Here is a 56,650-nt window from a genome sequence, read left to right as displayed (position 1 = left end):
CAGCAGCAGTTCCTGGAGGCGTACGAGCACCTGCGCAACCAGGTGGCGTCCGTACCCGGGCACATCAGCGACCAGCTGTGCCAGTCCATCGAGAACCCCTCGCAGTGGCTGATCACCAGCGAGTGGGACAGCGCGCCGCCGTTCCTCGCCTGGGTGAACAGCGAGGAGCACGTCGCGACGGTGCAGCCGCTGCACAACTGCGTCCGCGACACCCGTTCGCTGCGCTTCAGCGTCCTGCGGGAGACCGGAAGGGCCTTCGAGCTGGCACCCGAGGAGGCCAAGGCAGGACTCCAGTCCTCCCCGCGCCTGGGCGACGGAGTGGTGCGCCACGCGCTCACCTTCACCGTCAGGCCGGGCACCGAGGACGTCGTGGCGAAGATCCTGGCCGACTACGACTCCCCGAACGCGCGGGTCGACGAGGACACCAGGCTGCGCCGCACCTCGCTGTTCATGCACGGGAACCGGGTCGTGCGGGCCATCGAGGTCGAGGGCGACCTGCTCGCCGCCCTGCGCCACGTCTCCCGCCAGCCCGAGGTCCGGGCCGTCGAGGAGGCCATCAACCCGTACCTGGAGCAGCACCGGGACCTCACCGACCCGGACTCCGCCCGGATGTTCTTCACCCGGGCGGCGCTGCCGACCGTCCACCACGTGACCGCCGGCCGCCACAAGGCCGAGGACGTCCGCAGGCACGCCCTCTTCTACCAGGCCAAGGAGGGCTGCGGCATGGCACTGGCCCGGCTCCTCGCCGAGCACGACGAGGAGGCGGCCGACGACCCGGCGAGCATCATCGACAGCAGCACCATCTTCCAGCGCGACGACGTCGTCGTGCGCCTCCTCGAAGCGGTGGAACCGATCGACGCGCAGGCCGCCCAGGCGGTCGGCATCGACGGTCCCGGCAAGGTGGCCAGGCTCGGACGTCTCCTCGACGACCGCACGAACACCGTTCCCGCCAACGAGCAGGGCATCTCGGGCTTCCTCGCGCGGTCCGAGATGACCCTGATCACGGACCGGCGGGCCAAGGAGTCCTGACCGCGCATCCGCCCCCTGGGGGGTTCTCGCTCAACCCGTCGAAACAACGCGCAATGCGCCAGGAGGAAACAGTCATGACCATGCACCGGCCACGCATCGTGGACCTCAGCGAGACGCAGCCCAACCGCAGGCGAGGAGGCGACCTTCGCGCCATGCTCACGCCGACCGCGGTGGGAGCCACCAGCGGCTTCATGGGACTCGCCATCGTTCAGCCCGGCGACCGCATCGGCGAGCACTACCACCCGTACTCCGAGGAGTTCGTGTACGTCGTGGACGGTCTGCTGGAAGTGGACCTGGACGGTGAGCCGTACCGGATGAAGTCCGACCAGGGGCTGCTGATCCCGCCCCATGTACGCCACCGATTCCGCAACGTGGGCGATGTCGAGGCCCGCATGGTCTTCCACCTCGGTCCGCTCGCCCCGCGCCCGGAACTCGGCCACGTCGACACGGAGGAGACGGAATCGGCCGAGCGCGTCACCCCGCCGGAGCGAACCGAGGCGGCCTCGTGACCCGCCGTGTCGCGGTCACCGGAATCGGCGTCGTCGCCCCCGGCGGCATCGGCACGCCAGCCTTCTGGGACCTCCTCGCGAACGGGCGCACCGCGACCAGGGGCATCACGCTCTTCGACCCGGCCGGCTTCCGTTCCCGCATCGCCGCCGAGTGCGACTTCGACCCGGCGGCGCACGGGCTGGACGCGGACACGATCGCCCGCTCGGACCGCTACATCCAGTTCGCGATGGTGGCCGCCAGGGAGGCCCTCGACGACGCGGGCCTGGACCCGGAGAAGGTGGACCCCTGGCGCATGGGGGTGTCGCTGGGCACCGCGGTCGGCGGCACCACCCGGCTGGAGCACGACTACGTCGCCGTCAGCGGGAGCGGGGCCCGCTGGGACGTCGACCACCGCCCGGCGGGCCCGCACCTGGAGCGGGCCTTCTCGCCCAGCTCCCTCGCCTCGGCGGTGGCCGAACAGGTCGGCGCGCACGGCCCGGTGCAGACCGTCTCCACCGGCTGCACCTCGGGCCTCGACGCGATCGGCTACGCCTTCCACTCCATCGAGGAGGGCCGCGTCGACGTGTGTGTGGCCGGGGCCTCGGACTCACCGATCACCCCGATCACCGTGGCGTGCTTCGACGCGATCAAGGCCACGTCGGCGAACAACGACGACCCGGAGCACGCCTCCCGGCCGTTCGACGCCCGCCGCGACGGCTTCGTCATGGGCGAGGGCGGCGCCGTCCTCGTCCTGGAGGAGCTGGAGCACGCACGGGCCCGCGGCGCCACCGTCTACTGCGAGATCTCGGGCTACGCCACCTTCGGCAACGCCTACCACATGACCGGTCTGACGCCCGAGGGACTGGAGATGGCCGAGGCGATCAACCGGGCACTGGCCCACGCCCGGATGGACGGCTCGCAGATCGACTACGTCAACGCGCACGGCTCGGGCACCAAGCAGAACGACCGGCACGAGACGGCGGCCGTCAAGCGGGCGCTCGGCGCGCACGCCCACGAGATCCCGATGAGCTCGATCAAGTCGATGGTCGGCCACTCGCTGGGGGCCATCGGGGCGATAGAGATCGCGGCCTGCGTGCTCGCCCTGGTCCACCAGACGGTGCCGCCGACCGCGAACTACGAGAACCCCGACCCCGAGTGCGACCTCGACTACGTGCCGCGCACCGCACGCCCCCTGAAGCTGCGCAGCGTGCTCTCGGTGGGCAGCGGGTTCGGCGGTTTCCAGTCCGCGGTGGCTCTGACCCGGACAGGTGGGAGGACACCATGAGGAACCGAAAAGCCCGGCGCACCGTCGTCACCGGCATCGGTGTCGTCGCCCCCAACGGCACCAACACCGAGGCCTTCTGGAAGCGGACGCACGAGGGAATGAGCGTCCTGGACCGGGTCACCCGCGAGGGGTGCGAGCACCTGCCGCTCAAGGTCGCGGGGGAGGTGCGCGGGTTCGAGCCGGCCGAACTGATCGAGGAGCGCTACCTCGTACAGACCGACCGGTTCACGCACTTCGCGATGGCCGCCGCCGACATCGCGCTGGACGACGCCAGGCTGGGCCGCGCCGACTACGAGGACTCACCGTTCGACGTCGGCGTGGTCACCGCGGCCGGCTCCGGCGGCGGCGAGTTCGGCCAGCGCGAACTCCAGCGGCTGTGGGGACAGGGCTCCACCTATGTGGGCCCCTACCAGTCCATCGCCTGGTTCTACGCGGCCAGCACCGGCCAGATCTCGATCCGCGGCGGCTTCAAGGGCCCCTGCGCGGTCGTGGCCAGTGACGAGGCGGGCGGCCTGGACGCGCTGGCGCACGCCGCCCGTTCGATCCGCGGCGGCACCGAGGCGGTGGTGGTCGGCGCGGCCGAGGCCCCGCTGGCGCCCTACTCGGTCGTCTGCCAGCTCGGGTACGCGGACCTGAGCACCGTCGACGACCCGCTCCGCGCCTACCGGCCGTTCACCTCGGGCGCCTGCGGCTTCGTGCCCGCCGAGGGCGGGGCGATGCTGGTGGTCGAGGAGGAACGGTCGGCCCGCCGGCGCGGCGCCAAGGTGCGGGCCGAACTCGCCGGACACGCCGCCACGTTCACCGGGGCGGCCAGGTGGGAGGAGTCCCGGGAGGGCCTCGCCCAGGCGATCATCGGAGCGCTGCGGGAGGCCGACTGCGCCCCCGACGAGATCGACGTCGTCTTCGCGGACGCCCTCGGGGTGCCCGCCGCCGACCGGGCCGAGGCACTCGCGATCGCGGACGCGCTCGGCGCGCACGGCACCCGGGTACCGGTGACGGCGCCCAAGACCGGCACCGGACGCGCGTACTGCGGCGCACCGGTGCTGGACGCGGCCGCCGCCGTGCTCTCCATGGAGAACGCGCTCATACCGCCGACCCCGAACGTCTTCGAGGTGTGCCACGACCTCGACGTGGTCACCGGCTGCGCCCGCCCCGCCGAACTGCGGACGGCGCTGGTGCTCAGCCGCGGGCTGATGGGCTCGAACGCGGCGATGGTGCTGCGGGGCTCCACCGACACCCAAACGTGAGAAGGAGAAGTCCTCATGACCGACCGACTGACCTACACGGAACTCGCCGCCCTGATGAAGAAGGGGGCCGGTCTCACCGTCGACCCGCACGACATGGAGAAGCGCCCCGGCTCGGCCTTCGACGAGTTCGGCCTGGACTCGCTGGGCCTCCTCGGCATCGTGGGCGTGCTGGAGAACCGGCACGGCCGTGCGCTGCCGGCCGACGCGGACCGCTGCAGGACCCCGCAGGAATTCCTCGCCCTCGTCAACAACAGCCTCATGACAGGAGCCTGACATGCCAGGACACACCGAGAACGAGATCACCATCGCCGCCCCCCTGGACCTGGTCTGGGACGTGACGAACGACCTGGAGAACTGGCCGCGGCTCTTCAGCGAGTACGCCGCGGTCGAGATCATCGAACGGGACGGGAACAGCACCACCTTCCGGCTGACGATGCACCCCGACGAGAACGACAAGGTGTGGAGCTGGGTCTCCGAGCGGACCGTGGACCGTGCCGGTCGTACGGTCCGCGCCCGTCGTGTGGAGCCCGGACCGTTCCAGCACATGGACATCCGGTGGCAGTACTCGGAGGTCCCCGGCGGGACGAAGATGCACTGGACCCAGGACTTCGCGATGCGGCCCGACGCCCCCGTCGACGACGCGTGGATGACCGACAACATCAACCGCAACTCCAAGATCCAGATGGAACTCATCCGGGACAAGATCGAGCAGCGCGACCGGGAGCGCCGTACGGCTCCGGCCGGCGCCCGCTGACCCGCCGTCCGCCCACGGCCCGGTACCCGGCCGCCCGGCCGGGTGCCGGGCCGGGAATCCAGAAAGGCATCCCCCGATGCACCACGCCCTGATCGTCGCCCGGATGGCACCGGGGTCGGCGCCGGACATCGCCGAGTTGTTCGCCGCCTCCGACAACACCGAACTGCCGCATCTCGTCGGCGTCACCAGGCGCAAGCTTTTCCAGTTCGGCGACGTGTACCTGCACCTGATCGAGTCGGAGCGCCCGCCGGGCCCCGAGATCGCGAAGGTGACCGGGCACCCGCAGTTCAAGGACATCAGCGAGAAGCTCACCGCCTACGTCAGCGCCTACGACCCGCAGACCTGGCGCAGCCCCAAGGACGCCATGGCCCACGAGTTCTACCGGTGGGAACGCGACACCACCGGCTGAGAGCCTGTCGGGTGGCCTTCGACCGGACAGCGGACGCGGTCTGGTGCGTGCGATTCCAAGGCGCCGGAGTGTCCTCGTAGCGGAGCTACTTGGGCATTTCGGCAACGCTGGAAGCGTGCGTGCCAGGGCGTGGCCGCCCGGTCAGAGGCCACCCGACAGGCTCTGAGACGGACGAACGCCCCGGGTCCGGCCGAGAGGCCGGACCCGGGGCGTTTCCACGTCGTGCCGGGAGGGGGACGGTCAGTCGGGGACCACGCACTCGAACGCGTGCAGGTAGGCGTTGACCGGGACGACGTCGCCGATCAGCAGCCCGGCGTCCGAGATCCGGGTGACCAGGCTCTCCCTGGTGTGCTTGGCACCGCCGACGTTGAGGAGCAGCAGCAGGTCCATCGCGGTGGTGAAACGCATCGAGGGGGTGTCGTCGACGAGGTTCTCGATGACGACGACCCTGGCCCCCGGGCGGGCCGCGGCGACGACGTTGCGCAGGGCCCTGCGGGTGCTGTCGTCGTCCCACTCCAGGATGTTCTTGATGATGTAGAGGTCGGCCTCGACGGGGATGGCCTCACGGCAGTCCCCGGCCACGATCCGGGTCCGGCCGACCAGCGCGCCCTCGTCCCGCAGCCGGGCGTCGGCCCGCGCCACCACGCCCGGCAGGTCCATCAGGGTGCCGTGGAGCGAGGGGTGCTTCTCCAGCAGGCTCGCCAGCACGTGCCCCTGGCCGCCGCCGATGTCGGCGACCGAGGACACCCCGGTGAGGTCGAGGAGCTCGGCGACGTCCAGCGCGGACTGCACGCTGGAGGTGGTCATCGCCCGGTTGAAGATCTGCGCGGACTCGTGGGCGTCCTGGTGCAGGTAGTCGAAGAACCCCTTGCCGTGCACGTCCTGGAAGACGCTCCGGCCGGTGCGCACCGCGTCGTCGAGGCGCGGCCACACGTCCCAGGTCCAGGGCTCGGTGCACCACAGCGAGATGTCGCGCAGGCTGTGGGGGTCGTCCTCGCGCAGCAGGCGGGACATCTCGGTGTGGGCGAACCGTCCGTCGGCGGTCTCGGTGAAGATCCCGTAGCAGGACAGGGCGCGCAGCAGCCGCCGCAGCGGGACGGCCTCGGTCCCCACCAGTTCCGCGAGCTCCTGCGCGGTGGCGGGCGTCTCGTCCAGCGCGTCGGCGACACGCAGCCGGGCGGCGGCGCGCACGGCGGCGGCCCTGGCGGCGCCGAAGACCAGTTCGCGCAGCTGCATGGCCGGCTGCGGGGGAGTGACGGGGTGGGGGAGCGCGGCGTGGACGGAGGCGGGCGTGGGGGTGGGACTGACAGTGGTCATACTGTTTCGCTTCTCCTCGTGCGGGGGTGCGTCGGTCAGCACAGCCCGGCAGGTGTGGACTTCGCGCAGACGTTGTCGGTGAAGGTGTTGTTCTTTCCGGCGGTGTCCCCGTTGGCGAGGTCGGCCGGCTTGTTGTCGAGCACGACGTTGTCGCTGATGGTGTGGCCGGTGTTCTTCGTGCCCACGAAGCTCTTGAACAGCACGATGCCGCCGGACATGGGCGTGTCGCCCGCGTTGTCGCGGATCGTGTTCGAGCGCACCCGGGTGTCCGCGGCGCCGGTGAGCACGATGCCGGAGCCCTGGAGGGCCGACAGCCGTTCGGTCGCGGCGCAGGACTTGTTGTTGCCGGTGATCCGGTTGGACTCGATCGTCATGGCTCCGGCCTGCGGCTTTCCTTCGTCGCCCACGACGAACACACCGGTGCAGTTGCCGGTGACGATGTTGTCGCGGACCGCCAGGTTCCGTACCCGCCGGGCGGTGAAGCCGATCCGGTTGTCCGCCAGTGTGTTGTGCCGGAGCTCGGTGCCCCGGGTGTCGGTGGCGCCGCCCTCCTCGTCGACGGTGTTCGCGACGAAGATGCCCGCGTCACCGTTGGCGCGGGCGGTGTTGCGCGCGAACACGCCGCGGGTGGAACGTTCCTGGGCGATGCCCCAGACACCGTTGCGTTCGGAGGTCACCCCCTGGACGGTCAGCCGGTCGGTCCGGGAGGCCCAGACGCCGTTCTTCTTGAAGCCGGAGACGGTCAGCCCGTCGATGCTCACCCCCTCCACGGTCCGGTCCGCGCTGCCCAGTACGCAGATGCCGTTGCCGGCCCGCGCACAGGCGTCGGAGGCCCGCGTGCCCGGTTCCGCGGGCCGGATCACGGTCCGGCTGCCGGAACCGCGCAGGGTCAGGCCGGGCGTGGTGACCAGGACGCTCTCGCGGTACGTGCCGGGCATGACGACGACGGTGTCGCCCGACCGGGCGGCGTCCACCGCCTTCTGGATCGACTCGCCGGGGTGGACCACGTGCGCGCTCCTGGTGGAGGCGGACGGAGTGGCCGCCCCGAGCCCCGCGGCCGAGACGGCCGCCCCGAGCCCCGCGGCGGAGAGGACCACGACCGGCACAAGGATCTTGATGTTTCGTTTCCTCATGAGCCGAAGCTATGGGCGATCCCGCCCCCTTGCCACATAGGGTGAGCGGATGGGTGCGGGGGGTGCCCGAATGGGCTACGCGGGCTCCGCCGCACGGTCCCGGGGCGGGACCCGCCGCGGTCCGCACCGGCGACCCGGCCGGAACCGGGGGGCCGGGGCCGGAGGGGTTGGGCTGGAGGAGTTGGGTCGAAGGGCGGGGGGCTCAGTCGCCGGGCTCGTGCGGTGGCGCGACGACCGAGCGGGCCCACCGGTAGTCGGCCTTGCCGCTCGGCGAGCGCCGGATCCGCCCGGCGATCACCAGCCGGCGCGGGATCTTGTAGCCCGCCAGCCGCGTCCTGCAGTGCGCCTGGATGTCGTCGAGCGAGGGTTCGGGCGCCCCTTCGCGCAGCTGCACCACCGCCGCGACGCGGTTGCCCCAGCGCGCGTCGGGCGCCCCGGCGACCAGCGCGTCGTACACGTCCGGATGGGCCTTGAGCGCCTGCTCGACCTCCTCGGGGTACACCTTCTCGCCCCCGGTGTTGATGCACTGCGAGCCCCGGCCGAGGACCGTGACGATGCCGTCCGCGTCGACCGTCGCCATGTCGCCGAGCAGCACCCACCGCTCCTCGCCCCGGCGGAAGAACGTCTGCGCGGTCTTGGCCGGGTCGTTGTAGTAGCCGAGGGGCACGTGCCCGCGCTGGGCGATCCGGCCCGGCTCGCCCGGGGCCACCGGCTCGTGGGTGGCCGGATCGACCACCTCCGTACGGGAGTTGACCCGGAGCCGGAAGCCGTTCTCCGGGCCCGAGTCGGCCGTCGCCGTGCCGTTGAAACCGGACTCCGAGGAGCCGAAGTTGTTCAGTAACATCACCGTCGGCACGAGCTCCTGGAACTCCGCGCGCACCGAGTCCGACATGATCGCCCCCGAGCTGGAGACGGAGAACATCGACGAGCAGTCGGTGCCCTTCAGCGGGCCCTTCAGGGCGTCGATCAGCGGTCGCAGCATCGCGTCGCCCACCAGCGACATGCTGGTGACCCGCTCCTTCTCGACGGTGCGGAGCACCGCCTCCGGGTCGAACCTGCGGTGGAGCACGACCCGCTGTCCGAAGTTGAAGCCGATGAACGCGGTGAGGGTCGAGGTGCCGTGCATCAGCGGGGGAGTGGGGAAGAAGGTGATCCCGTCCCCGCCCGCCGCCACCCGCTCGGCCAGCTCCTGCGGGGTCCGCACCGGCTCGCCGGTCGGCGCGCCCCCGCCGAGCCCGGAGAAGAACAGGTCCTCCTGGCGCCACATCACCCCCTTGGGCATTCCGGTGGTGCCGCCGGTGTAGATGATGAACTGGTCGTCGGCCGAGCGCGGTGCGAAACCGCGTTCCGGGCTGCCGGCCGCCTCCGCCTCGGTGAACGCGACCGCCTCCGGCCCCCGGGCACCCGCCGCCGGAGTCCCCACCCGGACGAGGTGGCGCAGCAGCGGGGCCTTCGGCGCGGCCGCCGCGACCCGCTCGTCGAACTCGGCGTCGAAGACCAGGGCGGCCAGGTCGGCGTCCCGGTAGAGGTAGGTCAACTCCTCTTCCACGTAGCGGTAGTTCACATTGACGGGCACGATCCGCGCCTTGAGGCAGGCCAGTACGGTCTGCAGGTACTCCACCCCGTTGTACAGGTGCAGCCCCAGGTGCTCGCCGGGGGCGATGCCCGCGTCGGTCAGGTGGTGGGCGAGGCGGTTGGCGGCCGCGTCCAGCTCCGCGTACGTGAGCCGGCGCTCCGCACCGGTGCCGGGGTGGTCGAGGTAGACGAGCGCCTCGCGTTCCGGGACCGCGTCGACGACCGATTCGAACAGGTCGGCAAGGTTGTACTCCACCGTTCCTCCTGACCCCGGAAGCTGACTGGCTCGGCGGTCATTAGAGCGCCGGGAGGCACAAGTGGGAAGGGGCCCGGACGAAGAAAACTGACTGACTGTCAGAAAACTATTGAACTGGGCCCCCGCCTACTGCAACCTGTTCCAGTGCCGCGACCGGCAGCACCGACCCGGCGGCCCCGGGTCCCGAGACGGGAGGCAGGCAATGGGTGGTACGGAACACCTCACCGTGCGCCGTGAGGGCGCCACACTGGTGCTCACCCTGAACAGGCCGGAGGCGAAGAACGCCCTCTCGCTGCCGATGCTGGTCGGGCTGTACGACGGCTGGCTGGCGGCCGACGAGGACGACACGGTCCGCTCGGTCGTCCTCACCGGGGCGGGCGGCTGCTTCTGCGCCGGCATGGACCTCAAGGCCCTGGCCGGAAAGGGCATGGAGGGGGAGCAGTACCGCCACCGGATGGCCGCCGACCCCGATCTGCACTGGAAGGCGATGCTGCGCCACCACCGCCCCCGCAAACCGGTCGTCGCCGCGGTCGAGGGCCACTGCGTGGCGGGCGGGACCGAGATCCTCCAGGGCACCGACATCCGGATCGCCGGGGCGGGCGCCACCTTCGGCCTCTTCGAGGTCCGGCGCGGCCTCTTCCCCATCGGCGGGTCCACGGTGCGGCTGCCCCGCCAGATCCCCCGCACCCACGCCCTCGAAATGCTCCTCACCGGACGCCCCTACAGCGCCGCCGAGGCCGCCGCCATCGGGCTGATCGGCCGGGTCGTCCCCGACGGCACCGCACTGGAGGAGGCCCTCGCCGTCGCCGAGCGGATCAACGCCTGTGGACCGCTCGCCGTCGAGGCCGTCAAGGCGTCCGTGTACGAGAGCGCCGAACTGACCGAGAGCGAGGGCCTCGCCGCCGAACTGGAACGCGGCCAACCGGTCTTCGCCACCGCCGACGCCCGCGAGGGCGCCCGCGCCTTCGCCGAGAAACGCCCGCCCGTCTACCGCCGCGCCTGAGCGCCCGCCGGGTGGCCTCCGACCGGGCGCACCCGACGGGCCCCGAGTCCAGGAGGCAACCGTGCCCGACATCCTCAGCGCACCACTCGTGGTCGAATTCCCCTTCACCCGCTCCCTCGGACCGGTCCAGAGCGCCTTCCTCACCGGACTGCGCGAACGCACCGTGCTCGGCGTCCGCACCGACGGGGGGAGGATCCTGGTCCCGCCCGTCGAGTACGACCCCGTCACCGCCGAGGAGATCCGGGAACTCGTCGAGGTCGCCCCCACCGGCACCGTCACCACCTGGGCCTGGAACCCCGCGCCGCGCCGCGGCCAGCCCCTCGACACCCCCTTCGCCTGGGTCCTCGTCCGGCTCGACGGGGCCGACACCGCCCTCCTGCACGCCCTGGCCGCGCCCGGCCCGCACGCCGTGCGCACCGGCATGCGGGTACGGATCCGCTGGGCCGCCGAACGGACCGGCGCGATCACGGACATCGCCTGCTTCGAACCGTACGGGGGCGACACCGGTGAACCGCCCGCCCCGCACGACGGCGCGTTCCCCGACCCCGTCACCGGCATCGTCACCCCCGCCCGGCTCGACTACCGCTACACCCCCGGCCGGGCCCAGAGCGCCTACATCGAGGCCCTGTCCGAACGGCGCATCGTCGGCGAACGCTGCCCGTCCTGCGCCAAGGTGTACGTGCCGCCCCGCGGTGCCTGCCCCACCTGCGGCGTCGCCACCGCGGAACAGGTCGAGGTCGGCCCGCGCGGCACCGTGACCACGTACTGCGTCGTCAACATCAAGGCGAAGAACCTGGACATCGAGGTCCCCTACGTCTACGCACACATCGCACTCGACGGAGCGGACCTCGCCCTGCACGCCCGGATCGGCGGCATCCCGTACGACGAGGTCCGCATGGGGCTGCGCGTCGAACCCGTCTGGACCGAGGGCGCACGCCACCCCGACCACTACCGGCCCACCGGCGAGCCGGACGCCGACTACGACGCGTACAAGGAGCTGCTCTAGATGCGAGACGTGGCGATCGTCGCCTTCGCGCAGACGGACCACCTGCGGCGCACCGACGAACTCTCCGAGGTCGAGATGCTGATGCCGGTGCTCCACCGGGTCCTCGACGCGACCGGCCTGCGGGCGGGCGACATCGGCTTCACCTGCTCCGGTTCCAGCGACTACCTGGCCGGCCGCGCCTTCTCCTTCACCATGGCGCTCGACGGCGTCGGCGCCCACCCGCCGATCTCCGAGTCCCATGTGGAGATGGACGGCGCCTGGGCCCTGTACGAGGCCTGGGTCAAGATCCGGACGGGCCAGGCCGACACCGCGCTCGTCTACTCCTACGGCAAGTCCTCGCCCGGGGAGCTGCGCGACGTACTCACCCGCCAGCTCGACCCGTACTACGTCGGCCCGCTCTGGCCGGACTCCGTCGCCCTCGCCGCGCTCCAGGCCCAGGCCCTGATCGACGCGGGCGACACGGACGAGGCGGCCCTCGCCGCGATCGCCGCCCGCAACCGTGCCGCCGCCGCTGACAACCCGCACGCCCAGCTCGCCGGCCGGGTCCCGGCCGGGGACTACGTCGTGCGACCGCTGCGCACCGGCGACTGCGCACCGATCGGCGACGGGGCGGCCGCGGTGATCCTCGCCGCCGGGGACACCGCCCGGCGGCTGTGCCCCCGCCCCGCCTGGATCCGCGGCATCGACCACCGCATCGAGGCACACGGCCTCGGCGTCCGCGAACTGACCGGATCACCGTCCACCCGGCTTGCCGCGACCCGGGCCGGGTTCTTCGAACGCCCCGTGGACACCGCCGAGTTGCACGCCCCGTTCACCTCCCAGGAGGTGGTGCTGCGCAAGGCGCTCGAACTCGACGACGACGTCGCCGTCAACCCGTCCGGCGGCGCGCTCGCCGCCAACCCGGTCATGGCCGCCGGACTGATCCGGCTCGGCGAGGCCGCCGCCCGCATCCACCGCGGCGAGTCCGACCGGGCACTGGCCCACGCCACCTCCGGGCCCTGCCTGCAACAGAACCTGGTCGCCGTCCTCGAAGGGGAGAGCGCTCATGTCCGCTGAGCCCGTGGCCGTCGTCGGCATCGGCCAGACCGCACACGTCTCCGCCCGCCGGGACGTCTCCATCGCCGGACTGGTCCGCGAGGCCGCCGTCCGAGCACTGGACGACGCCGGTCTGACCTGGGCGGACGTCGACGCCGTCGTCATCGGCAAGGCCCCCGACTTCTTCGAGGGCCTGATGATGCCGGAGCTCTACCTCGCCGACGCCCTCGGCGCCGTCGGCAAACCCATGCTCCGGGTGCACACCGCGGGCTCCGTCGGCGGCTCCACCGCACTCGTCGCCGCCAACCTGGTCTCCGCGCGGGTGCACCGCACCGTCCTGGCGCTCGCCTTCGAGAAGCAGTCCGAGTCCAACGCCATGTGGGGCCTCTCGCTGCCGATCCCGTTCCAGCAGCCGCTGCTGGCCGGCGCGGGCGGTTTCTTCGCCCCGCACGTGCGGGCCTACATGCGGCGCACCGGGGCCCCCGACGAGATCGGCTCCCTCGTCGCGTACAAGGACCGGCGCAACGCGCTCAGGAACCCGTACGCCCACGTCCGGGACCCCGGCATCACCCTGGAGAAGGTACGGGCCGCGCCGATGCTCTGGGACCCGATCCGCTACTCGGAGACCTGCCCGTCCTCCGACGGGGCCTGCGCGATGGTCCTCACCGACCGGGCCGGGGCGGACCGCTCGCCGCACCCGCCCGCGTGGGTGCACGGCGGCGCGATGCGCAGCGAGCCGACGCTCTTCGCCGGCAAGGACTTCGTGTCCCCCCGGGCGGGCCGGGACTGCGCGGCCGACGTGTACCGGCAGGCGGGGATCAGCGACCCGCGACGGGAGATCGACGCCGCCGAGCTGTACGTGCCGTTCTCCTGGTACGAGCCGATGTGGCTGGAGAACCTCGGCTTCGCCGACGAGGGCGAGGGCTGGAAGCTCACCGAGTCCGGCGTCACCGAGATCGACGGCGACCTGCCCGTGAACCCCTCGGGCGGAGTGCTCTCCACCAACCCCATCGGGGCCTCCGGAATGATCCGCTTCGCCGAGGCCGCCCTCCAGGTACGGGGCCGGGCGGGCGAGCACCAGGTGGCGGGGGCACGTAAGGCGCTCGGCCACGCGTACGGCGGCGGGGCGCAGTTCTTCGCCATGTGGCTGGTCGGATCCGAACCCCCCACCGGCTGACCCCGGCCCCGCGCGGGAGGGGCCGTCCCGGCGGGCCCGGACCACGACCGCGCCGCGCACCGGATCACCCTCCGTGTCCCCCGGACACCGGACGTGACCGGTCCCGTCACCGCCGTCACCGGCCGGGACCGGTCGCGGGGCCCGCCGGGGACCGGCCGGCGGGCCCGTCGGCGCCCCGGCCTGCGCGGACCCGACTCTGCAACGTGAGCCCGGACACGTACCATGTCTGCATGTCCTTCCTCCGCCGCCGTAGCGCCGCCACACCCGCGGGCCCCGACTTCGACGTCCTGGCCATGGACCCGGGGGACTGGCCCGGAAATCTCGGCGCCGGCCTGCTGCCCGCCCCCGACGGGAGCTGCCAGGGCGTCTTCCTGCGCTACGACCTGTTCGGCGGCCGCGGCCCCGCGATGATCATCGGCAACCTCCCGGAGGGATCGCCCGCCCGCGAGACCGAGGAGGGCCAGGTCCCCTTCGAGGTCGCCCAGCTGCTGCTCGCGCTGGAGAACGACGAGCCGGTCGAGGTCACCGGCACCGAGGACATGCCCGTCATGCAGGGCGACAACCTGCTGATCGTCCGCCGGATCAAGCTCTCCGAAAGCCGCATCTCCTGCGTCCAGTTCGACCGCAGCGACGGGGTGCTCGTCACCATCGCCAGCTGGGACCGGCCGATCACCGACGACCTGTACACCCTCCTGAAGCCGCTGCCCGCCGAGCTGTTCCAGCAGGGCTGAAACGTCTCGCCGGTGGCCGCCCGCGCCTCGCGGGCGGCCACCCGCATGCGGGGCCCCGCCCCGTCCGGCCGTTACCCGCCGCTCGCCGCGGTCCGTGCGAACAGCGAGGTCACCCGCGCCGCCGAGACACCGATCCCGGTGGGGCCGCCGAGGTGCCACGGGGTGCCGTTGCCCCGCCGGAGGTCCTGCTCGCGGTAGCGCCGGCAGCCGCGGTGCCAGATCAGGATGCCCGCTAGCCACTGCTCGAGCTCCCGCACGTACCCGGACAGAACCTTCCGCGCCTCCGCGTCCAGCCCGAAGTCGTCGCAGAGCACCGGGAGTTCCCGCTCGGCGACGTGCAGGAACTGCCGCAGTCGCGACTCCATCAGGTCGTGCACGATCGCCACCCCGGTCGGGTAGTCCACCCCGAAGAAGTTCTGCACGACCAGGACGCCGTTGTGCACCTCGCCCTCGTACTCGATCTCCTTCTGGTACGAGAACAGGTCGTTGAGCAGGCACGCGTAGTCCGCCGCCGCGTTCTCCAGGGAGCGCATCGGCCCGCTGCGGTAGATCTCCGGCGGAACCTTCCTGCCGTGTCCCAGCCTGCACAGACTCATCGTGAGGTCGGACCCGAAGGTCATGCGCCGCATCTCGATGTAGTCCACCGGATCGGGGATACGGTTCTGCGCCTGGTTCGCCAGCTCCCACAGCCAGCTCGCGGTCATGTCCTCGACCGCCTTGCGGAACGTCCGCCGCCCGCTCGCGTCCATCGGGGCCGAGGTCCTCGCCCAGAGATCGGCGAGCCCCCGCTCCAGCGCGTTGACCGGTTCGGGCGTCGCGGCCCCGTCCAGCGGCATGAACGCCGACAGCCGCTCGTTGGCGAGCCCGGCCCCCACCAGGTCACGGGGTCGCCCGTGCACCACCGGGAACCAGTCGTCCCCGTACGTCCCCCAGGTCAGCCACTGCGACGCCAGGTCGAGCTCCTCCGGCGTCGCGTCCGGGAACAGCCCCGCCGCGCACAGCGGCAGGTCGATCGCGACGAGCTGCTGCTCGTCCCAGATGTGTGAACCGGGCACCCCCGGCTGCGCCTTCAGGAGGCCCATACGGTCCGCCCAGTCGACGACCCGCAGCCGCGCCCCGTTCAGATGGGGGCTGAGCGTCGTGCCGAAGGGCAGCTCGAAGTCGGGCAGCAGGGACGGGCCGACCCGCCGGTGGGGCACATGGGTGTGGCTGCGCAGCCGGGCCGACTCCGAGCGGGCGGTGAACCGGAGCGAGGCCGCGGCCATGCCGAAGCCGGTCGGCGCCGCCCCGACCGCGCCGTCGTTCATGTAACGGCTGGAGCGCATGTGCCACTCGTGACCGCCGGACTGCCAGTCCTGCAGGCCCTTGACGTACGCGAGGACCGACGCGGTCCGCGCGGGATCGAGGCCCTTCCGCGCGCAGAGCGGGCCGAGTTCGGTGAGGACGGTGTTCTCGAACTGCTGCAGCCGGGACGTCAGCAGATCGTTCACCGCCTCGGCGGCCTCCTGCGTGGAGCAGCCGAGGAAGCGTTCGAGGACCAGTACTCCATTGCTGTTCTCGCCCTCCTCCTCCACCTCCCGCTGGTACGAGAAGAGGTCGTTGCGCAGGTGCACGGCGTCGGAGAAGGCGTCCCGCAGCACCCGCAGCGCCCGCTCCCCGGCCACCTCCTCGGGCACCTCCGCACCGGCCGCGTACTCCACGAGCCCCGCCGACCAGGGGGCGCCGCCCACCTTGCGGCGCATCTCGATGTACTCGACGGGGTTCGCGATGCGCCCCTCGTCGATGTTGGCGAGCTCCCACAGCGACTCGTCGAGCAGGTTCTCCGTGGCCTCGGCGAACCTGGCCCGCCAGGCGTCGGACATGCTCGGCACCGTCCGTGCCCACAGATCGGCCAGCCCCGCCTCGACCGGGTTCGTGGGCTCCGGCACCGGGGCCCCGCGGTCCATCGGCATGAACGCGGGCAGCCGGTCCAGATACCGCTTGCCTCCCTCCCGGTCCCGGGTGCGCTTGAACAGCTCCAGGAAGTGGTCGTCGAAGAAGAAGACCCACACGTACCAGTCGGTGACCAGCGAGAGGGCCTCGGACGAGCAGTCGGGATGGGTGTACGCGCACAGCAGCGCGTAGTCGTGGGAGTCGAGGTCCTTCTCGTCCCAGACGCCCGAGCCCTCCACCATCCCCATGCTGCGGGCCCACTCCTTGGTGTGCGCCCGAGCCTCCTCGACATGGGCGTTGAGCCGCGCCGGATGCGGAACATAGAAATCCGGCAGGGTGAAGGGCTGAGGCATGGACGTTGGGCCTTTCCTGGGGCACCGCACGGCTGTCGTGCGGCCTCGATCGTTTCCGCGCGAGCACTACCCTTCGGCCGTTCGAGGTACTCATATCCCGGATTAATCAGATAAAAAGCATGGTCGGGGGTGGTGTCCGGGATGCGCCGGATGCCGTTCGCCCGCTCCCCGGAAGCCGGGCAACGGGCCGTCGCCGAAAGCCGGTTGAATCTTTCCGTGTGCAGGTCGGAGGCCCTTTCAGTGGTCTGGCCCACTGGCTCGACCCGCGACCTCGGCTGATCCCTTGACGCGCTGTCATGTCAGGTCGGAGAGTGTGCGCGCACAGCGGAACAGCGGGATGGATCACGCACGGCTCAGCACGCACGGCTCGACCCGCACGGCTCCAGACGAAGGGTTGTCATGACGTCCAAGCAGAGGACCGGACTCGCACTCGCGCTCACCGGCGTCGGCGCACTGAGCATGGCACTGCTCAGTCCCGTGGCGCAGGCCGGAGCGGACGAGGTGCGGCCGGAATGCCCGCGCGGTCTCGCGTGCGACTGGGTGCCGGCGGCCTATCAGCAGACGGGCGACCCCGCCGACAAGGAGACGTACGGGAACTACGACGTCGCGGACCGGCCGAACACCAACAAGGTCCGGTTCATCGTCCTGCACGACACCGAGGAGGACTTCGACACCACCCTGAAGATCTTCCAGAACCCGCTGAAGCAGGCGTCCGCCCACTACGTGGTGCGCTCGGCCGACGGCCACGTCACCCAGATGGTCAAGGGCAAGGACGTGGCCTGGCAGGCGGGCAACTGGTACGTCAACAGCCACTCCATCGGCATCGAGCAGGAGGGCGTCGCCGTCGACGGCGCCAAGTGGTACACCCCCGAGATGTACCGCTCCACCGCCAAGCTGGTGCGCTACCTCGCAGCCAAGTACGACATCCCGCTCGACCGCCAGCACATCATCGGCCACGACGGGGTACCGCCCACCACCGCGGCCGGAACCAGGAACATGCACTGGGACCCGGGCCCGTACTGGGACTGGAACCGCTTCATGAAGCTGCTCGGAAAGCCCACGGTGCCGACCGCGCCCCGCAACAGCGAACTCGTCACCATCAGCCCGGACTTCAAGAAGAACCAGCAGGTCTTCCGCGACTGCGAGAAGGGCGTGGACCTGCCGGCCCAGGGTTCCGGCGCCGTCCCGCTGCACACCGCCCCCTCCGCCGACGCGCCCCTCTTCTCCGACCCCGGCCTGCACCCCGACGGCTCGCCCGGCACGAACTGTGCCGCCGACTGGGGCAGCAAGATCAGCGCCACCCAGCAGGCGGTCGTCGCGGACCACGCCCCCGGCTGGACGGCGATCTGGTGGTACGGCAAGAAGGCCTGGTTCCGGACCCCGGCCCACACCCGGAGCACCACACCGACCTCCGGCTACGTGGTCAGGCCGAAGGCCGGCCGCACGGACGTCCCGGTGTACGGGGTGGCGTACCCGGAGAAGTCCGAGTACCCCACGGACTTCGGGGACAAGCGGGTGGGCTCGCCGCTCCCGTACACGATCGGGGCGGGCCAGTCGTACCCCGGCGGCGGCGAGGCACCCACGGGTTACTTCTACGCGCCGACGATCGACTCCTCGGCCCCCTTCGACCACATGTACTTCAGTGGCAAGGAGAAGTACGTGACGGTGCAGATCGGTCACCGGATCGCCTTCGTGAAGGCGTCCGACGTGGACATCGTCCGCACACGCTGACCACAACGACGCGCCGCGGGCCCGGTGTGTCGGCACCGGGCCCACGGCGCGTCCCCCTGGGCAGGTCAGCGAGTGCCGACCGCGGCTCGTACGGCCCTGCGGGCCATGGCGCAGTCGTCGTGCAGCCGGCGCAGCAGCAGTCGCTGCTCCTCGCTCGACGACAGGGCTCCGGGCCGGTCCTGACCGGCACCGGCGGGCATCGGATCACGCATGGCCCGCTGGACGGCCGTCTCGTACGTGCGGATCTCACGGGTCAGGACCAGCATGAGGTTCACCAGGAACGCGTCACGCGCCGCAGGCCCCTTGGCCTGGGCGAGCTGGCTGATCTGACGCCGCGCCGCGGGCGCGTCCCCCAGGACCGTCCAGAGCGTCGCCAGGTCGTAGCCCGGCAGGTACCAGCCCGCGTGCTCCCAGTCCACCAGCACCGGACCCGTGGGCGACAGCAGGATGTTGGAGAGCAGCGCGTCACCGTGACAGAACTGCCCCATGCCCTGACGGCCGCCCGCGTGCGCCAGGCCGTGCAGCAGCTTCTGCAGGTCGCCCAGGTCCCGGTCGGTGAACAGCCCCAGCTCGTGGTAGCGGGAGATCCGGGAGGCGTAGTCCAGCGGGGCGTCGAAGAGCCCCGGGGCCGGCCGCCACTCGTTGACCCGGCTGATCGCACCGAGCACAGCCCGCACATCGGCACGGGGCGGGGCCTCCGACGGGTGCCTGGTCAGCGCCGCCACCCGTCCCGGCATCCGCTCGATCACCAGCGTGCAGTTCTCCGGATCGGCCGCGATGAGACGCGGCACCCGCACCGGGGGACGGTGCCGGACGAACGCACGGTATGCAGCTATTTCGTGCCGGAACCGCTCCGACCACGCGGGCGAGTGGTCCAGTAAGCACTTGGCCACCGCGGTCGTCCGTCCGGTGGAGCCGACGAGCAGGACCGAGCGTCCGCTGCGGCGCAGCACCTGGACGGGATTGAACTCGGGGCAGATCCGCTGCACCGAGGCGATCACCATCCTCAGCTGCGCGCCCTGCGGGCCGGACAGGTCCAGCCGTCCGCTGAGCGCCGGACCGCCGGGAGCCGCGGTCCGCCGCGGGCGGACCGTGCCGGGCACCGGCTGGGCGGCGTGCGGGGTGAGATAGGGTCCGCCGCCCGCCCCCAGGGGGCGGAGCGGCCGGGGCGGGGCGGTCACGGAGGACGATGCTGTGTACATGAGCGAGACAGATCCCTTCGTGCGCCGACAAGTTGCGTGCGCCGCCCCGGCCCGGCGACCGTTCGGCACCCTGGGGAGTACCTAGGGCTGCCGGGCGGGGTGGCGCTTTCCTACCTGACACCGGACTCCGGGTGGCAGACCATGTGGCGTGCCCTGGCGAACCATGGCGAATAGTCGCAAGGCATCTGACAGGGGGTTACTGTCAACACAGCCGAGAACCTGGGGGCTTGACGTGACCGGAGAACCCAACACCCGCCTGTCCGACCTGTTCGGCCTCGCCGGCTGGTCCAAGGGCGAACTCGCGAGAATGGTGAACAGGCAGGCGGCGGCCATGGGCCATCCGCAACTGGCCACCGACACCTCGCGGGTGCGGCGTTGGATCGACATGGGGGAGTCACCCCGCGATCCCGTGCCCGAGGTGCTGGCTGCCCTGTTCACCGAGCGGCTCGGTCGTGTCGTGACCATCGAGGACCTCGGGTTCGGCCGACGCGGGCGTGCAGGGAAACGGCGGGGCGTCGGGACGGAGCACAATCCCGACGGGCTGCCGTGGGCGCCCGAGCGGACGGCAGCGGTCCTCACCGAATTCACGGGAATGGACCTCATGCTCAACCGACGCGGCTTGGTGAGCGCGGGCGCCGCGCTCGCCGCAGGATCGACCATCACCGGCCCCATGTACGACTGGCTGCACACGGATCCCGTGCTGGCGGCCGACGTCCCACGGATCAACGACCCCTTGCACGCGGAGCCCGCCGGTTTCGACCGGTACGAGGCCGCCCCCATCGGGTCGGAGGAGATCGAAGCGCTCGAACGGTCCGTCGAGGTGTTCCGCGCCTGGGACGCGTCCAGGGGCGGCGGACTCCAGCGCAAGGCCGTGGTGGGCCAGCTCAACGAGGTGGGTGGCATGCTCGCCTACCGCCACCCCGAGCACCTGCAACGCAGGCTGTGGGGCGTGGCGGCCAACCTGGCGGTGCTCGCGGGATGGATGTCGCACGACATCGGACTCGAACCGACCGCCCAGAAGTACTTCGTCATCGCGGCCCATGCGGCGCGCGAGGGCGGGGACCGCCCGCGGGCGGGCGAGGCGCTCTCCAGAGCGGCCCGGCAGATGGTCCACCTCGGCCGTCCCGACGACGCCCTGGACCTGATGAAGCTAGCCAAGTCCGGTTCGGGGGACGCGGTGCTGCCGCGCACCCGGGCGATGCTGTACACCATCGAGGCATGGGCGCAGGCTTCCATGGGCCGGGGCCAGGCGATGCGGCGCACGCTCGGCAAGGCCGAGGAGTTGTTCGTCTCGGACAAGAGCGATGTGCCACCGCCCAGTTGGATGCAGATGTTCGACGAGGCGGACCTGCACGGCATGCAGGCCCTGGCGTTCCGCACCCTCGCCGAGCACGACCCGTCGGCGGCGATCGTGGCCCAGCGCCACGCCAAGCGGGCGCTGGAGCTCCGGGTCAACGGCCGCCAGCGATCCAAGATCTTCGACTACATCTCGCTCGCCTCGGCGTGCTTCATCGCCGACGATCCCGAGCAGGCGGACCGCTACGCGCGACTCGCCCTGGTGACGATGGGGGAGACCTCCTCGCACCGCACCTGGGACCGGCTGCGCGAAATGTACCGGCTCACGGGCCAGTTCGCGGGCTACGCGAAGATCGCGGAACTGCGCGAGGAAATCAAGCTCTCCATGCCGCAGTCCATCATCAAACAGCCCAGGCGCTCCACGGAGATCTGACCGGGGGCGCCACGACGAGGGGCACCGACCGTCGGTCGTCCGGACGCCACGGTCCGGCTGACATCGTGCCGACCGACCGCAGCGGTCCGGTCCGTCACCGTCCGGCCACCGGCCGTTCGGGCACTGCTCCATGGGCGGGCGGCTCCGTGCTGCCGTGTTCCGTGCCGTGCCCGGTCCCGCGGGTGTCCATGCCCTCCGTCAGGGGTGCCGGCGTGCCGTTCTACGCCCCGAGGCGGGCGATGAGCACGCACGCGTCGTCCAGGCGCTCGGTACCACCGAACTCCGTCAGGACGGTCCGCAGGCACTCCTGTGCCGAACCGGCCTGCGCGAAGCGCGGTGCCAGAGCGAGCAGCGCGTCCGGGTCAGCACCCCGGCCGTCGTGACCGTTCAGCCCGTCGGTGTGCAGCATCAGCACGTCGCCGGGCAGCAGACGCACCTCGTCCTGCTCGTACGTGACCCCGGAGGCCGCGCCGAGGAGGACCCCGTCCGGCGGGGGCAGCGGGCGCCCCTTCCCGGCGCGGAACAGCAGCGGCGCGGGGTGTCCGGCCTGGGCCCAGGCCAGGGCGCCGGTCGCCGGATCGAAGCGGCAGCACACCGCGCTGCCCAGAGCGGGTTGGACGGAGGTTTCCAGCAACTGGTTGAGATGTCCCATGAGTGCGCCCGGCTCGATGCCGGCCACGGCCATTCCGCGCAGCGCGCCCAGCAGCATCGCCATGGCCGAGGTGGCCGGGATGCCGTGGCCGGTCAGGTCACCGACCGTGAGCACGGTCCTGCCGTCCGGCAGGTCCAGCGCGTCGTACCAGTCGCCGCCGATGAGCGAACTCGACTCCGAGGGGAGGTAGTGGGCCGCGACGTCCAGTGCGCCGGCCCCCCGCGAGGGGGACCGTGACGAACCCCGCCACGGGGGGAGCACGGCCTGCTGGAGCTCGACGGCCATGCGGTGCTCGGTCCGTGCCCTGTCCTGGCGGCGGCGGAGCGTGTCGTGGCTCCGCCGCACCGTCTGCTGGCTCCGCCGCAGCTCGCTGACGTCACGCAGGACGGCCCACATGGAGGCGGTGCAGCCGTCCGTGTCGAGGACGGGCTCGCCCATCATGTGGAGCGTTCGGGTCCGGCGGTCGGGCCGTACGATGCGGAACTCGCCGTCTATCGGCTTCCCGTCCACCAGGCAGCCCGTCACCAGCGCGGTGAGCAGGGGCTGGTCCTCGGGGACGAGCATGGAGGGGAGCTCGTCCAGCGAGAGCGGACCGGCCTCGGGGGACCTGCCGAAGATCTGGAACAGCTCCTCGGACCAGCTGACCTCGTCGGTGAGCAGATTCCACTCGGCGCTGCCCACCCGGCCGATCAGCGACCCCTGCCGCGGCTCCTCGGCGGGCCTTGTCGCGGTGTCCTGCGGCGGTGTGTCCCTGAGCTGTTCCGGCACCTGCGGCCGCAGGCCGTCCCTGAGCTGTCCCAGGTGCGTGCCGAGGTTGTCGAGATGGCTGACCGCCAGGTCGCAGAGCGCCCGCTGCCACCGTGCCTGTGAGTCCTCCTCGTCGACCGGCACCGTGTCGCGCCGCACGGCATCCACATCGCCGCGCAGCTGCCGGGTCCGGTCGATCAACGTGGCCACGGCATCGTGCTCGGGCGGGTGAGGGGCGGGGCGGTCCGCGGACAGCGGGGACGGCATCTCGTACTCCGATACAGGCGCGGCGCTACCAGGTCTGAATGGTGGACCGAAGACGACTGTCGCACAGGCGGGGGGAGCCCGTAAGGGATTTGGCAACACTCGATGGGTTGTTGCTTCTGGCATATGTCATAGGCTGCGCGACGCGTCGATCCGTCGAACAGCTTTGCTGGCGGCGGATGTTGGCGCAAGTGATCCGGCGTGTGCGGACGGTCGTGCGCCCGCGCTTCTTCCTGCGGTTCGCGCGCCCGGGCGGAGCGTGGCGAATGCGAAGCGGGGTGCTCCGAGCGGTCGCGGACCGCGTGTCCGCACCTCCGGAGCGCAAGGTTCCGTCTCGTTCCCGGCCGGGTCGCGCGGGCGGGAATGCGGCCGGGGGGTGTCGCGTTAAGACACCAGAACGAAAACGAAACCCATTCCCATGAGGGGGAGGGGGTTCGGTGGAGAAGGAGCCCGGAGGTGCCCATGGCCCGCAATGAGACCCGTCCCGTAGTGACGCTCCGGTCGACGGCCGGAACGGGGTGGAGCTACGTGACCCGCAAGAGCCGCCGGAATGATCCCGACCGGCTGGTCCTGCGCAAGTTCGACCCCGTCGCGGGGCGGCACGTGTCGTTCCGGGAGGAGCGCTGACCCGAGGTCCGTCCTCGTCGTTCCCGCGTCGTCCCGTCCCGCGCCGCTCCAAGGGAGTGGCGCTCCCGCAGCAGCCTGAGGAGGCAATGAGCATGAAGTCCCGCATCCACCCCGTCTCCCGTCCGGTGGTCTTCCGTGACCGGGCCGCGGGAGCCGCCTTCCTGATCCGTACGACCGCGACCGCGGACGAGCGGGTGACCTGGGAGGACGGCCGGAGCTACCCGGTGATCGACGTGGAGACCTCGTCGGCGAGCCACCCGTTCTGGACCGGGAGCGGTCAGGTGCTGGACACGGCCGGCCGTGTCGAACGCTTCCGCCGCCGCTACGGCACCGAGGTGACCGCCGCCGGCTGAGCCGCTCCACCGGACCCGCGCCCAGTGCCGTGAATCACAGCGAGGGGGGCGGGTTTCCGGGAACGGAGCGCAGTGGTTTATCGTTCACCTATATGTGGATGTCGCGTGTCGCGCCCACGAAAAGCCGCCCCGGCTGGATTCCCCCGATCCGGCCGGGGCTTCTCCTCGACCCCGCCCGGCCTTGCCGCGCCGGAACGCTCCCCGGGCCCGGACGGGGGCACCCGATCGGCCCATGACCGATTGCGGGACCTCCCCGTCCGCCCCAGCGTGGGGTGACGTCGTGTGTGCCGATGGCGTACGGACCACCCCCCGACGAGGAGCGACATGGCTGACGCCCAGTGGGGTCCGCGCCCCAGGACATGGACCGCCGAGGAACAGCTGCCCGTGCTGGACGTCATCGAGCCGCCGCGCCTGCGCCGACTCACCGTCCTGGTACGGCTGCTGCTCCTGATCCCGCACTTCGTCGTGCTGTTCTTCCTGCACATCGCCTCCGTGGTGATGGTGATCCTCGGCTGGTTCGCCGCGCTGTTCCTGGGGCGGCTGCCCGGACCGGTCTTCCGCTTCCTCGCCGGATACCTCGGCTACCAGGTGCGGGTCGGCGCGAGCAGCATGCTGCTCGTGGACCGCTACCCGCCGTTCACCCTCGGCCCGGCACCGGACTACCCGGCCCGCATCGAGGTCGTCCCCACCACTCTCAACCGGCTGGCCGTCCTCTTCCGCCTGATCCTGATGATCCCGGCGGCGATCGTGCAGAGCCTCGCCGCGTCCGGCTGGTGGGCGGTGGGTGTCCTGTGGTGGCTGATCACCCTGATCCTGGGCCGCATGCCGCGCCCCCTCTTCGAGGCCACGGCCGCCGTGCTCCGCTACACGATGCGCTTCTACGCGTACTTCCTGATGCTCACCCCGGCGTACCCCAAGGGCTTCTTCGGCGACGACGAGCTCTCCGTACCGCAGCAGCAGGCACGCTCCGCCACCAGGCCGCTCGTCATGAGCAGCGCGGGCAAGGCGCTGCTCGCCCTGTTCCTGGTGCTCGGCGCGGTCACCTCCGTCGCCGGTTCCGCCACGAGCACCTGGACGGCCGAGGACGACGACGGCAGGTGAGACCCCTGGGCTGATCCGCCACACGGCGAAGGCCGAACACATCTGGTTCCGGGAGCGGTTCGCCGGCCGGACGTTCGACCCGATGTGCGACCCGGAGAAGGGCAAGGACGCGGAATTCGAGGACCTCCGACCCGACCCGCGCCGCCGAGGGCCGTGCCCGCCCAAGGGCTGTCCCGTAATCGAGGAATGGCGGTCGGCGGACGAGATCGTCGCCGGTGCCCTCGCTGGACGACACCTTCACCCACGCCGGCGAGGAGTACTCGCTGCGCATGATCCGCCGGCACATGATCGCCGAGTACGCGCGCCACATCGGCCACGCCGATCTGGTGCGCGAGCGGCTCGACGGGACGACGGGAGGGTGACGCGCCCCTGGGAGCGGCCACGGCCTCCACGGGAGAAGGACCCCGCGAAGGGCTCCACTACGTCGCGAGGCCGTCCTGGGCGGGCGCGCGACGGGCCTGCGGGACACCGGGGCAGCCCGGGGGCGGGGCGTCGGGGGAAGTATGCCGCTCCTGGGACCGGTGCGCGGACGCCCCGGCCGCCGGCCGCACGTCGGTCCAGTAGATGTCGAGCATCGTGCGCAGGGTCGTCGGTTCCTGGGCGGGGCCCGTGGGCACGGTCAGCCGGTCGAGATGCCGCCACAGCTCGTGGTCCGTCTGCTCGGCGACGCCACCGTCACGGGCGTGGGCCGCCTGGTGGCGCTGGACGGCCAGCGCCAGTTCACGGAGCGTCTCCCGGCTCTGCTGGCCCGAGCTGTGGCTCTGCGCGCGGTTCACGTTCCGCTGCTCCTCGCCCAGTTCGGAGATGGCCCGCTGGACCCGCTGGTGGAAATTGGCGGTGCGGCGGCGCAGCGACTCGAACTCGGCGCGCGTCGCGAACCATTCGCGCTTGCCGGCCTCGCCCCGGGCGAGGCACTGGGCGTGGAACTCCTCCCGCTCGGTCTTGCGACGACGCAGGACGCTCGCGGTCCGCTCGTGGACGTGGGTGAGGATCTTCCGGGCCCGCGGCAGATTGTCGGGATGGGTGATCGCCTCCCACATCGTCGCGTCACGGGTGGGCGGGTGGATGTTCGAGGTGAGCATCTGCTCGAACTCCTTGTCGGCGAGCTGCGCGAGGTCCTGGGCGTCCACTACTGGCCTCCAAGCCGGTGTTGGGCGGTATGGGTCCAGCGTGGCGTACCGCACCGACAAGCACGTAGAAATCCGGAAATGGAATGCGCCAAAGCTGAGGGCCGCGACAGGGCGGACGCGAGGGCCCGGAAGAGGCCGGCCGACGGTCCCGCACCGCTCGGCGGCCGACCGGGTCCGACCGGTGCGGGGCCGTACCGGCAGTGTGTGCGGCACACCCCGCGGACACCGGGCGCGGGCTCCGGGGCCCGCGCCGCGACGGCGCCGGCGCACGGTGGGCGGACGCCCCCTCATGAGACACCGGGACCGTCGTTCGACTGTCCGAAACCATACGTTCTTCATGGCTTCGACCGCCGATGGCGCTCCTGCGGGACGCCTCGGGCGACGGCCGGCACACCCCTCAGGAGCGCCACCACGGCGCACGGACCACATCGCTCTTCGAGGCCCCGCAGTTGAGACCGTTGACCACCTCGTCCGCCTCGATGTCCCAGCCGACGACACCGTTGCCCTGACGGCCCAACTCCACCAGGCGCGCCCGCTCGTCCCCGTGCCCGGTGTCGATGTCGCACTCCACGACGCTGGTCCAGGACCGGCCGTCCAGCGACCCGATCAGGGCGAGCACCGGGAGCACCCCCACGGCCAGCAGCATGGCGAACGCCCACGCGCCGTCCGCGGTGCGCTCGCGCCAGCCGGAGGGGGCGGTGCCGACCCGCCGCCCGCTGCCGCGCTCGCGGCGGCCGGTGCGGTACTCGGCGATCACCCCGAGGCGCAGCGCGTACGAGGCGAGGGCGGTGGCGACCCCCCACCACAGCCCGTGGAACGCCCCGACGACCAGCGCGAAGGTGACCGGGACGACGGCGGCCGACAGCAACGAGCGCAGGAGCGGGGCGTCGGGCCGTACGCGGGCGCTGCTCCGGGCGACGAAGTAGGCGTACGTGATGCGCGAGACCACGATGGAGAGCACCGTGGTGAGCAGCGCGTTGTTGAGGAGCATGCCGATCAGGACGTTGGGCCAGTTGGCCGGTTCCATGGCGACGAGCGCCTCGCTCGCCGCACCGCCGCTGCCCAGAGTCCAGGCCAGTTTGAGGACGGGCACGGCGAAGACCACCGCCAGCAGCACGAGGTGACCGGGGCCGCCGTGGAGGTCCTCCGACTTTTCGCTGTCGCTCATGGCCCCAAGTCTTGGCGGGGTCCCGGAGCCCGGCCAGGCGACGGGCGGCCCCCGGCGCGCGACGGGTGGTACGGGGACGGCGCGAATGGCCGAAAGACCGGCCGCACATCACCCGATCGGCGGTCTCCCGGCTGGCCCGCCACCCGGCCGGAACGTCCATGACGCGGTGACGAACGCCGACCGGGGGCGGCGGGCGGTCCTCCCCGCCGTTGCGGGACCCCGCCCGCGTTGGTCTAGTGAAAACACCTGCCCATGGGGGCCGCGAGGAGACCTCGACGACCGATGGGCCCCGGACCCGGCGCACGGAGGTCCGGGCCGGCGACCCCTCGCGCCCTCTCCCCGCCCCGCACACACCGGACGGTGATCATGACCATGTCCTCCTTCGGCTCCTTCGGCGGCCCGGACCCGTTCTCCGAACTGCTCAACCGCTTCTTCGGGATGTCTCCCGCCTCCTCGCCCCCACAGGTGCAGCGGGTCCCCATCGGGCGGCTGCTGACGGAGTCGGCCCGCGAGCTGATAGGCCGCGCGACCACGCGCGCGACCGGCGACGGCAGCCAGGACCTGGACACCGAGCACCTGCTGTGGGCCGCCACCCAGGTGGAACCGGCACGCACCCTGCTCGCACGGGCCGGGGCCGATCCCGAACAACTGGCCAAACAGATCGAGGCCGTCCTGCCCGGGGAGAGCGCCACCCCGTCCGCGGAACCGAGCCTGACCCCCGCCGCCAAGCGCGTGCTGCTCCAGGCGTACGAGCGCTCGCAGACGGCCGGGGTCTCCTACATCGGGCCCGAGCACATCCTCGGCGCGCTCCTGGACACCCGGGAGTCCGGCGCTGCCAGACTGCTCGGCGCCTACGGCGCGGACACCGACCGGCTGCGGCGCGAGGCGGACAGCGCGGCGCGGGCCGAGGGCACCCCGGCGGCCGGCACCAGCGACACCCCCACGCTCGACGAGTACGGACGGGACCTGACCGAGGCGGCGAAGGCCGGGAAGCTCGACCCCGTGGTCGGCAGGGCCGACGAGATCGAGCAGACCGTGGAGGTCCTCTCGCGGCGCTCGAAGAACAACCCGGTGCTCATCGGCGAGCCCGGTGTCGGCAAGACCGCGATCGTCGAGGGCATCGCCCAGCGCATCGTGTCCGGGGACGTCCCCCGGACGCTCAAGGACAAGCGGGTGATCACCCTCGACCTCTCCGGCCTGGTGGCCGGAGCCCAGTACCGGGGCCAGTTCGAGGAGCGGCTGAAGAACGTCATCGACGAGGTCAAGGCCGCCTCGGACTCGACGATCCTGTTCATCGACGAACTGCACACGGTGGTCGGCGCGGGGGCGTCCGGCGAGGGCGCGATGGACGCGGGCAACATCCTCAAACCCGCCCTGTCACGGGGCGAACTGCATGTCATCGGTGCGACGACCATCGACGAGTACCGCAGGTACGTGGAGAAGGACGCCGCCCTGGAGCGCCGCTTCCAGCCCGTCATGGTGCCCGAGCCGACGGTCGACGAGACCATCCAGATCCTGGAGGGCCTGCGGGACTCCTACGAGGCCCACCACCAGGTCCGTTTCGCCGACGACGCGCTGGTGGCGGCGGCCGAGCTCTCCGACCGCTACATCAGCGACCGCTTCCTGCCGGACAAGGCCATCGACCTCATGGACCAGGCGGGTGCCAGGGTGCGGCTGCGGTCGCTCGGCAAGTCCACCGAGGTCGTCTCCCGAGAGGACCGGCTCGCCGAGCTGAGGCGGGAGAAGGACGAGGCGGTGGCGGCCGAGGACTTCGAGAAGGCGTCCGGGCTGAAGGACGAGATCGCCGAGACCGAGGCCGAACTCGCCGGCATCGAGGAACGGCGCGAGGGCGTCATGGACGTCATCACCGCCGACATCGCCGATGTCGTGTCCCGTCGCACCGGCATCCCGGTCGCACAGCTCACCACCAGCGAGAAGGAGAAGCTGCTCAAGCTGGAGGACGCGCTGCACTCCCGCGTGGTCGGCCAGGACGAGGCGGTCACCGCGATCGCGGAGGCGGTGCGCCGCAACCGCGCGGGCATGGGCGACCCGAAACGCCCGGTCGGCTCCTTCCTCTTCCTCGGCCCCACCGGCGTGGGCAAGACCGAACTCGCCAAGGCGCTGGCGGACCTGCTGTTCGGCGACGAGAACCGCATGGTCCGCTTCGACATGAGCGAGTTCCAGGAGAAGCACACCATCTCGCGGCTCGTCGGCGCGCCTCCCGGATACGTCGGCCACGAGGAGGCCGGCCAGCTCACGGAGAAGGTGCGCCGTCAGCCGTACAGCGTGCTCCTCTTCGACGAGGTGGAAAAGGCCCACCCCGACATCTTCAACGCGCTGCTCCAGGTCCTCGACGACGGACGCCTCACCGACGCGCAGGGGCGGACGGTGGACTTCCGCAACACCGTCGTCATCATGACCTCCAACATCGGGGCCCAGCGCATCCTCGCCCACAAGGGGGACGTCTCCGAGATCCGGGACGACCTCATGGGCGACCTGCGGGGCCACTTCCCGCCGGAGTTCCTCAACCGCGTCGACGAGACGATCATCTTCCACGGCCTGGGCAAGGACGACCTCGGCCGGATCGTCGACCTCATGCTGGACGGCAGCAGGCGTCGCGTCCGCGCCCAGGGGCTGGAGCTGGACGTCACCGAGGCGGCGAAGACCCTCCTGGTCGCGCACGGCCACCAGCCGGAGTTCGGGGCCCGCCCGCTGCGCCGCACCATCCAGACCGAGCTCGACAACCGCATCGCGTCCCTGCTGCTGAGCGGCGAGGCGGAGCCGGGCGACACCGTCGTCGCCGACGTCCGGGACGACGCCCTGGTCTGCACGATCAGCCGCCCCAAGCCCTCCGGCGAACCCGTTGCCGACACCGGAGCCGAGGCCGTCGAGGCCGGTTGACCCCGGGAAGGACCGCGGACCCCTGCCGCACGGTTTCCGGAACCGTGCGGCAGGGGCCGTTCACACCCCTCGGCACGACCGACCGGGCCATGGCCGTCGCGCCCGGGCCCTGCCGGAGCGCGCGAGGCGGTGTCCACCGGGATCGCGCGCCGTTCTCGCCGGCATCGGCGCCCGGGTCCCGGAGCCGCCGGCGCTACTTCGGCCTCGCGTACGCGCGCAGTCGCTCCTCGCGGCTCGTCAGACAACAGCTCGCACAGCGCACCGCCTCCGCGCTCGTGTAATACAGACAGCAGGTGTTGCGCAGATAGACCAGCCGTTCCCGGTCGTCCGGCGCCCGTCGGACCCGCACCACCTCGCCCAGTTCCGCGAGTCCGCCGGGCGCGGTGTCCACGAACTGCCGCCAGCGGGCGGCCAGCAGATCCACCTCGGCGCCGTACGCGCACAGCGCGGTGGCGCAGCCATGGGCGATTCCTCCGCGCAACTGCCTTGCCCCGGCGCGGGTACGACGGCGCAGCGCATCGGCGACGGGCAGCAGATGTCCGTCGAGCACGGTGCGGTGCAGCAGCCGCACGGAGTCCTCTCCGGCCCGGGGCACCAGCAGCCGGGCCCCGCGCACCCGGACCCCGCCGATCCCGTGCGCGGCGGGGCGCACCAGGACATTGCCGGACCGCATGTCCGGGACCTCGTCGTACAACGCCCAGTGGAGCACGGCGGCGGCAGTGACCCGGCCCGCGTACACCGCCATCAGGGTCAGCGCGGTCGCATGACCGGTGCGGTGGCCGCTGCTGGTGCGCTCGCGCTCCAGCAGAACGGACAGCTCCGCGCCCGCCGGATCGGCCAGTCGGTCGGCTGCCAGCCACTGCCCCGCCTCGCTCGCGGGCGGTTCGCCTTCGGCGACCTGCCAGCGCGGGCCGTGCGGCAGGGGTGTCCAGACGGGAGAGCCGCCGTCGCTCATGACGGCGGGAGGTAGACGACGTTGGGGGCGCCGGTGACCGGATGGACGCCGATCCGGGTCCGTATCCCGTAGACCTCGGCCAGCAGCTCCTCCGTCAGCACCTCGTGCGGGGTGCCGGACGCCACCAGCCGGCCGGCGCCGAGGACGAACAGCCGGTCGCAGTACGAGGCGGCCAGGTTGAGGTCGTGCAGCACCAGCAGGTTGGTGGTGCCCAGCGTCCGCACCAGGCCGAGGATCTCCAACTGGTAGCGGATGTCCAGATGGTTCGTGGGCTCGTCGAGCGCCAGCAGCCCCGGTTCCTGGACCAGGGCACGGGCGATCAGGGCCCGCTGCCGTTCCCCGCCGGACAGTTCCTCGAACCGCCGGTCGGCCAGGGACGCCGCGCCGACGCGCCGCAGCGCCCGGTCGATGCGGCGGGCGTCGTCGGCGTCGTCCTGCTCCCAGAACCGTTTGTGCGGGCTCCGGCCCATCGCCACGACCTGGCGCACGGTCAGGCCGAAGGTGCCGGGACTGTCCTGCGGCACGACGGCGACGCGGCGGGCCCGTTCCTTCACGCCGAGGGCCGAGGCGTCCACCCCGTCCAGCAGGATCCGGCCCGTCGCGGGACGCAGGGCGCCGTACACACAGCGCAGGAAGGTGGTCTTGCCGCTGCCGTTCGGCCCGACCAGGCCGACCGTCTCGCCGGGGGCGGCGTCCAGCGCGACCGCGTCGAGCAGGGTGCGGCCGGCCACCTCGTAGCCGATCCCGTCGGCGACGAGCGCCTTCGGGGGCGGTGCCGGGCTCATCCGGTGATCCCTTCGGTGCGGTTGGAGCGGCGCAGCAGCCAGAGGAAGAACGGGCCGCCGACCAGGGCGGTGACCACCCCGGCGGGAATCTCCTCGGGGGCCGCGACGGTACGCGCCAGCAGATCGGCCAGCAGCAGGAAGACGGCCCCGCCGAGCGCGGTCACCGGCAGCAGCCTGCGGTGGGACGCGCCGACGACCAGCCGGGCGGCGTGCGGGACCATCAGACCGACGAAGCCGATCGCCCCGCTGTAGGCGACCAGCACGCCGATGATCAGTGACACCAGCACGAAGGCCCAGCCCCGGAAGCGCCCGGGGTCCAGCCCGAGGCTGCGGGCTCCTTCCTCGCCGGTCAGCAGCAGGTCCAGCGGGCGGGCCAGGCAGATCAGGAGCACGGACCCGACGCCCAGGACCACGGCGGGCAGCACCAGTTGGTCCCAGCGGGCACCGCCCAGACCGCCCAGGGTCCAGAACAGGATCGCCCGCACGTGCTCGGCCCGGGAGGACAGCACCAGGATCAGGCTGGTGAACGCGGACAGCACGTACTGGATCGCCACCCCGGACAGGACCAGCCGGCCCGTCGTCATGGTGCCACCGCGCCGGGCCATCGCGTAGACCGCGACCAGCGCGGCCATGGATCCGGCGAACGCCGCGACGGGCAGCGCCACATCGGTGGCCACCCCGGCGCCGACCCCCAGCACGACGACCGAGGCGGCGCCCGCCGACGCCCCGGACGAGGCGCCCAGCAGGAACGGGTCGGCCAACGGGTTGCGCACCAGCGCCTGGAGCACCGCGCCCGACAGGGCCAGCCCGGCGCCGACGACGGCCCCGAGCAGCACCCTGGGCAGCCGCACCTCCCACACGATCGTCGGGTACGCACCGGTGCGTTCACCGCCCAGGACCGTACTCAGCACCTCGCCCGGCGGAATCCGTACCGGACCGAGCGCCAGACCGGCCACCGCTGCCGCGAGCAGCAGCACCGTGAGGACGCCGATCACGACGGGGGCCGAGCGCAGGGCGGACTTCGGGCCGGGGCGGGCGGACCCCGCGCTCACGGGGTGCCGGGGTGCAGCTGCCCGGCCAGGTCCCGTACGGCGTCGGCGACCCGGACCCCGAGCACGGCCGAGGACAGCGGGAGCACCGCGAACTTCTTGTTCCTGATCGCCGGCACGTCCGCGAGCGCCGGATCGTCCAGCAGCCGCTTCTTCTTGGCCGCGACCGTGGTGCCTCCGTAGTCGTAGATCACGACCACCTCGGGCCTGCGCTTGATGACCTGCTCCCAGGACACGTCGCCGAAGGTGGCGTCGAGGTCCGCGAAGACGTTCCTGCCACCGGCGAGCTCGACGATCTCGTTGCCGATGCCCTTGCCGCCCGCCGTGAACGCGGAGCTGTCGCCGGAGTCGTACACGAACACCGAGCGGGGCGAGGAGCCCTTGAGGCCCGCCTCGACCGCCGCGATCTTCCGCCGTTCCCGGGCGATCAGCTCGCTGCCGCGCTCCGGTACGCCGAAGGTCCTGGCGACCTGGGTGATCTCGGTGGCCAACTGGTCGAGGCCGACCCCGCCCTCGGTGCAGTTCTCGATGTTCAGCCGGGTGTCGATGCCGTTCTTGTGGAGCCCCGCCCGGTCCTGGCCCCTGGCCCTGTCGAAGGCGCTGTCGTACCCGCCATAGACGAAGTCGGGGTTGGCACCGAGCAGCACTTCCTTGGAGGGGTACTCCTTCGCGAGCACCTTGGTCCGGTCGTACGCGGACCGGTACTCCGGCAGGACGCTGTCGTCCAGGTAGGCCGTACCGACCAGCCGGTCCCGGAGCCCGAGGGCCAGCATGATCTCGGTGACGTGCTGGTTCATGGTGACGACCCGTTCCGGCGGGGCGTCGAAGGTCGTTCTCGTACCGCAGTTGGTGACCGTGTAGGGGAAGCCGTCGGCGGCCGGTGCGGCCCCCGTCCCGTCCTTGTCGCCGGTGCCGCAGCCGGCGAGCGGCAGCAGGAGCAGCGGTATGAGTACGAGCGGTACACGGCGGATCCGTGGCATGGCCGGCCCTTTCCGGGGGATGTCCTCGTCCCCTGGGTCGTCTGGGAAGGCGGCGCGGCCAGTATCTGGCTTCCGGGCCGTTGCAGCCCGGTCACAGTGGCGGGACCGTACCGGATTCACACCGGTTTCCTGACGCGCGTCGCCCATGTTCTCCGGGCCATTCTGTCAGACCACGTATTCCGGCAGGTCATGGCCCTGGTACCGACGGCCGGTGTTCATCGCTTCCGGCCTCAGCCGCTGCCGCTCCGCGCTCCTGCACGGTCGCCCCGCGCCGGAGCGCGGCAAGGAACGAACGTTCACGGAGTGAACTCCATGACACGTACGGGTGATTGTCCTCGACGGTGGTGCGACGTCACCCGGAAGTGGGGCTATCTCTGCTGGTTGTGATCGAGAACTTGCTGCGTGCCGCCACGGTGGCCGCTCTCACCGCCCTGTCCCTCGCCCCGGCGGGCGCTGCACTCGCGGACGAGGGTCCCCTCGTGCCGCAGGTGAGCCCGTGCGCCGCCGTCGTGGCGCCCGCCGGCCAGATCTGTGTGCCGTCGCCCAAGCAGTGCATCAAGGCGCCGTGCCCCCAGTACGACCTGCTCCACATCCTCCCGTACTACCCGCTGCCCTCGTACGAGGAGGTCATGGCCGCACACGGAACGGACCCCACCCCCTGACACAACTCCGGTGCCCTGTCGTGCGGTCCGGCCACGTCCGTGACCGCACGACAGGGCACCGGGCACAGGGACCACCGCACCACTCGCTCCACCGCGCCACTCACTCCACGGCACGCGTTCCGCGACACACGCACTCCGCACCGTCCGCACCGCAGAACCGTCCGCACCACCGACACCGCCCGGTCGCCCACGGGGTCTCCCGTGCTCACATCCTGAGCAGTCCCGCCACGATCGGGGCGTTGTCAGTGGGCGCAGGTATGTTCGGTTCGTGTCCAGCCGGTGTGGCGAGGACGTCCCCTTTTTGTTGCATAGGAGTGGTGCGTTGTCGGATTGGGAGAGGTCGAGCACGGCGCGGGTGACGGCACCCGCACGGCCGCGGAAGCTCGCCAAAGTACCGTTCGTCGAACTGGCCGACGGGCGCCTGCAAGGAGTGGTGTCCAGCGGCTCGGACATCGGACGGGTCTACGTCTCGTCGGTCGCGGTCGGCACCTACGCCTTCGCCTGCAGCACCAACAACAACCGGCCCTGCGGCGGCGCGCGGGGATCGTTCTGCAAACACATCCAGGCCCTGATCGGCGAGGCGGTGCTGCAGTACGGGGCCGAGCGCGTCGCCCGCTATCTGAAGGTCGACATCGCGGAGGGCGCGTCGAGCGCACCGGTCATCACCGCCCAGATGACCGGCACCCGCCCGCCGCAGGGGGACACCGCGGCCGCCGCGCCCGTCTTCAGCCGGTTCCTGCGCCACCTCGCCTATCTGGAACTCGCCCCGACCACCGCGCCGTTGCCGGAGATGCAGTGGTTCCCGCCGACCAGGGCGGTGGCGTGATGCGCACCGATCTGCTCCACGAACCCGTCGCCGGACTCGACGAGGCACTGTCGGCCGTCGACGCCTTCGACCGGGTACTGGTCGCCGGACTGCTCCGCCCCAGGCCCGACCGGGCCGCGGACCTGATGGAGTTCGCCGAAGCCCTCGCGGGCACACCGCTGGCGGACCGGGTCGCCGAGGCCGCGGAGAAGGCGGCGGGCGGAGCCGCGGACGAGGACCACTTCGTCGCCCTCGCCGCCGCCCGCACCGCACTGCTCGGCTCCGTCCACGACGCGCTGACGGCCCGCATACGGGAAGCGGTCGGCCGCCCCGACGGCGAGCCGGCCACCGCCGTGCCCGGCGAACAGCAAGCGGCGAACCTCCTCGCCGCCGCCCGCTCCTGGCTGTCCGACCTGGCCCGCTCCGGCTGGCAGGGCATCGACCACGAGGTGGTCTCCGGAGCGGCACAGGTCGTCTCCGCGATGCTCCCGGACCCGGCGCTGCGCCGCCTGGCGACGCTCCTCGACGGCTTCGCCGCCGAACTCGCCGCGTCCTGCCCCGGCGCCTCGATGGAACACGTACCGGCACGCCGCTGGGCCGACCTCTGGTCACGCGCGATGCTGCTGACACTGCCCGGCGCCGCCCACGTCCCCACGACCGGCACGGTCACCGGCCGTCTCCTGCCCCTCGGCATCGACGTGCACGAACACGCGACCGCCGTACAGGCCCAGGTCCACGCGGTGTTCGAGCCCGCGGACGGCTCCACTCCCCGCCTGGTGCGCGCCGGTGTGTCGGCGCCCAAGCCCGACACGGTCGTCGGAGCCGGCCTGTGGCAACTGCTGCGCCCGCACATGTCGCTCCTGGCCGCCGCCGGTGAGGGCCGCGCCATGGAACTCACCGACATGCCGATCACCTGCGAGAACGACCTGATCTGGGACGACGCCCACGCCCGTTCCGGCGAGCCCGCCGACGCGTTCGTCACCGCCCGGGTCGCCCTGCCCGCCGCCGCCGACGCGGTGACCGCCCCCCTGGACCGGCACCCGGCGCGCATCGCGGTCCCGGTGTTCCTGGAGGGCTACACCGCCCAGCAGGACGACGACGCACTGACGTTCACCGTCGCCGGACACCCGCTCGCCGTCGACGCCGACCGCGCGCCGGCCGCCGGACCGCTGACCCCCGAGGCCGTCGCGGCGTCCGGGGCATGCATCGGACTGCTCCGCTGGGACGCCGGTGCCTACCGAGTCCAGCCCCTGGCCGTCGAGAGGACCGTACGGAAGAAGACGGTCGCGATCCACGCCGGGGAATGGGCCGGGGGCACCACCGACAAGGTCGGTGTCAAGGCGGAGAAGGCCGCCACCGACGCCGTCGCCGTGTTGCGGGAGCGCGCCGGAAAGCTGCTGCGGAAATGACGGACCAGACGACCGGCGGGCCCGCCGGGCACACGACCCCGCGGAGCCCCGGGCCCGACCCCCACGACAACCGCCGCCAGGTCCTGTACTGGCGACTTCTCGCCCGCCTCTTCGACCCCGAGGAGCAGGCCGCCCTGGAATCCGCCAGCCTCGGCGTCGTCGAGGACATCGGCCTGCCGACCGCACTGCTGGACCCGCAGGCGTCCGTCGACTCCATCGTGCAGCGCCACCCGGAACTGGCCGCCGAGTTCGACGGCCTGATGGCACCCGCCCCCGACGAGGACGACGACACCGCACGCGACCGGGCCGCCGAGGTGCGGCGCGCGGCACTGGTGTCGAAGGTCCTGCTCAACGTCTTCGCCTCCGGCTCCGGCACGGTCACCGCCGGACAACTGGCCCGCTGGCAGTCCGACGCAGGCTGGCTGGAACGCGCGCTCGGCTGCAAGCCCGGCGAGCTGCGCGGCGGCCGGGCCGGGGGAGCGGCGGCGGGACGGGGAGTCGGCCCGACCGGCACCGGCGGCCGGGGCACGAGCCCCGACCTCAGCCGGCTGATTCCGGCGATCGGACCCGAACTCGGCGCCATCGAGGCCGACCTCGTCAAACGGATGCACCTGCGCGAAGTGCTGGCCGATCCCAAGCTCGCCGCGCAGCTGACCCCGAGCATGTCGCTGATCGAGCAACTGCTGCGGGACAAGGACAACCTCTCGGGCGTGGCCCTGGCCAACGCCAAGGCACTGATCCGCCGCTTCGTCGACGAGGTCGCCGAAGTGCTCCGCACCCAGGTGGAGAAGGCCACGGTCGGAGCCCTGGACCGCTCCGTCCCGCCCAAGCGGGTGTTCCGCAACCTCGACCTCGACCGCACGATCTGGAAGAACCTCACCAACTGGAGCCCGGAGGAGGAGCGGCTGTACGTCGACCGCCTCTACTACCGGCACACCGTCCGCAAGACGACACCCCAGCGGCTGATCGTCGTCGTGGACCAGTCGGGCTCGATGGTCGACTCGATGGTGAACTGCACCATCCTGGCCTCGATCTTCGCCGGGCTGCCGAAGGTGGACGTCCACCTGATCGCGTACGACACCCAGGCACTCGACCTCACACCCTGGGTGCACGACCCCTTCGAGACCCTGCTGCGCACCAACCTCGGGGGCGGCACCGACGGCACGGTCGCCATGGCACTGGCCCAGCCGAAGATCGCCGAACCCCGCAACACCGTCGTGGTGTGGATCTCCGACTTCTACGAATGGCGTTCCGAGCCGCTGTTCGAGAGCATGGCCGCCATCCACCGCTCGGGAGCCAAGTTCATCCCGGTCGGATCGGTCACCAGCTCCGGCCGCGGCAGTGTCAACCCGTGGTTCCGCGAGCGCTTCAAGGACCTCGGCGCACCGGTGCTCTCCGGTCACATCCGCAAGCTCGTCCACGAGCTCAAGACGTTCCTCGCTTAGAAAGGCCCCGAAAAATGTCCGACCTGTTGCGCGCCCCCGCCGAGATCAAGTACGCCGAGGAACTGGAGTGGCTGGAGTCCATCGACGACAACCCCAAGCCCTTCTCCTGGCGCCTGTCCCCGAAGATGGTCCGCCTGTTCATCCTCGGTTCCGAGCGTTCCGACGGCCTGGACCGGGAGATCTCGCAGAAGTGGTACGGCGACCGCAGTTTCGTCGAGCGCTCGATCGTCACCCTGGCCTCCGACCGCGGCCTGCTGCTCATCGGTGACCCCGGCACCGGCAAGAGCTGGCTGGCCGAGCTGCTGTCCGCCGCGATCTGCCGCAACTCCACCATGGTGGTGCAGGGCACGGCAGGCACCACCGAGGACCACATCAAGTACTCCTGGAACGTGTCGATGGTCATCGCCAAGGGCCAGTCCCGAGAGTCGATGATCCCCTCGCCGATCATGACGGCGATGGAGGCCGGAGCGATCGGCCGGTTCGAGGAGCTCACCCGCTCCACCAGCGACGTCCAGGACGCGCTGATCTCGATCCTGTCCGAGAAGTACATCTCGGTCCCCGAACTGGACAGCGACAGCATCGTCTTCGCCAAGCCCGGCTTCTCCATCATCGCCACCGCCAACAGCCGCGACCGGGGCGTCAACGACCTGTCCTCGGCACTCAAGCGCCGCTTCAACTTCGTCCGCATCCCGGTGGTGACGAACAAGAAGAGCGAGGTCGAGATCGTCCGCTTCCGCACCGAGGAACTGCTGCGCCGCCACCAGATCGACCTGGACGTGCCGCCGACACTGCTCGACGTGCTGCTGCAGAGCTTCGCCGACCTGCGGGCCTCCGCGGCCGCGGCCGGCAGCGACGACGAGAAGCTGGAGTCCGCGCTGTCCACGGCCGAACAGATCGGCGTGCTCGAGGACGCGGTCCTGCACAGCAACTTCTTCGGCGAGACCACCCTGACCGCGCGCACGCTGGCGTCCTCGCTCGTCGGCTCCCTGGCCCGGCGCGAGCCCGAGGACCTGGCCATACTCAACAAGTACCTGCACGGCGTCGTCGAGCCGCGCAGCAAGGAGGAGGGCGGCTCCTGGCCGGAGTTCCTGGAGGGCGGCCGCGACGCGATCGCCACCCTGTCATGAGCGGCGCGCACGAGGGGACCTTCGAAGGACTGCGCGCGCAACTGCAGGAGGCCGCCTCGGCGTTCGCCGACGGCCCCGACGCCCTGGAGGGCATCCTCCTCGGCATCGTCGACGACGTCGACCACGCGGTGCGCGAGCCGCTGGAGATCTTCCCCGTCTGCCACCACTCGCCCGCGTCGGCGACCGCGATGGCCCGCCGCCTGCGCCAGAAGCAGCCCAAGGTCGTGTACCTGGAGCTGTGCGAGGACATGGCGCCGCTGCTGACCGAACTGCGCAACTGCAAGCTCCCGGTGGCGGTCCAGGCGTTCGCCTCCGAGGTCGACGGCTTCCCCGCCGAATGGTCCCCGCTGTCGGTGGTCGCCCCGATCACCGAGGCGTCGGCCGAGTACCAGGCGATCGCCTACGCGCTCGACACCCCCGGTGTCGAACTCGTCCTGGTCGACCGTTCCTCGGACCACGTCTTCCAGTGGGACGCGCGCGGGGCGCACACCGACGGGGCCGCCGACCCGGACGCGCCGCCCGCCGAGGAGGAGGCCGCACTGCACGGCGACGCGGTCGGCGTGGAGATCGGCGACCTGCGGCCCCGCTTCGCGGAGCTGGAGGAACACCTGCTGCGCCACGGCAAGGTGCGGCACTGGTCGGAGTGGTGGCACCAGTACGTCGAGCTGCCGCTCGGCGACAGCGACCACGACACCTACCGCCAGGTGATGCTCCTGATCGGGAGCCTCTTCCGGCGCCTGGCCCCCGGCGACCCCCACCGGGTACGGGTCGACGAGGACCGCGAACGCTACATGTGGACCAGGATGCGCGAGCACCTGGCCGCGACCGGCACCGACCCCGAGGACTGCCTCTACGTCTGCGGGGCGTTCCACGCGGCCAGCCGCGTCGCGGAGTTCGGCGTCCACGGCACCGACACCTTCGAGATCTCCCCGCGCAGCGCCACCAAGTGGCAGCACGGCCTGATCCCGTCCAGCCACGCGGCGATCGAGGCGCAGTTCGGCCTCGCCGCCGGCTCGGTGTCGATCGCCGCGACCGTCTGGGCGAAGAACCTCAAGCGGACCCGTGTGCAGCCCTACCGCCTGGAGGGACAGGCGGGGACGAAGAAGTCGAGAGCCAGGAAGACCGCGGCCGCGCCGGCCCCCGTACCCGCGCCCGCGCCCTCGGACAAGCTCACCGGCTTCCTGCAGCAGCCGCCCGTCCTGGACCGGCTGGACGAGGCCGAACTGCTCGGCTGGTCGGTGGAGATCGTGCACGCCGCGCGCCGCAACGGCTACCTGTCCTCCACGGCCGACGCCATCGCGGTGTTCGAGTCGTCGATCCTGCTGGCAGGGATGCGCGACCGGGCCAGGCCCACGCCGTACGACTTCCAGGACGCGGCCGTCACCTGCATCGAGAAGGACACCGTGCCGGGCCGGCGCGACGTGCGCCGGCTCGTGGAGATCATGATGGGCGGCGACCGCGTCGGACAGGTCGGCTACGACGCGTTGCCGCCCCTGGCCCGCGACGTCCACGACCGGCTCGCGCCCCTGAACCTGAAACTCCAGCAGTCGGGGGTGCAGCGGGCACTGCTGGACATAGCCGGCCGGCCGGAGCTGGAGCGCTGCTCCGACGTGCTGTGGATGCTGCGCAGACTGATGCCGCAGCAGGCCGTCCGGCCGATCATGGGCGAACGGAAACTGGGGGAGCGGTCGATCCAGGAGTCGTGGGACCTGTCCCTCGGCACCCACCAGCGGGCACTCATCGAGCTCGGCTACGAGGGCGTCAGCATCGAGCAGGTCCTCGAACAGCGCCTGCGCCGCAGGGCGTACGACCGGCAGGCCACCGCGGCGACCGTCCTGGAGGCCGTCGAGGACGCGACGCTGTACCTGCGCAGCCGCCGCCTCGCGGACGAGCTGGGCACCCATGCGCTGGAGGTCCTGGCGGCCGAGCGCAGCGTCGACGGGGCACCGGAGGTGCTGCGCCGGGTACGGCGGCTGCTGGCGTACTACCGCACCAGCGAGCCGGTGCTGCCGTCCTGGATCGAGTCCTTCGTCAAGGCCGGTTACGCGCACTACTGCACCCTGCTGCCGACGGCGTTCACCGACGAGGACGCCACCGTCCGCCAGGTGGCGGCGATGCTGGGCTTCCTGTTCAGCATGGAGGGTCTGGCGCTGTCGCTGGGCTGCGACCGGGCACAGCTGGAACTGGCGGTCGCCCAGTCCCACCCCGAGGAGTCGTCGAGGACGGCGCTGCTGTGGGCGGCCCAGGTCCACCTCGGGAACCTCTCCCGTGTGGACCTGCGGGCGAGGTGCGACGAACTGCTCGGCAACCCGCTGGCGGTTCCGTCCTACCCGCGCTACCTCAGCGGCTTCCTGCACGCGCTGGGCCCGGTACCGGGCCTCACCGACTTCGTCGTGGAAGCGGTGTCGAACGCGTTCGCCCGGCTGCCGGACCCGGTGCTGCTGCCGTGGCTGCCGACCCTGATCACCACCCTGCGGTCGGGTTCCGAGCTGGCACCCCTGCTGATCCGGGAGGCCGGCCGGACCTTCCCCGGCAGGCTCGCGGCACTGGACGAGTGGGTACCGCCGTGGCTGGCACAGCCGGAACCGGTCGCGCGGCCGACCAGGTCCACGGGGGCCGGCCAAGGCTCCGCGCTGCTGGTCGCGCACCCCGCGACGTGCGACGCGGTGGCGGAGCTGCTGGGCTGCGAAGGGACGTGGCGGACGACGGATCCCGGCCCCTCGGGCGCGGAACTGCTCGGACGCCACCCGGAGACGGCCCGGGCCCTGGAGGTGCTGCTGACCGGTGCGTGAGCCCGGCGGGCGGAGCACGCCCGCGACGGGCAGCGCGCCCACCACGGGTACCGGCCGCCGTCGGCGGCCGGTACCGCGGGTGCCACGAGGGGGCCGGGCCGGGCGACCGGGTCCGGCCCCCCACCCGTACCGTCACCGCCCGGCACCGGTCATGCGCCGGGCCGGCCGGTCAGGGCGTCGTGCGCGAGTTCACCACGTCCGGGTGGAGCGGGCCGATCCACGCGGCGAAGCGGTCCCACAGCTCGGCCTCGGTCGCCTCGACGACGTCGTTGGGGTCCTCGACGGCCTCCAAGCCGAAGTGGTGGCGCAGCCACGCCCGGAACCGTTCGTTGTCGGGGCAGGGGTCGTAGTCCTCGTCGTCCTCCCGCTCGTCGGCGTACTCGACCTTCTCCCAGCTGCCCATGGGGGTCCAGCCGGAGGCCAGGACGCGGAAGAACTCCCGCAGGTCGCGGGCGACGAGGTTGATGCCGCCCTCGTCGCCCAGGAACACGACGGGCAGCGCGGCGAGATCGGGACGCTCGTCGAGCAGCCAGATCGCATAGGTCGAGCCGGAACCCGTGGCGAGCGCGAAGGTACGAAGACGGTCGGCGGTGCCGGGGTATCCGCCGTCGTCCTCGCCGAAGGCCTGCAGCTCGAAGCCGGGGGCGTACCAGCTGGGCACGCTCTCCTCGAACTCCTTGAGAAGGTTCAGCTCGGGAATCGGTGAGTACATGCCGTGACACTACCGTCGGCGGAAGAACGTCCGGGAACACAACCCGCTGGCCGTCCGCGCGCTTCCCGGCATACGGTCGGCCGCATGGCTGACGAGGGCTTCACGAATCCGCGGCTCGCCGCGATCTACGACGTGCTCGACCCCGATCGCAGCGATCTCGACACGTATGTGCGCATCGCGGAGGCGTCCGGGGCGCGGCGCGTGCTCGACATCGGGTGCGGGACGGGAGTGTTCGCACTCCTGCTGGCCGACCGGGGGATCGAGGTCGTGGGCGTCGACCCGGCCGGGGCCTCCCTCGACGTGGCCCGGGGCAAGCCCGGCAGCGAACGGGTGCGCTGGATCCACGGCGACGCGACGGCGCTGCCGCCCCTGCGGACCGACCTCGCGACGATGACGGCGAACGTCGCCCAGGCCATCGTCGACCCCGGGACGTGGCGGCTGACCCTGCGGGGAGCCCACGAGGCACTGCGGCCCGGCGGCCTCCTCGTGTTCGAGACACGGGACCCGGCCCGACGCGCCTGGGAGGAGTGGAACCGCCGGGAATCGTACCGGGTCACGGACATTCCGGGCGTCGGCGAGGTCGAGACGTGGGTCCGACTGGTCGACGTCAGCGGTCCGTTGGTGACGTTCCGCTGGACCTACGCGTTCGCGGCGGACGGACAGGTGCTGACGTCGGACTCGACGTTGCGCTTCCGCGAACGGCAGGAGATCGAGGCCGATCTGACCGCGCGGGGATACGTGGTGGAGGACGTGCGCGACGCCCCCGACCGGCCGGGCCGCGAGTTCGTCTTCCTCGCCCGGCGCCCCGACCCGGACCGGTAACCCGCCCTGTAGCAGGTACGGGTCCACGACACCCGCCCGCCCCCATGCGGTCCGGCCGCACCGCACCCGGCAGGGCCACGGGCACCTGCGCCGGGATGCCCGGCCGGACGGCGAATCCGTCGACCGGCTCCGTGGGACGACAACCCCGGCACTGCCCTCCGGAAGACCGTGCGCCCTCGGCGGGGTCAAGGCGCGGGACGAGGAGCGGGACGAGGAACTGCACCGGTTCGAGACCTCGTTCGCCCCGTACGCGCAGCGGTCGTGCCCGTCGGACGACGGCCCTGTCGGCCACCGCGGCGACGCGGATGCACGGACCTGGAACCGTCCTCCTGGCCCGCAGGGCCCCTGTCCCGGTGTCTCCGTCGGCTGGTCCACAACCATGCTCCCCCCGGCCCCCACCCCCACTTCGACGCGCGACCGCACAACGGCATCCGCTGTGAACGGACGGCCGGTTCGCCCGAAACCGCTGTCCGTCCGGACGATCCCGGGGAGGACGGACAGTGTCCGGGGCTCCCGTACGCCCGCCACCGCATCAGCGCGCTGCTCGCGATGCCCCGGACGGCACACCCCACGCCCCTGTCGGTGCACCTGACTAGGGTTCCGCCTCGTGGACACGGATGAGATCACGCTGGTGCATCACGGCTTTCCGAAGCCCAAATACGCCCGCCTGTGGGTGGACGGCGATTCGCTGCGCAGGGAGAGCCGCAGCGGGGAATCCGGCAAGCCCCGGCACGGTGCCAAGGACTGCGGGTCGCCGACCGAAGCCGGATACGCCCTGGCGAAAGAGACACGGAAGCGGCTGCACGACGGGTTCGTGATGCTCCGCGACCCGGCCGAGGCGGCCGTCGGAGAGCCGGTGCTGGTCGCCGCTGCACCGAACCACTGTTCGTCGCGGGCGCTCGACGTGCACCCCGACGGGCGCACGCTCGTGGTCGGGACGATGCTCAAGGGGGCCTACGGCGCCGAGATCCACCTGGTCGACGTCGCGACCGGCGTCCGGCGCCCGGTGCACACCGAGCCGGCGGGCGAGCGACAGACGTTCGTGCACACGGTCCGCTTCGACGCCGCCGGGCAGGGCGTGGTCTATGCACTCAACGGGGAGACCCGGCACCTGGACCTCGCCACCGGCACCTCGCGCACCCTCGCCTCCTACGAGCAGTGGCAGACCTCGGACTTCAATCCGTTCTGCGTGCAGCCGTCCTGGGACCGGGCCCGGGCACGGCTGCTGGTCTTCGACGCCGGGAACCGGGTCCGCGTCCTCGACGCCGCGGGCGCACCGCTGCTGGACCTCGACGCGGCGCGGCAGCCCGAGTGCCGGGCCGGTGCCCTGTCCCCGTCGGGGCGGCTGCTGGCGCTCGCGTTCGGGACGGGCCCAGCGCACGTCGAGGTCTGGGACGTCGACACCGGCCGACAGGTGCAGCGCCACGGGTTCCCGTTCCCGTACCTGGACCCGGAGCGCCGCGCCGCGGCCGGCTGCGGCGGCGTGGAGGTGCTCGGTTTCGACCCGACGGAGCGGCTCCTGATCGCCAACGGGGGTTTCGTCGAGGGCCCGTTCGCCATGGCGCTCGACACGGGCGCGTTGGCGTGGGCGGTCCCGGATCCGTACCGGCGGACGCTCCCGGAGCAGTACCGGGCCGACCGGTGGGGCACGTGCTACGCCTGGACGTTCTCCCCCGACGGCACCCGTCTCGCGGCCGGCGGCCGCGATAAGGTCGCGCTGCACGACCCCGCCACCGGCACCGCGCTCCTCGACCCGGAGCTGCACACGGGAACGGGCCGCACCTACCGGGTCGTCCACGCGGACGCCGGTGATCTGCTGGCGTGCGGGGGCGACAACGGCCGCATCGTCGTCCTCCGCGCCTGACAACCCCGCGGGCCGGGCAGGAGCCCGTGAGGCGGAAGTCCGTTGCCGACTGCCGTGGGGAACCGGAATCCGCGTGCTGCTGCCGACGGACATGCGGGGTGACGGGAACGGCCCGCCGGCGGGGTTCCGGCAGGCCGTTCGGCGTCGACCGTCGCATTGCGGTGCCGATCGCGCCATAGGGTGGGCGCGGGCGACGGATGAGTCGACGGCGGACGTGTTCGTCGGCCGGCGAAGCAGGACGGAGAGACCAACAGCTCTGGGGGACATATGGACGTGCATGAGTACCTGCGCCGCTCCGCGCTCGCTGTCGAGCGTCTCGCGCCGCGCATCGGCCCCACGTACAGGGAGATGATTCTCACCGCCGCGCAGGCGGGCGCCTGGGACATCGCGGTCCCCGACCTCGTCGGAGCGCTGTCGGAAGAGGACGTCGCGATCACCACGGCGGAGAAGGAGGAACTGCGGCTGCTCATGGTCCATACGGGAGCGCCGCTGACCTACCTGGTGAAGATCCGCACCGTTGGGCATCGTTCGACCTGAACCTGGGACCGAGGGAACGGCCTCTGCGCGTGTGCGCGAGGAGCCTCCGGTGGGACCGGGCCCGCAGGAATTCCGCGGGCGTGGAATTCCCCGGGTTCCGTCACCGGTGAAACCCCGCAGCGGCGTGATCGTCCTGTCGCAGTGCATCCGACGGACGGCGAGCCGATGACCTCCCCCGGTTGCCGTGTCACTTGGGAGCGATGCCTTTTGGCATTCACGAACGGCATGGCCTGCACGGAAGTTGGGGTCGTCGTGCAGCCGCACCTGTGGCTGGGGCGTGGAACGCGGCAGAGGGCTGCTGCGTTTCGGTGGTATGAGAAGCGCTCTGCTCGTGGTGGCAGTCGGCGTCGTTGCCGGCATCTGCCTGATCCTGGTGGATCGCGCTCTGCTGTGGGTGGAGCGCCGAGGATGGATCTACTACCGCAGGACGAAGGGGCGTGCCGCGGCGCTGGCGGAGGAGTTCTCCCCGGCGGCACAAGCGGTGAAGCGGGCGATGGAGCAGGAGAGGGTCCGCAAGAACGTCCGGCCTGCCGAGGGCCCGCCACTCGGCGTGGACCTGGACAAGGGCGTCGCACGGATCCGTCGCCCACAGTCCGGTCGGCAGGAATCTGCCGGCCCGAATGAGATCGAGTGAGAATCCGCCGGCTTGAGCGCGGCGGGACACCAGGGGGGCCGCGGCCTCGTCACAGGCAGCGCGGTGACAGACGCGCTGCCCAGGCGACAGATGTCTCGCTCCGTCACACCGGGGCAGCCTTTCGTCGCCATGGGTTCCCATGGGTTCATCCCTTGGTCGGCCGTCCGCAGACTTTTGGCCGATCCGCCCCACCGGCCCCGCCGAACAGACTGACAGCGATACACGGACCGCCCACCGAGAGGGAGCAAACAGTGCATCGCGACGAACACGGACGAGGCATCAGCCGCAGCCGGTTCCTGGCCGGGGCGGGGGCGATCGGGGCCGCAGCGGCGACCGGGAGCCTCCTGGCCGGCGCACCCGCGAGGGCGGCTGCGCCGGGCAGCCGGAGCGGGAAGCGCGACGGCGGCCGCGGCCTGCGGCACCGGGGGGTGTGCTACACGGTCGGCGCGGGCGAGAAGCCGGCCACCGCGTGGAGCACCACCCGCATGCGCGCGGATGTCCACGCCATCGCCGAGGACCTGCACGCCACGTCGATCGAGGTGACGGGTGACGGCGTCGAACGGCTCAACGCCACCGCGTCGGAGGCCGCCGAACGGGGGCTGCACGTCTGGCTCCAGCCGACCCTGGGCGACCGGCCCGCCCACGAGATCCTCGACCACCTCGCCGAGACGGGCCGTCACCTGGAGCGGCTGCGCCGGCAGGGAGCCCGCGCGGACCTGAGCGTGGGATGCGAGTTCTGGCTGTTCGTACCGGGCATCGTCCCCGGCGACAACGCGCAGGAACGCATCCGCAACCTCATGGCCGGCAACTTCGACCCCGAACTGATGATGCGCCGCCTGGACGCCTTCACCCGGCGGGCGGCGGCGGTCGGACGCTCGGTCTTCGGCGGCAACCTGTCGTACGCCGCCGCACAGGACGACGAGGTCGACTGGAACCTGTTCGACATCGTGGGCATCGACTACTACTCGTCCTACCCGAACCGCGCGGACCACGTCCGTGAGCTGCGGAAGTACCTGAGCTGGGGAAAGCCGCTGGCGATCACGGAGTTCGGCACGTGCGCGTACGTGGGGGCGCCCGAAGCGGGCGGGATGGGGTGGGACGTGGTCGACTACACCCAGGAACCGCCGAGGATCAAGGAGGACCTGGTGCGCAGCGAACGCACCCAGGCCGCCTACCTCACCGAACTCCTCGGCATCTTCGAGTCGTTGGACCTCTATGCGGCGATGGCCTTCGAGTTCGTCACCGCCGACGCCCCGTACTCCACCGACCCCCACCTCGACCTGGACAAGGTGGGCTACGCGATCGTCAAACCCGTCAAGGACCGGTTCGACGACCCCGAATCCGACTGGCACTGGGAACCCAAGCAGGCCTTCCACGCACTGGCCCAGTGCTACGGCCGGGCCCGACGCCGCTGATCACCGCCGGAACCGGGCGGAAGAAGCCCGGTCCGGCCCCGCGCGGGGGGCGGGGCCGGACCGGGGGTGTGTCAGTGGGGCGGGTCATGATGGTGACCATGCACAGCACCGATTCGAACACCGTTCCGTGGGTCGCCCGGAAGTGGAAGAGCGTCAGAGTCACCTCGGCCCTCCAGGGACTCGTCAGCGGCGGGGGCTCCTGGTACGACGACGAGTTGGTGAGGATCGAGCGCACGGGCCGCTACATCGCGGGGACCTGGACGCCGGAGGAGGGGGAGGGCGGACCGGTACTGGCCGGTGACGCCAGCTGGGTCCACCTCATCGGGCAGGTGGGAGTGGTCGCGCTGCGGGCCGCCTCGCCGGTCACCCTGCCGGAGCGGCGCGAGGTGCTGCTGAATTTCCTGGAGATGTGGGCGCAGACCCCCTTCGTCGATCCCGACCACCGTTTCCGCCTCGGGCGGTTGGAGGGGGAGGGCTCGTTCACCGTTCGCGACGAACACGGTTCCGCGTTCGCCCGGTGGCTCCCGGCCCGGAAGGACCGCCCCTACCTGGAGGCCCTCCCGCCCGGTTGCGTCCGACCGCCCCACCACGAGTTGCGGTACATCGAGGACTGCCACCGCGGCTGGGGCAGCCGGGACCAACTGCGCCGCCTGGTCTCCCTGATCCGTGAGCGGGGGCCGATGCCCTGGGACCCGGCCGCGGTCGTCGAACTGAGCGACGCCGCCGGGACGAGCCGACCGGCGGCCGCGCTCATCCTCGCGGGCAACCCCGGTGCCGGCAGCTACTACGTTCCCTATCTCGACGCCGACGAGCGCGCGGCTCTCGGTTTCAAGGCCGCTGAACTCGAATCAGGGCGGGAGGAGCTGGGGGTTCTGCGGGAAGGGGGACGGATGGCCCTGCTCGCGGACGTGCTCCCCGAGGACCCCGCCGACCTGTGGGAGCCCGGTGGCCTCGGCCGGGTCGCGGCACGCACCGCCGAGGCCTGGAACGCCCGGCACGGCAAACGCCCCCGGCCGCCGGAGCGGACCTGGCAGGCCGCTCTGGCACTGGGCACCCGGATACCGGCGACCGATCTGTGCCATCTCTTCCTGGACCCGGAGCGGGCGCCCCTGCCGCCCGGCTTCTACCTGCGGGCGTGGCCCTCCTGCCCGGACCGGTACCGCGAGCTGTGCACGATCTGGGACGTCATGGGCTTCCCCGACGCCGACAGCCTCGTCGACGCGGTCTTCACCGGCCTGCCCTGGGCGTACGCCGACCTTCCCGCCGGGGACCCGGTCCGGAACGGGGCACCGGAGGTCGTCCGCGTGCTGCGCAAGGTGCTGGCCCGCGGCGACTCCCCGGCCGGGGTGCTGAGGACCGGCGTGACGGAGGCCGGCGTGCTGGAGGGCCGGACCGTTTCGTGGCGGTGGGACTGGCTGACGGACGGCACCTGCGACCGGATGATGGCCCGGATCATCGCCGCCGACCTGCCGCCCGGCCGGTACGAGTCCGATCCGCGCGCCTGCGTACCGGACCTGGTCGAGGAAGTGGCGCAGACCCTGGACCTGCCCGAGGACCCGGCCGCGCTGTATCTCCAGCTGCTGACGCTCGCCGTTCCGTCCGACCGCAATGTGCGCCGCTGGAACGGGTGGACCCCGGCCCGCCACAAGCAGGCCGCGGCCCGACTGGTGGAACGCGGTCTGGTGGTGGAGGACAAGCGGCCGCGCGCCGGCCGCGGAGTCTTCCTGCCCGGCCCGTGGGCGCACGCCGCGAAGCCGCTGCCGCCGATGGAGTGCGGGAAGGCACGGCTGCTGGGGGCCCGGCTGGCAGGCGCCGGCGAGGACAGGAAGGTCATGCACCTGCCCGGGCTGCCGGGCACCCTGCCGGAACTGTTCACCGAGGCGTGGCGGTCGTCGCGCGAGACGGAGGGCCAGGGCGACTGACTCCTCCGCTCCCTTCCCGTTCCGGCGCCGCGGGCATCTCACGGCGCCGGAAAATCAGGAACGCGCCGCACGATGCGAGGGTAAGGTGCTCGGCATGCATCTCTACCAGATCTACGGCTGAAGCGGACGGGGCAACACCCCGTTCCCGTCCGGCACATCCCTGTGCGCCCTGTGACCAGGACTTCTCCCTGCTGCCGCGGCGCACCGATGCGCCATTCCCTTTTCGCCGCAGACCTGAAACGAGTGATTCCCCCATGTCCCGTCGCCGCGCCCATGTCGCGATGATCGGTATCCCCGCCGTCAGCCACGTCCTGCCCAGCATCCACGTCATCCGTGAACTGGTGGCCCGCGGCCACCGGGTGACCTATGCCAACGACCCCGTCGTGGCCGAACGGATCGAGGCCACCGGCGCCGAGTTCGTCCCCTGCGCCTCCACGCTCCCGGTCGCCGACAACAACTGGCCGGACGACCCCATCGCCGCGATGGACCTCTTCCTCGACAACGCCGTCCAGTCCCTCGACCGGCTGCGCGCCGTCTACGACCACGACCCCGCGGACCTCTACCTGTACGACATCGGCGCCTACGCCGCACGTGCCCTCGCCGAGATCCAGGGCCGTCCCCTGATGCAGCTGTCCCCGACGTTCGTCGCCTGGCAGGGCTACGAGCAGGAGATCGGCGCGGGGCAGCGGCAACTTCCCGGCGCCGACGCGTACCGGGCGAAGTTCGCGCGCTGGCTCGTCGACTGCGGGGCGTCCACCACCGACGTGGACACCTTCTCCGGCCGCCCCTCGCGGGCCCTGGCCCTGATCCCCCGCGCGATGCAGCCGTACGCCGACCGGGTCGACACCGACACGGTGACGTTCGTCGGACCGTGCCCCGGCCCCCGCGAGGACGAGAGGACCTGGACCCGCCCCGCCGGGGCCGAGAAGGTCCTGCTGATCTCCCTGGGATCGGCGTACACCCGCAGGCCGGAGTTCTACCGCCGGTGTCTGGCGGCCTACGGCGACCTGCCCGGCTGGCACGTGGTGCTCCAGATCGGGAAGTACACCGACCCGGAGGAACTCGGTGACATCCCGTCCAACGTCGAGGTCCACTCCTGGGTGCCCCAGCCGGCGATCCTGGAACAGGCCGACGCCTTCGTCACCCACGCGGGCATGGGCGGCAGCGGCGAAGGGCTGATGGCCGGTGTGCCGATGATCGCCGTCCCGCAGGGCGCCGAGCAGTTCTTCAACGCCGACCGGCTCGTGGAACTCGGTGTGGCCCGCCGCATCGACACCGAGGAGGCCACCCCCGAGGCGCTGCGCACCGCACTGAACGACCTGGTCACCGACCCGGAGGTGCGGCGCCGCTCGGCCGGCCTCCGGTCCGCCGCGCGCGCCGAGGGCGGCACCGCACGGGCCGCCGACCTCATCGAGGAGATGCTGGACTGACCCGTTCCGGGGCGGGGTGGTGAACCGGCTTCCGGCCGTTCACCACCCCTGCGGGCGGGATCAGTCCCGTGACGGAGCCGACGGGTCCGGCAGGTCCGGCAGTGCCTCGCGCAGCCGGGCGAGGAGCGACCGGGCGGCGGGCCCCGCCGGTCCGGACGACCGCCAGGCGAGGACGACCCGGCCGCGCAGCTCGGGCCGGACGATCCGCAGCATGCGCAGCGGCCCGTCGGACGGTTCCTCACCGGCCGGCAGCACGGCGACCCCGAGCCCCCGTGCGGCGAGCTGCGCGAGCATGGCCGGGGCCGCCGCCTCGAAGGAGATCCGGGGCCGGAACCCGGCCCGGGAGCAGGCGTGTTCGAAGACCGCGCGCACCCCGGTGCCGCGCGGCAGGCAGATCAGCGGCCGGTCCCGCAGCTCGGTCAGCGGGACCTGGGTGCGGTCGCCCCGGGCTAGGAGCGGGTCGTCGTGCGCGACGGCGGCGACCAGCACCTCGTCGATCACGGTCTGGAAGGAGAGACCGGCCGACGGGCCCTCCTCGGTCCGCCCGAGGAGGGCGATGTCCAGCTCCCCGGCCAGGAGCGAGGTCTGCATCTGCTCCGAGGTGGCCTCGCCGAGCGATATCTCCACCCCGGGGTGGGCGTCGTGGAAGTCGGCGAACAACGAGGCCACGTCGAAGGAGTGGCTGATGGCTCCGGAGACGAGCCCGATCGCGACCCGGCCGCGCAGCAGCCCGCCGAACTCGTCCGCCGTCTGCCGCACCCCTTCCACGGCGGCCAACGCGGCCCGCGCGTACGGCAGTACGGCCCGGCCCACCTCGGTCGGTGTCACCGACCGGCCGGATCGGTCCAGCAGTGGCTGCCCCAACTCCCTTTCCAGGCTGCGGATCTGTGCACTCAGCCCGGGCTGGGCGAGATGCAGCCGGGCGGCGGCACGGGTGAAACCGCCCTCCTCCACGACGGCGACGAAGTACCGGAGCTGCCGAAGTTCCATAACCAGTGATTCTAGATCGGAGCATGATCAGGTATTGGACTTATGGGTGAGACCCCAGCACCCTTGAACGCATGGGGAAGACGACCGAACACACGGGGAACGGGATCGGCATCAGGGCCATGATCGCGGCGGAACGCCGGGAACTGGCGGACCTGTTCGACGATCTGCGGGCCGACCGGTGGGACGAGCCGAGCCTCTGCGCGGGATGGCGGGTGCGCGAGGTCGCGGCCCATATGTCGATGGGATTCCGGTACTCGCTGCCCGCGACCGTCGCCGAACTCGTGAAGGCGCGCGGCGGGCTCCACCGGATGACCGACCGGGTCGCCCGCCGCGACGCGCGCGTCCACTCCACCGCCGAACTCGCCGAGTTCCTGCGGGACAACGCGCACCACCCGTGGAAACCGCCGGTCGGCGGGCTCGCGGCGGCGCTCGGCCACGACGTGGTGCACGGACTGGACGTCACCGTCGCTCTCGGCGCCGACCGGCGCGTCCCCGAGGACCGGCTGCGCGTCCTGCTCGACGCGACCCGCCCCCGGGGCCTCAAGTTCTTCGGGGCGGACATCGACGGGGTGCGGCTGTGCGCCGACGACCTGGACTGGTCCTTCGGCACCGGTACGCCGGTGTACGGCGCGGCCCAGGACCTCCTGCTGGTCACGTTCGGCCGGAAGCTCCCGGCCGGCCGGTTGCGGGGCGGGCCGAGCGGCCGCTTCACCCGGGCCTGACACCGGCGCCCGCGGGCCGGGGGTCCGGCTCAGCCCAGGAAACCCGCGACGGTGGCCACGAACCGGTCGGCGTCGTCGAGCCAGGGGAAGTGGCCCGCTCCCGGCTGCACCACGAACGAGGCGTCGGGGAACAGTTCCGCGTACTCGGCCGTCGACCGGGGCGGGCTGTTCAGGTCGAACTCGCCGGTGAGCAGCAGGACCGGCGAGCCGAGGGCGGCGAGCGCCGCACGGGTCGCCTCCGGGGCGAACGCGCCGTCGGCCCCGAAGCGGGCGACGGCCTCCTCGTTGTCCGGCCGCCCGTCCGCGTGATGGCGCCGCGCCGCGGCGTCCCAACGGCCGTAGAGGAACGGCGCGACGGCCTCCCAGCCACCACCTGTTCCCGCCTTCTTTCCCGATCCGGCCCCCGTCCCTGTTCCCGCTCCCGTCCCTGCTCCCGATCCGGCCCCCGTTCCCGATCCGGCCCCCGTGCCCGCGACGAGCGCCTCCAGGGCAGCGAACGCCGGAGGGAACCACGGTTCGTTCTTCCGCAGCAGTGCCGCTTCGCGCCGCATCTCCCCGGTCACGGTCAGGCCGACGGCCCGGACGCTGGGGCCGATCAGGACGAGCCCGCCGACCCGGTCCGGATGCTCGGCGGCGTACCGCACCGCGATGTTCGTACCGGCGGAATGGCCGAGCAGATCCATCCGGGCGAGGCCGAGATGGTCGCGCAGGGCCTCGATGTCGTCGACCAGGCGGTCGCAGCGGTACGAGGAGGCGTCGTCGGGGATCGCGGACCGGCCGGTTCCACGCAGGTCGAGGACGATCGTCCGGCGGTGCGCGGCCAGGCCGCCGAGATCGCCGAGGTAGCGGGAGTCGGCGGGGCCTCCCGGAACGCAGACGAGCGGAGGGCCGTCGCCGTGCGCACGGTAGGCGAGCCGGGTTCCATCAGGTGCGGAGAAAGTGGGCATGGCGCGAAGCCTGCCACTCATAACCTGGTTGTACAACCAGGTTATGAGAAGTCGGTCAGGGTGTATAACCGAGCTGTGGCAGGCGAAGAGAACACCCCCCGGCACCTCGGGGAACTGACCGAAGAACAGGCCGGGCGCATGCTCGCCGACATGAACGAGGTCATCCGCGCGGGGGAGGAGACGCGGAAGCTGCGCGCCGAGATGATCAAACTGCTCGTCGGCCTCGGCTGGACCCAGGACAGGATCGCCCGGCTCGCCGGCATGAGTCAGCCCGCCGTGTCCAAGCAGGTGGCGAGGGGCGGGGCGGACGAACCGCCGCCCATGACGGAACTCTCCCTCGACCAGGGCGACGTTCCCTGGCTGGAGGGGCGGTTGTGGGGTCTGGCCGAGGAGATCTCCGAGGCCTTCCCCGACACCGCCCGCTGCACGCGCTGCGTGAACGCCCTGGCCCGGGGGCGGAAACGCTTCACGTCCCGGAACGTCGACGAGCTGCGGCGCCTGGTCGAGGAGGACCTCGGGGCGCACCGGGAACAGCTGCCCGGCGGTTACCGGGAGGCGTACGACCGGATCAGCCGCGGCCTCGACGTGCCCGCCGAGGTCACCGCCACCGCGTCGGCCTCCGTGCGCCGCGCCCTCGCCCACCGGCTCCAGCGCGACCGGCTCGGGACGGCCGCCCGGACGCCCGCCCCCGGCCGGGTGCCGCACGAGGACTGACCGGGCCCGGCCCGGACCCCGGCCGCCTCGGAACCCGGATGTCCCGGATTCCGGTCGCCCCGGGGCCCCGACGATCGGGCCGGGGCCGCCCGGGTGGACCGGGGTGCCCGCAGGACCCGGGTCAGGAGAAGGCGGTGCGGAGGGCGGACCAGGCGATCCGGGGGTCGGCGAGACCGTGGTAGACCGCCGGGATCGCCTTCTCCACGCCGAAGTGGTGGTAGACGGCCTTCATGGCCGACCGCACCGAGTACTCGACCGTGAAGACCACGTCCTCCGGGATCTCCACGAACTGCCCGAGGAAGGCGAAGTTCTGCGCCCCGTCCGGCACGACCAGCGGCCGGTCGGCCACCACGCGCCGCTGGAACTGGGCGTCGATGTAGGGCATCTGGACCGTGGTGACCTTGGTGGTGGCCCGGACCTCGTCCGCGATGTCGTCGAACCCCAGGTGTCCGAGCAGTTCGTCCAGGATCTCGGCGCCCGTGCAGTCGTCCATCTTCTTCGGTACGTGGTCGCCCGGGACGTCGCCGAACAGCGCGTAGCCCCACAGCGTGTGGATGTCCTTCGGCTGGTCCCGGAAGTGCGGTTGCGCAGGCACCACGATCGACAGCAGCCAGCGCGAGTCCTTCCAGGTCATCAGCGCGCCCTCGCCGGGCACGTTGCCGGTGTACGCCTGGATCCGGTCGAGCAGGACGCGCCCGTTCATGGTCAGCGTGAACGACTCCCACTTGGTCTCGTCGATGTTGCCGCAGAACGCCGTCGGGCGGCCGAAGTCCGGGGCCTTCCTGGCGATGGACTCCCACAGCCGCCAGGAGCCGTCCCGCTTGTCCCTGATCAGTTCGGGGACCGTGGTGCGGTCGCCGTACGTGGTGTCCGCGGTCATCGAGCCGAGGGTCAGGAAGGCGAAGTCGTCGGGGCCCAGCTCGATGGTGCCGGTACCGGCACCGGAGTCCGGATCGGAAGCCGCCCGCTCCACGTGCAGCCGTGACACCCGGCGGGCATCCGGCCCGGAGAAGTCGACGCCCTCGACGGTCACCCCGAACTCGGTCCGCACCCCCTGGGCGGTCAGCCACTCCTGGATCGGCCGGATCACCGAGTCGTACTGGTTGTACTTGCTGCGGCGCACCCCGGACAGCGTGTGGATGCGGTCGAATTCCTGCACGAAGGCGAGGAAGTAACGCTTCAGCTCGATCGCCGAGTGCCAGGTCTGGAAGGCGAAGGTGGTCCGCCACATGCACCAGAAGTTCGTGGTGAAGAAGTGCGGCTGGAAGAAGTCGTCGATGCGCCGGGCACCGATGACCCGCTCGGGCAGGGCCAGCAGCCGGGTCATGTCCGCCCGGTCGCGGGCATCCAGGCCCAGTTGCGAGGCGTCGGCGATCGAGCGGTCGCCGTTGATGATCCGAGCCCTGGCGTGGGTGGGGTGCTCGATGTTGAACGCCAGGAACTCCTGCCTGACCGAGACCGCCGGATCGTCCAGGGTCGGGATCGACTCCAGCAGGTTCCAGAGGCACACGTAGTGCTCCTCCTCGAACATCCGCCCGCCACGGGTCACGTAGCCGCCCTCCGGGGTGGGGGCGGGGGCGCCGTCCATCGAACCGC

General features: G+C 71.8%; 49 protein-coding genes, 1 pseudogene and 1 riboswitch (2 of these 51 only partly in view). Of the genes and pseudogenes, 34 read left to right on the top strand and 16 right to left on the bottom strand.

All coding sequences use genetic code 11. From position 1 onward, the window contains the following. From ABZZ04_RS11170 to ABZZ04_RS11140, 7 genes are all read left to right on the top strand, one after another. On the top strand, positions 1–1,029 hold the 3' portion of the coding sequence (locus ABZZ04_RS11170; RefSeq protein ID WP_356931915.1) for a TcmI family type II polyketide cyclase. 93 nt of this gene lie to the left of the window's left edge; only the last 1,029 of its 1,122 coding nucleotides appear in the window; its start codon lies beyond the left edge, outside the window; it ends in the stop codon at positions 1,027–1,029. 74 nt (positions 1,030–1,103) lie between these two features. After that, positions 1,104–1,538, top strand: coding sequence for a cupin domain-containing protein (locus ABZZ04_RS11165; protein ID WP_356931914.1), 435 nt, complete (start codon positions 1,104–1,106; stop codon positions 1,536–1,538). Next, positions 1,535–2,803 carry a beta-ketoacyl-[acyl-carrier-protein] synthase family protein gene (locus ABZZ04_RS11160; RefSeq protein WP_356931913.1) on the top strand — a complete coding sequence of 423 codons (1,269 nt, stop codon included), beginning with the start codon at positions 1,535–1,537 and terminating at the stop codon, positions 2,801–2,803. Before ABZZ04_RS11165 ends, ABZZ04_RS11160 begins: the two co-directional genes overlap by 4 nt. Beyond that, positions 2,800–4,050, top strand: a complete 1,251-nt coding sequence (locus ABZZ04_RS11155) for a ketosynthase chain-length factor (RefSeq protein ID WP_356931912.1) — start codon at positions 2,800–2,802, stop codon at positions 4,048–4,050. The genes ABZZ04_RS11160 and ABZZ04_RS11155 overlap by 4 nt, the downstream gene beginning before the upstream one ends. A 15-nt stretch (positions 4,051–4,065) precedes the next feature. Continuing rightward, positions 4,066–4,323 carry an acyl carrier protein gene (locus tag ABZZ04_RS11150; protein WP_148835997.1) on the top strand — a complete coding sequence of 86 codons (258 nt, stop codon included), beginning with the start codon at positions 4,066–4,068 and terminating at the stop codon, positions 4,321–4,323. A 1-nt stretch (position 4,324) separates the two neighbouring features. Next, positions 4,325–4,804: an SRPBCC family protein gene (locus ABZZ04_RS11145; RefSeq protein WP_356931911.1), complete on the top strand. Its 480-nt coding sequence runs from the start codon at positions 4,325–4,327 to the stop codon at positions 4,802–4,804. Positions 4,805–4,880: 76 nt separating this feature from the next. After that, positions 4,881–5,213 (top strand): TcmI family type II polyketide cyclase, encoded by a 333-nt coding sequence (locus tag ABZZ04_RS11140; RefSeq protein ID WP_356931910.1) that lies wholly within the window; start codon positions 4,881–4,883, stop codon positions 5,211–5,213. A 240-nt stretch (positions 5,214–5,453) separates the two neighbouring features. On the opposite strand, the gene ABZZ04_RS11135 is transcribed toward ABZZ04_RS11140, so the two are convergent. The 3 genes from ABZZ04_RS11135 to ABZZ04_RS11125 form a co-directional block, all read right to left on the bottom strand. Then, on the bottom strand, positions 5,454–6,530 hold the full coding sequence (locus ABZZ04_RS11135; RefSeq protein WP_356931909.1) for a methyltransferase: 1,077 nt from the start codon (positions 6,528–6,530) through the stop codon (positions 5,454–5,456). A gap of 35 nt (positions 6,531–6,565) precedes the next feature. Then, entirely contained in the window at positions 6,566–7,663 is a 1,098-nt protein-coding gene (locus ABZZ04_RS11130) for a right-handed parallel beta-helix repeat-containing protein (protein ID WP_356931908.1), read from the bottom strand. A 202-nt stretch (positions 7,664–7,865) separates the two neighbouring features. After that, the gene (locus tag ABZZ04_RS11125; RefSeq protein WP_356931907.1) at positions 7,866–9,494 is read right to left on the bottom strand and encodes an acyl-CoA synthetase; all 1,629 of its coding nucleotides are present in this window, start codon (positions 9,492–9,494) and stop codon (positions 7,866–7,868) included. 202 nt (positions 9,495–9,696) lie between these two features. Between ABZZ04_RS11125 and ABZZ04_RS11120 the strand changes: the two genes are divergently transcribed. From ABZZ04_RS11120 to ABZZ04_RS11100, 5 genes are all read left to right on the top strand, one after another. After that, positions 9,697–10,497, top strand: coding sequence for a crotonase/enoyl-CoA hydratase family protein (locus tag ABZZ04_RS11120; protein ID WP_356931906.1), 801 nt, complete (start codon positions 9,697–9,699; stop codon positions 10,495–10,497). Between the two features lie 61 nt (positions 10,498–10,558). Further along, on the top strand, positions 10,559–11,503 hold the full coding sequence (locus ABZZ04_RS11115; protein ID WP_356931905.1) for an OB-fold domain-containing protein: 945 nt from the start codon (positions 10,559–10,561) through the stop codon (positions 11,501–11,503). Then, positions 11,504–12,559 (top strand): thiolase domain-containing protein, encoded by a 1,056-nt coding sequence (locus ABZZ04_RS11110; protein ID WP_356931904.1) that lies wholly within the window; start codon positions 11,504–11,506, stop codon positions 12,557–12,559. It begins immediately after the preceding gene. After that, positions 12,549–13,715, top strand: a complete 1,167-nt coding sequence (locus tag ABZZ04_RS11105) for a thiolase domain-containing protein (RefSeq protein ID WP_356931903.1) — start codon at positions 12,549–12,551, stop codon at positions 13,713–13,715. Before ABZZ04_RS11110 ends, ABZZ04_RS11105 begins: the two co-directional genes overlap by 11 nt. A 230-nt stretch (positions 13,716–13,945) precedes the next feature. Then, on the top strand, positions 13,946–14,446 hold the full coding sequence (locus tag ABZZ04_RS11100) for a hypothetical protein (protein ID WP_073789562.1): 501 nt from the start codon (positions 13,946–13,948) through the stop codon (positions 14,444–14,446). A gap of 71 nt (positions 14,447–14,517) precedes the next feature. On the opposite strand, the gene ABZZ04_RS11095 is transcribed toward ABZZ04_RS11100, so the two are convergent. After that, positions 14,518–16,731: a terpene synthase family protein gene (locus ABZZ04_RS11095; RefSeq protein WP_356931902.1), complete on the bottom strand. Its 2,214-nt coding sequence runs from the start codon at positions 16,729–16,731 to the stop codon at positions 14,518–14,520. 399 nt (positions 16,732–17,130) lie between these two features. Here ABZZ04_RS11095 and ABZZ04_RS11090 point away from each other — a divergent pair, with 399 nt between their 5' ends. Further along, complete coding sequence (locus ABZZ04_RS11090) at positions 17,131–18,462, top strand: peptidoglycan recognition family protein (RefSeq protein ID WP_356931901.1); 1,332 nt, start codon at positions 17,131–17,133, stop codon at positions 18,460–18,462. Between the two features lie 65 nt (positions 18,463–18,527). On the opposite strand, the gene ABZZ04_RS11085 is transcribed toward ABZZ04_RS11090, so the two are convergent. Next, on the bottom strand, positions 18,528–19,664 hold the full coding sequence (locus ABZZ04_RS11085) for an aminoglycoside phosphotransferase family protein (protein WP_356931900.1): 1,137 nt from the start codon (positions 19,662–19,664) through the stop codon (positions 18,528–18,530). A 232-nt stretch (positions 19,665–19,896) separates the two neighbouring features. Between ABZZ04_RS11085 and ABZZ04_RS11080 the strand changes: the two genes are divergently transcribed. After that, positions 19,897–21,393: a hypothetical protein gene (locus ABZZ04_RS11080; protein ID WP_356931899.1), complete on the top strand. Its 1,497-nt coding sequence runs from the start codon at positions 19,897–19,899 to the stop codon at positions 21,391–21,393. Positions 21,394–21,613: 220 nt separating this feature from the next. Here the strand turns inward: ABZZ04_RS11080 and ABZZ04_RS11075 are convergent, their stop codons facing one another. Then, entirely contained in the window at positions 21,614–23,059 is a 1,446-nt protein-coding gene (locus ABZZ04_RS11075; RefSeq protein WP_356931898.1) for a SpoIIE family protein phosphatase, read from the bottom strand. 459 nt (positions 23,060–23,518) lie between these two features. On the opposite strand from ABZZ04_RS11075, the gene rpmG reads away from it, so the two are divergent. The 4 genes and pseudogenes from rpmG to ABZZ04_RS11055 all read left to right on the top strand — a co-directional run. Next, a complete protein-coding gene (rpmG, locus tag ABZZ04_RS11070; RefSeq protein ID WP_356931897.1) occupies positions 23,519–23,683 on the top strand; it encodes a 50S ribosomal protein L33 in 165 nt (54 codons plus the stop codon). A gap of 92 nt (positions 23,684–23,775) precedes the next feature. After that, positions 23,776–24,036: a type B 50S ribosomal protein L31 gene (locus ABZZ04_RS11065; RefSeq protein ID WP_356931955.1), complete on the top strand. Its 261-nt coding sequence runs from the start codon at positions 23,776–23,778 to the stop codon at positions 24,034–24,036. 324 nt (positions 24,037–24,360) lie between these two features. Further along, entirely contained in the window at positions 24,361–25,137 is a 777-nt protein-coding gene (locus tag ABZZ04_RS11060) for a DUF4389 domain-containing protein (RefSeq protein ID WP_356931896.1), read from the top strand. Between the two features lie 7 nt (positions 25,138–25,144). After that, positions 25,145–25,499, top strand: a pseudogene (locus tag ABZZ04_RS11055) (DUF664 domain-containing protein); the annotation flags it as partial. A gap of 57 nt (positions 25,500–25,556) precedes the next feature. Here the strand turns inward: ABZZ04_RS11055 and ABZZ04_RS11050 are convergent. Further along, positions 25,557–26,267, bottom strand: a complete 711-nt coding sequence (locus ABZZ04_RS11050; RefSeq protein WP_356931895.1) for a hypothetical protein — start codon at positions 26,265–26,267, stop codon at positions 25,557–25,559. Positions 26,268–26,664: 397 nt separating this feature from the next. Next, positions 26,665–27,435: a hypothetical protein gene (locus ABZZ04_RS11045; protein ID WP_356931894.1), complete on the bottom strand. Its 771-nt coding sequence runs from the start codon at positions 27,433–27,435 to the stop codon at positions 26,665–26,667. Positions 27,436–27,801: 366 nt separating this feature from the next. Between ABZZ04_RS11045 and ABZZ04_RS11040 the strand changes: the two genes are divergently transcribed. Further along, entirely contained in the window at positions 27,802–30,336 is a 2,535-nt protein-coding gene (locus ABZZ04_RS11040; protein WP_356931893.1) for an ATP-dependent Clp protease ATP-binding subunit, read from the top strand. Between the two features lie 193 nt (positions 30,337–30,529). Here ABZZ04_RS11040 and ABZZ04_RS11035 read toward each other — a convergent pair whose 3' ends face one another. The 4 genes from ABZZ04_RS11035 to ABZZ04_RS11020 are packed head-to-tail and all read right to left on the bottom strand — an operon-like array spanning position 30,530 to position 34,105. Then, positions 30,530–31,291 (bottom strand): (2Fe-2S)-binding protein, encoded by a 762-nt coding sequence (locus ABZZ04_RS11035; RefSeq protein ID WP_356931892.1) that lies wholly within the window; start codon positions 31,289–31,291, stop codon positions 30,530–30,532. Beyond that, positions 31,288–32,076 (bottom strand): ABC transporter ATP-binding protein, encoded by a 789-nt coding sequence (locus ABZZ04_RS11030; RefSeq protein ID WP_356931891.1) that lies wholly within the window; start codon positions 32,074–32,076, stop codon positions 31,288–31,290. The genes ABZZ04_RS11035 and ABZZ04_RS11030 overlap by 4 nt, the downstream gene beginning before the upstream one ends. Further along, entirely contained in the window at positions 32,073–33,128 is a 1,056-nt protein-coding gene (locus tag ABZZ04_RS11025; protein ID WP_356931890.1) for an iron ABC transporter permease, read from the bottom strand. Before ABZZ04_RS11025 ends, ABZZ04_RS11030 begins: the two co-directional genes overlap by 4 nt. Further along, positions 33,125–34,105, bottom strand: coding sequence for an ABC transporter substrate-binding protein (locus ABZZ04_RS11020; RefSeq protein ID WP_356931889.1), 981 nt, complete (start codon positions 34,103–34,105; stop codon positions 33,125–33,127). Before ABZZ04_RS11020 ends, ABZZ04_RS11025 begins: the two co-directional genes overlap by 4 nt. A gap of 38 nt (positions 34,106–34,143) precedes the next feature. Then, positions 34,144–34,282, bottom strand: a riboswitch (cobalamin riboswitch). 206 nt (positions 34,283–34,488) lie between these two features. Between ABZZ04_RS11020 and ABZZ04_RS11015 the strand changes: the two genes are divergently transcribed. The 6 genes from ABZZ04_RS11015 to ABZZ04_RS10990 all read left to right on the top strand — a co-directional run bounded on the left by ABZZ04_RS11015 (position 34,489) and on the right by ABZZ04_RS10990 (position 42,345). After that, a complete protein-coding gene (locus ABZZ04_RS11015) occupies positions 34,489–34,767 on the top strand; it encodes a hypothetical protein (RefSeq protein ID WP_356931888.1) in 279 nt (92 codons plus the stop codon). Positions 34,768–35,089: 322 nt separating this feature from the next. Further along, entirely contained in the window at positions 35,090–35,593 is a 504-nt protein-coding gene (locus ABZZ04_RS11010) for a hypothetical protein (RefSeq protein WP_356931887.1), read from the top strand. After that, entirely contained in the window at positions 35,563–36,981 is a 1,419-nt protein-coding gene (locus ABZZ04_RS11005; RefSeq protein ID WP_356931886.1) for a hypothetical protein, read from the top strand. Before ABZZ04_RS11010 ends, ABZZ04_RS11005 begins: the two co-directional genes overlap by 31 nt. Next, positions 36,978–38,426, top strand: coding sequence for a VWA domain-containing protein (locus ABZZ04_RS11000; RefSeq protein WP_356931885.1), 1,449 nt, complete (start codon positions 36,978–36,980; stop codon positions 38,424–38,426). Before ABZZ04_RS11005 ends, ABZZ04_RS11000 begins: the two co-directional genes overlap by 4 nt. A 14-nt stretch (positions 38,427–38,440) precedes the next feature. Continuing rightward, the gene (locus ABZZ04_RS10995; protein ID WP_356931884.1) at positions 38,441–39,553 is read left to right on the top strand and encodes an AAA family ATPase; all 1,113 of its coding nucleotides are present in this window, start codon (positions 38,441–38,443) and stop codon (positions 39,551–39,553) included. After that, on the top strand, positions 39,550–42,345 hold the full coding sequence (locus ABZZ04_RS10990) for a hypothetical protein (protein WP_356931883.1): 2,796 nt from the start codon (positions 39,550–39,552) through the stop codon (positions 42,343–42,345). The genes ABZZ04_RS10995 and ABZZ04_RS10990 overlap by 4 nt, the downstream gene beginning before the upstream one ends. A 169-nt stretch (positions 42,346–42,514) precedes the next feature. Here the strand turns inward: ABZZ04_RS10990 and ABZZ04_RS10985 are convergent, their stop codons facing one another. Beyond that, complete coding sequence (locus ABZZ04_RS10985; protein WP_356931882.1) at positions 42,515–43,057, bottom strand: hypothetical protein; 543 nt, start codon at positions 43,055–43,057, stop codon at positions 42,515–42,517. Between the two features lie 84 nt (positions 43,058–43,141). Here ABZZ04_RS10985 and ABZZ04_RS10980 point away from each other — a divergent pair, with 84 nt between their 5' ends. The 7 genes from ABZZ04_RS10980 (at position 43,142) to ABZZ04_RS10950 (ending at position 51,681) form a co-directional block, all read left to right on the top strand. Then, positions 43,142–43,879, top strand: a complete 738-nt coding sequence (locus ABZZ04_RS10980) for a class I SAM-dependent methyltransferase (protein WP_356931881.1) — start codon at positions 43,142–43,144, stop codon at positions 43,877–43,879. Between the two features lie 607 nt (positions 43,880–44,486). Continuing rightward, positions 44,487–45,743 carry a WD40 repeat domain-containing protein gene (locus ABZZ04_RS10975; protein ID WP_356931880.1) on the top strand — a complete coding sequence of 419 codons (1,257 nt, stop codon included), beginning with the start codon at positions 44,487–44,489 and terminating at the stop codon, positions 45,741–45,743. A 267-nt stretch (positions 45,744–46,010) separates the two neighbouring features. After that, positions 46,011–46,280 (top strand): hypothetical protein, encoded by a 270-nt coding sequence (locus ABZZ04_RS10970; protein WP_356931879.1) that lies wholly within the window; start codon positions 46,011–46,013, stop codon positions 46,278–46,280. 313 nt (positions 46,281–46,593) lie between these two features. Next, positions 46,594–46,914 carry a hypothetical protein gene (locus ABZZ04_RS10965; RefSeq protein ID WP_356931878.1) on the top strand — a complete coding sequence of 107 codons (321 nt, stop codon included), beginning with the start codon at positions 46,594–46,596 and terminating at the stop codon, positions 46,912–46,914. A 251-nt stretch (positions 46,915–47,165) separates the two neighbouring features. Further along, entirely contained in the window at positions 47,166–48,329 is a 1,164-nt protein-coding gene (locus ABZZ04_RS10960; protein ID WP_356931877.1) for an abortive phage infection protein, read from the top strand. A gap of 98 nt (positions 48,330–48,427) precedes the next feature. Then, a complete protein-coding gene (locus tag ABZZ04_RS10955; protein ID WP_356931876.1) occupies positions 48,428–50,251 on the top strand; it encodes a hypothetical protein in 1,824 nt (607 codons plus the stop codon). A gap of 254 nt (positions 50,252–50,505) precedes the next feature. Further along, positions 50,506–51,681 carry a macrolide family glycosyltransferase gene (locus ABZZ04_RS10950; RefSeq protein ID WP_356931875.1) on the top strand — a complete coding sequence of 392 codons (1,176 nt, stop codon included), beginning with the start codon at positions 50,506–50,508 and terminating at the stop codon, positions 51,679–51,681. A 60-nt stretch (positions 51,682–51,741) separates the two neighbouring features. Here ABZZ04_RS10950 and ABZZ04_RS10945 read toward each other — a convergent pair whose 3' ends face one another. Continuing rightward, positions 51,742–52,671: a LysR substrate-binding domain-containing protein gene (locus tag ABZZ04_RS10945; RefSeq protein WP_356931874.1), complete on the bottom strand. Its 930-nt coding sequence runs from the start codon at positions 52,669–52,671 to the stop codon at positions 51,742–51,744. Positions 52,672–52,742: 71 nt separating this feature from the next. Between ABZZ04_RS10945 and ABZZ04_RS10940 the strand changes: the two genes are divergently transcribed. Beyond that, a complete protein-coding gene (locus ABZZ04_RS10940; protein WP_356931873.1) occupies positions 52,743–53,393 on the top strand; it encodes a maleylpyruvate isomerase family mycothiol-dependent enzyme in 651 nt (216 codons plus the stop codon). A 29-nt stretch (positions 53,394–53,422) separates the two neighbouring features. Here the strand turns inward: ABZZ04_RS10940 and ABZZ04_RS10935 are convergent, their stop codons facing one another. Further along, a complete protein-coding gene (locus ABZZ04_RS10935; RefSeq protein WP_356931872.1) occupies positions 53,423–54,340 on the bottom strand; it encodes an alpha/beta hydrolase in 918 nt (305 codons plus the stop codon). A 75-nt stretch (positions 54,341–54,415) separates the two neighbouring features. On the opposite strand from ABZZ04_RS10935, the gene ABZZ04_RS10930 reads away from it, so the two are divergent. Then, complete coding sequence (locus tag ABZZ04_RS10930) at positions 54,416–55,054, top strand: sigma-70 family RNA polymerase sigma factor (RefSeq protein WP_356931871.1); 639 nt, start codon at positions 54,416–54,418, stop codon at positions 55,052–55,054. 121 nt (positions 55,055–55,175) lie between these two features. Here the strand turns inward: ABZZ04_RS10930 and ABZZ04_RS10925 are convergent, their stop codons facing one another. Then, positions 55,176–56,650: the 3' portion of an oleate hydratase gene (locus tag ABZZ04_RS10925; protein ID WP_356931870.1), read on the bottom strand. The gene runs 136 nt beyond the window's last position; 1,475 of the gene's 1,611 nt are visible here — the last part of the coding sequence; its start codon lies beyond the right edge, outside the window — the gene reads right to left on this strand; it ends in the stop codon at positions 55,176–55,178.

Origin of the sequence: Streptomyces sp. NPDC006435, assembly GCF_040612315.1 — a bacterium.
Taxonomy (GTDB): domain Bacteria; phylum Actinomycetota; class Actinomycetes; order Streptomycetales; family Streptomycetaceae; genus Streptomyces.
This window is presented reverse-complemented; position numbering and strand designations above follow the sequence as displayed.

What these genes read in the sequence shown, in the direction of transcription:
- ABZZ04_RS10950 (WP_356931875.1), top strand. Translation starts at nt 50,506, where the DNA reads ATGTCCCGTCGCCGCGCCCATGTCGCGATGATCGGTATCCCCGCCGTC.
- ABZZ04_RS11165 (WP_356931914.1), top strand. Translation starts at nt 1,104, where the DNA reads ATGACCATGCACCGGCCACGCATCGTGGACCTCAGCGAGACGCAGCCC.
- ABZZ04_RS10970 (WP_356931879.1), top strand. Translation starts at nt 46,011, where the DNA reads ATGGACGTGCATGAGTACCTGCGCCGCTCCGCGCTCGCTGTCGAGCGT.
- ABZZ04_RS11000 (WP_356931885.1), top strand. Translation starts at nt 36,978, where the DNA reads ATGACGGACCAGACGACCGGCGGGCCCGCCGGGCACACGACCCCGCGG.
- ABZZ04_RS11060 (WP_356931896.1), top strand. Translation starts at nt 24,361, where the DNA reads ATGGCTGACGCCCAGTGGGGTCCGCGCCCCAGGACATGGACCGCCGAG.
- ABZZ04_RS11105 (WP_356931903.1), top strand. Translation starts at nt 12,549, where the DNA reads ATGTCCGCTGAGCCCGTGGCCGTCGTCGGCATCGGCCAGACCGCACAC.
- ABZZ04_RS10945 (WP_356931874.1), bottom strand. Translation starts at nt 52,671, where the DNA reads ATGGAACTTCGGCAGCTCCGGTACTTCGTCGCCGTCGTGGAGGAGGGC.
- ABZZ04_RS11130 (WP_356931908.1), bottom strand. Translation starts at nt 7,663, where the DNA reads ATGAGGAAACGAAACATCAAGATCCTTGTGCCGGTCGTGGTCCTCTCC.
- ABZZ04_RS11075 (WP_356931898.1), bottom strand. Translation starts at nt 23,059, where the DNA reads ATGCCGTCCCCGCTGTCCGCGGACCGCCCCGCCCCTCACCCGCCCGAG.
- ABZZ04_RS11140 (WP_356931910.1), top strand. Translation starts at nt 4,881, where the DNA reads ATGCACCACGCCCTGATCGTCGCCCGGATGGCACCGGGGTCGGCGCCG.
- ABZZ04_RS11100 (WP_073789562.1), top strand. Translation starts at nt 13,946, where the DNA reads ATGTCCTTCCTCCGCCGCCGTAGCGCCGCCACACCCGCGGGCCCCGAC.
- ABZZ04_RS11065 (WP_356931955.1), top strand. Translation starts at nt 23,776, where the DNA reads ATGAAGTCCCGCATCCACCCCGTCTCCCGTCCGGTGGTCTTCCGTGAC.
- ABZZ04_RS10955 (WP_356931876.1), top strand. Translation starts at nt 48,428, where the DNA reads ATGCACAGCACCGATTCGAACACCGTTCCGTGGGTCGCCCGGAAGTGG.
- ABZZ04_RS10990 (WP_356931883.1), top strand. Translation starts at nt 39,550, where the DNA reads ATGAGCGGCGCGCACGAGGGGACCTTCGAAGGACTGCGCGCGCAACTG.
- ABZZ04_RS10935 (WP_356931872.1), bottom strand. Translation starts at nt 54,340, where the DNA reads ATGCCCACTTTCTCCGCACCTGATGGAACCCGGCTCGCCTACCGTGCG.
- ABZZ04_RS11155 (WP_356931912.1), top strand. Translation starts at nt 2,800, where the DNA reads ATGAGGAACCGAAAAGCCCGGCGCACCGTCGTCACCGGCATCGGTGTC.
- ABZZ04_RS11085 (WP_356931900.1), bottom strand. Translation starts at nt 19,664, where the DNA reads ATGTACACAGCATCGTCCTCCGTGACCGCCCCGCCCCGGCCGCTCCGC.
- ABZZ04_RS11040 (WP_356931893.1), top strand. Translation starts at nt 27,802, where the DNA reads ATGACCATGTCCTCCTTCGGCTCCTTCGGCGGCCCGGACCCGTTCTCC.
- ABZZ04_RS11110 (WP_356931904.1), top strand. Translation starts at nt 11,504, where the DNA reads ATGCGAGACGTGGCGATCGTCGCCTTCGCGCAGACGGACCACCTGCGG.
- ABZZ04_RS11150 (WP_148835997.1), top strand. Translation starts at nt 4,066, where the DNA reads ATGACCGACCGACTGACCTACACGGAACTCGCCGCCCTGATGAAGAAG.
- ABZZ04_RS11145 (WP_356931911.1), top strand. Translation starts at nt 4,325, where the DNA reads ATGCCAGGACACACCGAGAACGAGATCACCATCGCCGCCCCCCTGGAC.
- ABZZ04_RS11020 (WP_356931889.1), bottom strand. Translation starts at nt 34,105, where the DNA reads ATGCCACGGATCCGCCGTGTACCGCTCGTACTCATACCGCTGCTCCTG.
- ABZZ04_RS10980 (WP_356931881.1), top strand. Translation starts at nt 43,142, where the DNA reads ATGGCTGACGAGGGCTTCACGAATCCGCGGCTCGCCGCGATCTACGAC.
- ABZZ04_RS11095 (WP_356931902.1), bottom strand. Translation starts at nt 16,731, where the DNA reads ATGCCTCAGCCCTTCACCCTGCCGGATTTCTATGTTCCGCATCCGGCG.
- ABZZ04_RS10940 (WP_356931873.1), top strand. Translation starts at nt 52,743, where the DNA reads ATGGGGAAGACGACCGAACACACGGGGAACGGGATCGGCATCAGGGCC.
- ABZZ04_RS11135 (WP_356931909.1), bottom strand. Translation starts at nt 6,530, where the DNA reads ATGACCACTGTCAGTCCCACCCCCACGCCCGCCTCCGTCCACGCCGCG.
- ABZZ04_RS11120 (WP_356931906.1), top strand. Translation starts at nt 9,697, where the DNA reads ATGGGTGGTACGGAACACCTCACCGTGCGCCGTGAGGGCGCCACACTG.
- ABZZ04_RS10985 (WP_356931882.1), bottom strand. Translation starts at nt 43,057, where the DNA reads ATGTACTCACCGATTCCCGAGCTGAACCTTCTCAAGGAGTTCGAGGAG.
- ABZZ04_RS11090 (WP_356931901.1), top strand. Translation starts at nt 17,131, where the DNA reads ATGACGTCCAAGCAGAGGACCGGACTCGCACTCGCGCTCACCGGCGTC.
- ABZZ04_RS11035 (WP_356931892.1), bottom strand. Translation starts at nt 31,291, where the DNA reads ATGAGCGACGGCGGCTCTCCCGTCTGGACACCCCTGCCGCACGGCCCG.
- rpmG (WP_356931897.1), top strand. Translation starts at nt 23,519, where the DNA reads ATGGCCCGCAATGAGACCCGTCCCGTAGTGACGCTCCGGTCGACGGCC.
- ABZZ04_RS11045 (WP_356931894.1), bottom strand. Translation starts at nt 27,435, where the DNA reads ATGAGCGACAGCGAAAAGTCGGAGGACCTCCACGGCGGCCCCGGTCAC.
- ABZZ04_RS11030 (WP_356931891.1), bottom strand. Translation starts at nt 32,076, where the DNA reads ATGAGCCCGGCACCGCCCCCGAAGGCGCTCGTCGCCGACGGGATCGGC.
- ABZZ04_RS10995 (WP_356931884.1), top strand. Translation starts at nt 38,441, where the DNA reads ATGTCCGACCTGTTGCGCGCCCCCGCCGAGATCAAGTACGCCGAGGAA.
- ABZZ04_RS10965 (WP_356931878.1), top strand. Translation starts at nt 46,594, where the DNA reads ATGAGAAGCGCTCTGCTCGTGGTGGCAGTCGGCGTCGTTGCCGGCATC.